Genomic DNA, 56,451 nt, shown 5'->3' on the forward strand with positions numbered 1-56,451 from the left:
CTGTTGCACTTCGTTTACGGCGTGCTCAAGTCGGGTCAACCCTTTGACCCGAAACTTGCGCTTGCCCGGTGAGGCTCAAGACGGTATCTACGGATTTGCATACGGCTTCAACTGCTCGGTGTAGGAGCTGCCGCAGGCTGCGATCTTGGCGATCTTGCATGCGTCGAAAGTCTCTGGTTTATGTCGTAGTGCTGTGCATTTCTCTTAACTGACAGGCATTTCTCACCTAGGGTCTGTTTTTTTCTTGTCATGTTTTCCATGCATGCTCTGAAGACTCAGGGTAAAGCGGCATACCGTCAGTTGAGTTCAGAACTTTCTTCTCGGGCCAGTGGTCATTTATCACGCCCTTGGCACTTTGTTTTCGGACTATTGAGTGGTGATCGAGATGGAAAGTATCAGCCTATTGCTGGGTGAGGCATTGAGCCCGTATCAGGTAACGCTGACCCCGTCAGGTGCCCATGGCGTATGCCTGGTGACATTGAAGAGTACCGCTGGCGCCATCGTGGTCGAACGTGAGTTCAATCAGGCACAGTTCACGGACAAACGGCTGCTGACAGATGTTGTCGACGGATTGCACCGCGACTTGTTGATCGCCGAAGGACGGCTTGAGCCCAGCGTGATTGCGGCTCTGCGCAATGTTGCGCAAGACAAGCGTCTCGCTGTCGGAAACTGAATTGTTTTTTGTGGGAACCTTCCCGTAATCAGGTCAGTCAGACCCTGTATCAACAAGATCAAGCATTCTGCTCCGTTGCTTGTCGCTTGTTGTACGGGTCCTTGTAGGCCACGTTTAACCCCGAGTCGTCTCCCCACTTCTCGGGGTTTCTTTTGCCCGGCGTTTGGTCAGGGCGTCTCATCCTGGAAAAACGTCTTGCGCCAGCGTTGCACCGAAACCTGGCACGCGCAGGTGCGCCGCCACACACCGGCGAATCGCTGACAACCCTTTCAGCTTAGATAGCCCCATCTGCACGCAGTCGCGCGATCTGTTGCGCGTCATAACCAAGCTCGTTCAACACCTGAGCGTTATGTTCACCCAACTCTGCTCCGACCCATTCGCAAGCGCCCGGCGTCTCCGAGAGTTTTGGCACGATGCCCGGCATCTTGAAGTCCTTGCCGTCGGGCAGCTTGGCTTGCAGGAACATTTCCCGCGCGAGAAATTGCGGGTCGCTGAACATGTCTTCGGCGCTGAAGATCCGGCTGGCCGGCACTTCGGCCAGGTTCAATTGCTCGATCACGGCATCCAGTGGCAACGAACTGACCCAGCGATCAATAACTCCATACAGCTCATCGCGGCGGCTATCGCGACCATCGTTGCTGGCCAAAGCCGGATCGTTGGCCAGGTCGTCGCGGCCGATGGTGTGCATGAAGCGCTTGAAGATCGCATCGCCGTTGGCACCGATCTGTACGTGTTTGCCGTCGGCGCTGGTGTGGATGGAGGAGGGCGTGATGCCGGGCATGATGTTGCCGGTGCGCTCGCGGATAAAGCCGAACACGTCGAATTCCGGAACCATGCTTTCCATCATGGCGAAGATCGCCTCGTACAACGCCACGTCCACCACTTGTCCCTGACCACCGTTGACCTCGCGGTGACGCAAGGCCATCAGTGCGCCGATCACGCCCCAGAGCGCGGCAATCGAGTCGCCGATGGAAATCCCGGTGCGCACCGGCGGTCGATCCTCGAACCCGGTGATGTAACGCAAACCGCCCATGGATTCGCCGACCGCACCGAAGCCCGGTTGATCCTTCATCGGCCCGGTTTGCCCAAAGCCCGACAGACGGACCATCACCAGTTTCGGGTTCAGCGCATGCAGAACGTCCCAGCCCAACCCAAGTTTTTCCAGCACACCGGGGCGGAAGTTTTCGATGAGGATGTCGGCTTCGCTGAGCAACTGCTTGAGGATCGCCAGGCCATCAGGGTGCTTGAGGTTTAGCGTCAGGGATTTCTTGTTGCGCGCCTGGACGAACCACCACAGCGAAGTGCCCTCGTAGAGTTTGCGCCACTTGCGCAACGGATCACCGCCATCCGGAGATTCGATCTTGATCACTTCGGCGCCGAACTCGGCACAAATACGCGAGGCGAAGGGGCCGGCGATCAAAGTACCGAGTTCGATGACTTTCAGGCCGGCAAGCGGTTTGGCGGTGAGCGGCATGGGCAATCCTGTAGGACAAGGGCTGAGCGAATGGATCGTTTTATCATAGGCCGGAGCTCCTCGCCCAAGCTTGATGGCCGTCATGATTCGTTGATTGACCCGGCATCGGTTAGACTTGCCGCCTTTCCTCGTATCAAGAAGCCCGTTCATGGCCCAGCCGTCCACGACCTACAAGTTTGAACTGAACCTCACCGACCTCGACCGCAGCGTGTACGAGAGCGTCAAGCAAACCATCGCCCGCCACCCTTCGGAAACCGAAGAACGCATGACCGTGCGGCTGCTGGCCTACGCCTTCTGGTACAACGAGCAGCTGTCTTTTGGTCGCGGTCTGTCGGACGTGGACGAGCCCGCCCTGTGGGAAAAGAGCCTGGACGACCGCGTTCTGCACTGGATCGAAGTCGGCCAGCCAGACGCCGACCGTCTGACCTGGTGCTCGCGTCGCACCGAACGCACCAGCCTGCTGGCTTACGGCAGCCTGCGCGTCTGGGAAGGCAAAGTGATCCCGGCGATCAAAAACCTGAAAAACGTGCACATCGCGGCCGTTCCTCAGGAAGTGCTGGAAACCCTGGCCAAGGACATGCCCCGCGTTATCAAGTGGGACGTGATGATCAGCGAAGGGACGATTTTCGTCACCGACGACCGTGGTCAGCATGAAGTCCAGTTGCAGTGGCTGAGCGGCGAACGCGGCTGATTGTTCACCGCTGGATCGCGTCACCCGGTTTATCCTACGTTTTCAAGAGAAGTACCTGTCATCTCATGCGCATCGAACCTCGCCTGCTACCCGCTACCCTGCCGTTTCTCGGTGATTTGCCACCGCTACTGACTCGCCTGTATGCAGCGCGGGGCGTGCAGTCCGAGGCAGAACTGGACAAGAGCCTGGCGCGCTTGATCCCGTTTCAGCAGCTCAAGGGCATCGAGGTGGCGGTGGATTTGCTGGTGGTGGCGCTGGAACAGCGTCAGCGGATTCTGATCGTCGGCGACTTCGACGCCGATGGCGCGACGGCCAGTACCGTCGGCCTGTTGGGACTGCGCCTGCTGGGCGCCGCTCACGTCGATTATCTGGTGCCCAATCGTTTCGAGTACGGCTACGGCCTGACCCCGGAAATCGTCGCGGTGGCGCTGGAGCGCCAGCCGCAGTTGCTGATCACCGTGGACAACGGCATTTCCAGCGTCGAGGGCGTGACGGCGGCGAAAAAGGCCGGACTCAAGGTCTTGGTGACCGATCACCACTTGCCCGGTGACGAACTGCCGTCGGCCGATGCCATCGTCAATCCGAACCAGCCAGGTTGTGAGTTCCCGAGCAAGGCGCTGGCCGGTGTCGGGGTGATTTTCTATGTGCTGATGGCGTTGCGTGCACGCTTGCGTAGCCTGGGTTGGTACGAGAGCAAGCCGCAGCCCAATATCGGTGAATTGCTGGATCTGGTGGCGCTGGGCAGTGTTGCCGACGTGGTGCCACTGGATGCCAACAATCGGATTCTGGTGCATCAGGGCCTGGAGCGGATTCGCGCCGGCCGGGCGCGGCCGGGTATCAAGGCAATCCTCGAAGTGGCCAAGCGTGATCACTCGCGCATCACCTCGACCGATCTGGGGTTCATCCTCGGCCCGCGCCTGAACGCGGCGGGGCGTCTGGACGACATGAGCCTGGGCATCGAATGCCTGCTCACTGAAGACGTTGCCGCCGCCCGTGAAATGGCCGCGCAACTCGACGGCATGAATCAGGACCGCAAATCCATCGAGCAGGGCATGCAGCGCGAAGCGTTGGCTCAGCTCAAGGACTTGCCGCTGGAGTCGATGCCGTTCGGCTTGTGCCTGTTCGATCCCGAGTGGCACCAAGGTGTCATCGGGATCCTTGCTTCGCGTATGAAAGAGCGCTATTTCCGTCCGACCATTGCCTTTGCCGATGCAGGCGACGGCATGCTCAAGGGCTCGGGACGTTCAGTGCAGGGCTTTCATATTCGTGACGCCTTGAGTGTGGTGGCGGCGCAGCATCCGACGCTGATCAGCAAGTACGGTGGCCACGCCATGGCGGCGGGTCTGACGCTACCGGAAGCGAATTTTCCGTTGTTCGCCGAGGCCTTCGACGCTGAGGTCCGCCGGCAATTGCGTGAAGAAGACCTGACCGGGCGGTTGCTGTCGGACGGCACCCTGGCGGTCGAAGAGTTTCACCTGGAACTGGCCCGCGCCCTGCGCCATGCCGGTCCTTGGGGCCAACACTTCCCGGAGCCGCTGTTTCACGGGGTGTTCCAGCTGGTCGAGCAGCGAGTGGTCGGTGAGCGCCACCTCAAAGTGGTGCTGAAAAGCGAATGTGGTTCGGTGAAACTCGACGGCATTGCCTTTGGCATCGACCGCGACGTCTGGCCGAACCCGACCATTCGCTGGGTTGAATTGGCCTATAAACTCGACGTCAACGAATTCCGTGGGCAGGAAACCGTCCAGTTGATGATTGCCCACATCGAACCGCGCTGAACAGAACCCTCCCTGATCCGCTGATGTCGACTAGGCTCTAATCACTGCTTGATTGGCCTTGTGACGTTTTGTCGTTTTTATTACCCGCGGGGGCGGGTGCCTGCATCCTTTCCTGTCACTCGTCGACTTTTCAAACAGAACCCTGGAGCCTGCCCACTGATTTGAGAGGTGCCCCATGAGTCTGCTGCTTGAACCCTATACCCTTCGTCAATTGACTCTGCTCAACCGCATCGCGGTGTCGCCGATGTGCCAATACTCCAGCGTCGATGGGCTGGCCAATGACTGGCATCTGGTACACCTCGGCAGCCGTGCCGTGGGCGGGGCCGGTCTGATATTTACCGAAGCCACGGCAGTTACTGCCGAGGGGCGGATCACCGCTCAGGACCTGGGCCTGTGGAACGATGAACAGATCGAGCCACTGCAACGCATCACTCGCTTCATTACCGCCCAAGGCGCGGTCGCCGGTATTCAACTGGCCCATGCCGGACGCAAGGCCAGCACTCACCGGCCATGGCTGGGTAAACACGGCAGTGTCAAACCGGCGGACGGCGGCTGGACCCCGGTCGGCCCCTCGCCGATTGCTTTCGACCCTGAACACACACCGCCGACACAACTGACCGAAGCGCAGATCGCCGAGGTGATTCAGGCGTTCGTCGAGTCGGCCAAACGTGCGCTGACCGCAGGCTTCAAAGTGGTTGAAGTGCACGCCGCTCACGGTTATCTGCTGCATCAGTTTCTGTCGCCGTTGAGCAATCAGCGCCGCGATCAGTACGGCGGTTCTTTCGAAAATCGCATTCGGCTGGTGCTGCAAGTGACCGAAGCGGTGCGCGCGGTCTGGCCGGAAGAGTTGCCACTGTTCGTTCGCGTATCGGCCACCGACTGGGTCGAGGATGGCTGGAACCCGGATGAAACCGTGGAGCTGGCGCGGCGTCTGAAAGCGCTGGGGGTCGATCTGATTGACGTGTCGTCCGGTGGCACTGCGGCGAATGCGGAGATTCCTACCGGGCCGGGGTATCAGACGCGGTTTGCCGAGCGCGTGCGCAAGGAGTCGGGAATTGCCACCGGCACCGTCGGATTGATTACCGAACCCGCGCAAGCCGAGCACATTCTGCGCACCTGTCAGGCCGATATCATCCTGCTGGCTCGCGAGCTTCTACGCGACCCGTATTGGCCGCTGCATGCCGACGATGACCTGGGCGGACGCAAGGCCATCTGGCCGGCGCAGTATCAACGGGCAACGAGCCGCGATCAGCCGATTCATGAGTCGGATTTACGTGATTGATCCGGTTCTACCGTGCAAGCCAATAAAAAACGCCGCTTTCCCATTCTGGGACAAGCGGCGTTTTTTATTGTGTGAACAGCACCGCACGGGCGGTGGGCTTTGTGCGTCGCACGAGAGCTCGGAAAGGCTCGCGCGACGACAAAGGGTCGGGTTTACTGATCCACTTTGGTGGTCGAAGTGGCAGCCTTACTCAAGCCCTTTGAATCGTGATCTCCTGGCTTGGTGGCTGAGATCGCAGTGGCCTTGGTAAGTCCGTGCGTGGTTTTTGAATGTGCAATCCCGGACGTCGCCACGCCATGGCCTTTATGGGCATTACGAGCGAGGCCAGTGTGATGGCCTTTGATGCCGTGGTCCCTGACCGCGCGACCGGCATGATCGCTTTCCTGACCTTCCTTCAGGCCACTTAGGCCATGGTCCCTGACCGCTCGGCCGTCATGATCGGCTTCTTTACCTTCAGCACGGCCATTGCTGCCAGCATCAGCAGAATGACCTTCTGCGCGGCCGCCATTGCCGATTCCGCCGCCGTGACCTGCGCCGTTGCCGCCACTACCGCCACTACCGTTACCGCCACCGTGGCTTCCGCCATCTTTTGCATAAGCGAAGCTTGTGGGGAGTAAAGGTGCTGCAGCCAGCATCATTACGCAGGACATAACAGCGACTAGGTTCGATTTCTTTAAAAGCATGATTGCTTCCATAGATCAGGGTAGGTTTGTAAGAACTAGGACGTCTATCACGGTCTATAGTTCTCAGGCTCCCGACGGAAGGCACTATGGCAAGGGGATTACGGATATGACGACTCGTTCAGTTGTAGCTTTTTTGACAAGTATCACGCTTTTGTGTGGCTCAACGGCTCTGCACGCAGATCCTGGCAATGGGAACGGCAACCCGCACGGAAACGGGAACAAAGGCAACAAATCCCAGAACTATCAGCAGGGGGGTGGATACAGAGGCCCGCAGATCGATGTGGGCGGTGTTCGAGTCATCGTCGGTAACAGTCGTGATTATTGGTCGCCTGGCCCAGAGCTACCGCCAGGCATTCAAAAGAAGATTGCCCAAGGAAAACCTCTGCCGCCAGGAATCGCCAAGAAACTCGACGGCAGGATGCTGGAAAGGCTGCCTCGTTATGAGGGCTATGAATGGCAGCAAGTCGGTACAGACCTGATCCTGGTGACCCTCGCAACCGGACTTATTTATCAGGTCCTGCATAACGTGGTGGACTGATTTTCCGGCTGCAAGACGATAGAACGAAAAAGCCCGGCGTCAGGCCGGGCTTTGTTTATCTTACGCAATCTCGGTGGCTGAGCTGCCGTCATCGCGAGCAAGCTCGCTCCCACATTGGATTCGGGTGTACACAAAATCTGTGTTCACACCGGTCAAGTGTGGGAGCGAGCTTGCTCCGGGCGGCGATCCGACGATGGGGCCGATCCGAATATCACTTATTTCAAGCGGCCGCCCAATCCGGGTACTTGCGCTGGTCCGGTGCCGGCGGGAAGTACTGATACAACCAGGTCTCGCTCAACGTCCGGTCATGAGTGCGGATGAACAAGCGCAGTTCCACCGGCGCCACGCTGTCGTCGGTCGGGAACCAGTCGAAGGTGATTCGATAGCCTTTGATGTCATCCAGCATCAGCACGTTGAAATCCTTGACCTGACCGTTCGACGCCGTGACCACTGGTTCGATCCCCGTGCCTTCAGGTAAGCGATCCAGCCCACCGCCGGTAAAGTCGACCGCAAAACGCCGAGCCCAGACCTTAGGATAGTGCTCACCGGGTGCCCAGCCTTCGACGAAACCGCCCATGCCCGAACGGGTGGCATTGACCCGCGCCAGCGGCGTACCCACTGGCGGCAGGGCGCTCCAGTAGAGCTTGTAGCCATAGTTCAGCGAGTCGCCGGCGGCCACCGGTTTTTTAGGGGTCCAGAAGGCCACGATGTTGTCCAGGGTTTCTCCGGTCGTGGGGATCTCCAGCAGGTCGACGGAGCCTTCTCCCCAGGCGGTGGTCGGCTCGACCCACAGGCTTGGACGCTTGCTGTACCAATCGACGGTGTCCTGATAGCTGTCGAACTCATGGTCGGTCTGCACCAGTCCAAAACCTTTTGGGTCCGTATCGGCGAAGGCGTTGAACTGGAGGGTCGCCGGGTTGTTCAGCGGACGGCAGATCCACTCGCCATTGCCACGCCACATGGCCAGCCGATCCGAATCATGGATCTGCGGGTGAAGGGTGTCGCACATGCGCCGCTCGTGGGTGCCGCAGCTGAACATGCTGGTCATCGGCGCGATACCGAGTTGTTCGATAGCGGTGCGCGCGTTGACGTAGGCGTCGATGGCCATCACTACCTGATTGGCCTGGCAGTCGATATCAAAGCGGTAGGCGCCGGTGGCGCTTGGCGAGTCGAGCAGGGCATAGACCACGAAGCGGGTGCTGTCCTTGTCCGGAGTTTCAAACCAGAACTTGGTGAAGTCCGGAAACTCTTCGCGCTTCCTGGCATAGGTATCGATTGCCAGGCCTCGGGCCGACAAACCGTACTGGCCGGTGTTATCCACAGCGCGGAAGTAGCTCGCGCCGAGGAACGACACCACGTCGTGTTTATCCAACTCCGGGGCCTTGAACAGCTTGAACCCGGCAAAGCCCAGGTCGCCCTTGAGCTGCGCGGTATCGACACTGGAATTCTGGTAATTGAACAATGACGGGTGGAAGTGCACTTCCCGCGCCTGACGGGTCTTGGGGGCGACGCTGTACATGCGCACCGGTTGCTTAAAGCCCATGCCGACGTGGAAGAACTGCACGTCGAGTTGCCCGTTCAGGTCATTCCACAGCGAATGTTTGGCGTCGTACTGAATCGCGTTGAACTGCTGCGGCGTCATGTTCGCCAGCGTTGGTGGCAACACCTGCTTGGTGTCGACATAGCCACTGCTGGCCAGTTGCTTGGCTTGCGCTTGCAACGCTTCGAAGTCGAAGGCCTCGACCTCGCCATCGGCAGTCCCGGCCCAGGCGCGCGCGGCCAACAATCCAGTGGCCGAAAGGCCGGTGTAGGCTGCGATGGCCATGGAGGCTTTGAGCAAATTCCTGCGGTGCATAGGACAACCTGTCTTGGACGATCCCGCGGCGTTCCCGGCTGCGTTACGGATCAAAAATAGAGGTTCGGACAAGCCTTCGGCCAAACGCATCGGATTTTAAACAGATGCCGAATAAGATAAAGCGTTCGAAATAACTCGAAAAATGATTAGTTTGCACTTCATGGAAAGCACCAGCAGATGACTTCAGGAGAACCCACATGCTCAGTGATTAGCTCGAGCCCGAGGACATTCACCTGTTTTTTCAATCTACGGAGCGTTTCAAATAAGCGGTTTCATTTATTTGACTAATTACTCTAAAAACTGCTCGTAAACGTTTTTTTGTTCCTACTCTTAGGCTCATGGCCGGCCTTTGCCCTTGAGGCCGGTAAACGTTCAACCGGATTCACGCAGGTGCCAGACACGGTTGAAACAGGAGCAGGGCGATGAGGTAGCTGAAGTTTCATTTCACGTGCAGAGGGACATCGTCCATGGCAAAAGCGCAAGGCATCATCGGATTTTTGGGGCTTTTCTCAGGCATGAGCATCTCACGAAGGTCGCGCCGGCTCAGTTCAGAGGAGGTGAAACTCGTCGAGCAGTATCGCGAGTTATCGGAGAACGACCGGATTGCAATGCGCTATCTGGTGGACGCGATGCGCAGTGTTTCGCGGTTTTGAAGAGAGGTTGTTTGATATCTCGCCTACAGAATGGGCGGACTGAAAACTCGGTCCACCCATTTTTTATGCGGGCTAAATTGTGGTGGTTCAGCCTGCGTTGGCTGTTATCGATGGGCGTTGCGCCAACAATAAGTCAGGCATGTCTCGCCACTTGACCCACGCTTGATCCTGCCAATGCAGCAACGGCACAGACATGCCGGCCCACTGCAACGAACTCAGACTTGGTGATACGGCTTCAGCAGACGGCTGCGAACTGCGCAATGCCGGCAGCACTTCATGGCTCAACCATTGGCGCAGGTTGCGATTTTCCGGAACGAAGTGATGAATCAGCAGGGCGTACATGCCCGACTCACTGACCATCAGTGCTTCGATGGGATTGCCGCTTTTGAGCAACCAAACGTATCGACGCTGATCAGGATCGAGCTTCAGGGTGAGTCGTTGATCCAGCGGGCGCCCCATCAGGCGACCGAGGTCCTGAACGCAGAACCAGGCCTGGTTTTCGTGCATGAAGGCGTGAAGGAAGCGGTTGTGGCGGGTGAAAACGGTCGGGGTGAAATGAGGATGGGTCATGGCCTGCCTCCCACGATAGCGAGACGGCATTTTGTTACGAAGACTTCTGGCGGATTTGGGGTGTGCTTAAGCATTTTTTCGACTCCATGTTGAAAAAGGAGCCGCCACTAATCCTTCGACAGATTGGGGTGGCGGACCGTGCGGCGTTCGAAGTCGGGACATTCTCGATCAACATGGAAGCCGAGAGGCCCGCGCCACACAGCCCACCATAAAGCGAAACCGAAAGGCAAAAAGATGCCCCAGCTCATATGGGGGCGCAGATGCGCCATGTTGATGATTTACCGGCTTCGACCCCGAGTCGCTGATTTTGCAGCGACGGGGTGAAGCCTATCTTCGAGGCGCTCGCGGCAGCAAGTCTACTCCGGCGCTACCTACTGTAGGAATGGGTGTTTTTACGGGAAGGCTTGAGCTGTAGGAATTGCCTGTTTTTGCATGAAGTGCGGAGAAGTAGCGCCGAATGCATAGTTTTTCCTATATTTTTTTCACCTTCACGAATTAAGTGCAGGTTTGCTACATGTTGATCGAATTTTCGGTTTCCAATTATCGCTCTTTCCGTGAGAAGCAAACGCTGTCCATGGCTGCTACGCCGCGCCTGAGCAAAAAGCGCAACGTATTCAAGCCGTCCGTGGATGGAGAAAAACTGCCGGATTTGCTGAAGGTGGCCGCGATTTACGGACCGAACGCGTCCGGTAAATCTTCGCTTATCCGGGCGATGGGGATCATGGGAAGTTTGCTTGCTTCAACACCCACCTCAAATGATGAACCGCTGCCGGTTTCACCGTTTCGTTTTGACCCTCAGCTTAAAGACGAACCCAGTTTTTTTGAATACAACTTCCTTCAAGGCGGGCTTCGCTATCGGTTTGTTCTGCGCATGACTTCGCAGCGGATACTCGAGGAGCAATTGGTCTCCTATCCCAAAGGAAAAGAGACGCTGCTGTATGAGCGTCATTTTGGTGATGAAGGAGAGCGCTATGTTTTTGGTTCAAGCCTTGAGGGTGGTAAAGAGGTACACAATGCCTGGCGACGCCTGACAAGCCCGAAGATGTTGTTTATTTCCCAGGCAGTTGCGAACAGCAGCGAAGAGCTGACCCAGTTGCGAGCGCCATTTAGCTGGTTTCAAACCGGTCTCCTCGTTATTGAACAAAACAACATGATGGGGTTGTCTGCTGCGTCCATCAGGTTTCTGCAGATGGCGTCGGACTATACGGGGGACTTACGAGATTTCCTGGCAGAAGTGGATATCCCGGTATCTGCTATTCAACTCAATACTGATGCGGATTCTGTTCCGAGCAGTAAAAAGCTCACGCTTAAAGAATTCTTCGCTGCGGCCCAAAAAGACAAAGTGACCTTGACGCACACGAGTCTTTTAGGAAGAGCGGAGTTTGATTTTTCAGAAGAGTCCGGCGGCACGAAAAACCTGATTGGATTCTGGCTGCCCTGGTTCATGATCAATCACGCTAATGGGAGTGGGATACTTTCTGTCGATGAGTTGGACAGCAGCCTTCACCCTGCAATAGTCGCTGACCTGATTGAGAAACATCTGGACGGCGGGTTGGATACTCAGTTGATCTTCACGACTCACGACACTCATCTGATGAACGCCAAAACACTTCGGCGCGATCAATTCTGGATCACTGAGCGCGATGCCAATGGTGCAACCAGCCTTTTTTCTGTCCACGATTTTGAAGGGCGAGAGGGAGAGGATGTTGAAAAACGCTACTTTGAAGGCCGTTACCGCGGGTTGCCTCTGATCAGGCAGAGGTGACCAGGTGCGCTCGACAAGGTTATTTGATCGAAAGGCATCACGATTCAAGCCTCAACCTGCCCGCATCACTGCGGGCAGGGCACTGTCGTTACCGACTGATTTTCCACGCATCACCCGCAGGCGCCGTGCCATGGTCATACGGTTTGCCGAGCCACATGTAAATCAGCCCCAGGCCAATGACGATGGCGGTGCTTAGCACCATCGCGTAGTTGATGTACCACGCCGCATCCGGCGTGCGTGGCCAGGCCATGTTGATGATTGCGCCAACGCCATAGACCAGCGCGCCGATGTTCACCGGCAGACCCCAGGCGCCCAGCGTGAACTTGCCGCTGGGTTTCCAGCCACGGGCACGGGCATACAGCGACGCGAGGACGATCATCTGGAACGCCAGGTAGATGCCGATGGCCGCAAAGCTGACGATGGTGGCGACCGCGTCTTGCAGGAAAAAGCCGAGGGCAATAATCAGCGCTGGGAGGACGCCAGACACGAACAGCGCGGCAACCGGAACCTGCGTTGTAGGTGAAATCTTTTTCAGCAGTGCACTGCCAATGATCATTTCATCACGAGCGTAGGAATACAGCAGACGGCTGGCCGCGGCTTGCAGGCTGATGACGCAGGAGATGAAGGAAATCATTACCACGCCCATCACCACTTTCGAACCGACCGGGCCGAAGGCGTTGTTGAGGATGGTTGTCACCGGGTCCTTGTCAGTGCCATTGATCACCGCTTGCATGTCCGGCACGGCCAGAATCAGCGCCAGGCAGGCAAACATCGCCGCGATGCCGCCGATGTATATGGTCATGCGCATCGCCACCGGAATCTGCTTGCTCGGGTTCGGGGTTTCTTCGGCCACATCGCCGCAGGCCTCGAAGCCGTAGTACAGAAACATCCCGGCCAGCGAGGCAGTCAGGAACGCCGGCAGGTAGGAGCCGTCAACGCGGATATCAAAGGTGTTGAACAGCACACTGAGCGGCTGATGGCGCTCGAACACCAGCAGGTAAACACCGACGATCACCGCGCCGACCAGTTCGCAAAGGAAGCCGAACATGGCGATACGCGCCAGTACCTGGGTGCCGCTGAGGTTGACCAGGGTGGCGAACAGGGTCAGCACCAGGGCAATGACGATGTTGGTGTTGTTGCTCGGTTCAAAACCCATCATCGCCGCCAGGTAAGGACCGGCACCGACCGCAACGGCCGCAATGGTTACGCACAGGGCGATGGAGTAGATCCAGCCGACCATCCACGCCCAGCGCTTGCCCACCAAGCGACGGGCCCACGGGTAGACGCCGCCGGAAATAGGGAATTGCGAAACCACTTCACCGAAGATCAGGCAGACCAGCAGTTGGCCGCAACCGACCAGCAAGTAGGCCCAGAACATCGGTGGGCCACCGGCGGCGAGGCACAGGCCGAACAGGGTATAAACCCCGACGACCGGGGAGAGATAAGTAAAGCCCAGGGCGAAGTTTTCCCACAGGCTCATGCTGCGATTGAAGTTTGAGGTGTAGCCCAGCTTGCGTAGCTGCTCGGCATCGCTGTCGGCGGCGATTGCAGGGAGTTCGTTGAGTGCACTCATAGCGTTGATGCTCCGGAAAATCGGCAGATTTCGGATGTCCGAAACCGTGGCTGGGCCAGTGCGGCTCAACCCGGATCGGTGGTTATTGTTTTTGAATTGCGGTGAACCCCTGGTGTGAATCGCCGAGTTCGTCCATGAGATCGAGGTGAGGCCATCGCGAGCAAGCTCGCTCCCACAGGTTCAGTGCCGTCCTTGTGGGAGCGAGCTTGCTCGCGATGCTTTTAGTGCTTGAACATCACATGCCGCACGGTGGTGTAGTCCTCCAGCCCGTACATGGACATGTCCTTACCATAGCCGGACAGTTTCTGACCGCCGTGTGGCATTTCGCTGACCAGCATGAAGTGCGTATTCACCCAGGTGCAGCCGTACTGCAAGCGTGCGGCGAGGCGGTGAGCGCGACCGACATCGGCAGTCCAGACCGACGACGCCAGGCCGTAGTCCGAATCGTTGGCCCAGCCCAGTACTTGTGCTTCATCGGTGAATTGGGTCACTGACACCACGGGCCCGAACACTTCACGGCGGACGATTTCATCGTCTTGCTGGGCGTCGGCCAACACCGTCGGTTCGAAGAAGAAGCCGTTGCCTTCCACGGCTTTGCCGCCGGTAATCAAACGGATGTGCGGCTGCGCTATGGCGCGCTCGACGAAACCGGCGACGCGGTCGCGATGCTGGGCGGTGATCAGCGGGCCCAACTCGGTGGAGGGGTCGTCCTGCAAACCGTATTTGATGCTGCTGACGGCGGCACCAAGCTTCTCGACGAACTTCTCGTAGATGCCTTCCTGCGCATAGATGCGGCAAGCGGCGGTGCAGTCCTGGCCGGCGTTGTAGAAGCCGAAGGTGCGGATGCCTTCCACAGCGGCGTCGATGTCGGCGTCGTTGAAGATGATCACCGGGGCTTTGCCGCCCAGTTCCATGTGCATGCGTTTGACGCTGTCAGCGGTGCTGGCAATGATGTTCGAACCGGTGGCGATGGAGCCGGTCAGCGACACCATGCGCACTTTCGGGTGGGTGACCAACGGGCTACCGACCGTAGGCCCACGGCCGAAGACCAGGTTGAGTACGCCAGCCGGAAAGATCTCCGACGCCAGTTCGGCCAGACGCAGCGCGGTCAACGGGGTTTGCTCCGACGGCTTGAGCACCACCGTATTACCCGCAGCCAGCGCCGGGGCGATTTTCCAGGCGACCATCATCAGCGGGTAGTTCCACGGCGCGATGGAGGCGATCACGCCGACCGGGTCGCGGCGGATCATCGAGGTGTGGCCCGGCAGGTATTCACCACCGGCCATACCGCTCATGCAACGGCTGGCGCCGGCGAAGAAACGGAACACGTCGGCAATCGCCGGGATCTCGTCGTTCAGCGCGGCACTGTAGGGTTTGCCGCAGTTGTCCGATTCCAGTTTGGCCAGCTCTTCGCCGTGAGCCTGGATGGCGTCGGCGAGTTTGAGCAACAGCAGCGAACGGTCTTTCGGTGGGGTCTGTGACCAGCTTTCAAACGCGGTATCGGCGGCGCGCACCGCGGCGTCGACCTGGGCTTTGCTGGCTTCGTTGATTTCCACGAGCACACGGCCCAGAGCGGGGTTGAACACCGGTTGGGCAGGGCCTTCACCGACTACAAGTTGGCCGTTGATCAAGAGATTGGTTTGCATAGCGATGTCCTCTTCGAAACTGTTGTTTTTCCTCTGTGGGAACCGAACCTAATGTGGGAGCGGGCTTGCTCGCGAAGGGGCCATGACATTCAATATTGATGTTGGCTGATACACCGCTTTCGCGAGCAAGCCCGCTCCCACATTTGAACCGGTTCCCACAGTGAGTAGTCGTTGTCAGTTATTTACCGCCGCTGCCCGCGACGCTTTCGCCGCCGCGAGTCAGGTAATAGGCGCCAAGGATCGGCAGCATGGTCACGAGCATCACCAACATCGCCACCACGTTGGTCACCGGCACATCACGCGGCCGGCTGAGCTGGTTGAGCAGCCACAGCGGCAAGGTGCGTTCGTGGCCAGCGGTGAAGGTGGTGACGATGATTTCGTCGAACGACAGCGCGAACGCCAACATGCCGCCGGCCAGCAACGCCGAACCAAGATTCGGCAGGACGATGTAGCGGAAGGTCTGCCAGCCGTCGGCTCCCAGATCCATCGACGCTTCGATCAAACTGTGCGAAGTACGGCGCAGGCGGGCGATGACGTTGTTGTAGACGATCACCACACAGAAGGTCGCGTGACCAACGATGATGGTGAACATCCCGGGCTCGATGCCCAGCGTCTTGAAGGTTGCCAGCAGCGCGATACCGGTGATGATCCCCGGCAGCGCGATGGGCAGAATCAGCATCAGCGAAATGCCCTGCTTGCCGAAGAAGTCACGCCGGTACAGCGCTGCCGAGGCCAGCGTCCCAAGGACCATGGCGATCAACGTGGCGATCGAGGCGATTTGCAATGAGAGCTTGATCGCTTCCAGCACGTCGGGCCGCGCGAACGCCACGCTGAGCCACTTCAGTGTGAACCCCTGGGGCGGAAAGCTGAACGCCGCGTCTTCGGTGTTGAAGGCGTACATGAAGATGATCAGGATCGGGAAATGCAGGAACACCAACCCGCCCCAGGCCGCGATGCGCAGGCCCAAAGAAGCCTGTCCTTGAGATGAAGAATCAGAGCGCATCGAAGGCCCCCAGACGTTTGACGATGGACAGGTAAATGGCGATCAGCACGATCGGCACCAACGTGAAGGCGGCGGCCATTGGCATGTTGCCGATGGCGCCTTGCTGGGCGTAAACCATGCTGCCGACGAAGTAGCCCGGTGGGCCGATCAGTTGCGGCACGATGAAGTCACCGAGGGTCAGCGAGAAAGTGAAGATCGAACCGGCCGCGATGCCCGGAATCGACAGCGGCAGAATCACTTGCATGAAGGTCTGGTGCGGCTTGGCGCCGAGGTCGGCAGACGCTTGCAGCAAGGAGGGCGGCAGGCGTTCCAGCGATGCCTGGATCGGCAGGATCATGAACGGCAGCCAGATGTAGACGAACACCATGAAACGGCCCAGGTGGGAGGTCGACAGGGTGCTGCCGCCAACACCCGGAATCCCGAGCACGAATTGCAAGACTGGCTCCAGTCCCAGGTGCTGAACGAACCACTGCGCCACGCCACCTTTGGCCAACAGCAGGGTCCAGGCGTAAGCCTTGACGATGTAACTGGCCCACATCGGCATCATTACCGCGATGTAGAAAAACGCCTTGGTGTTGCCGGTGGTGTAGCGCGCCATGTAGTAGGCAATCGGAAACGCGACGATGGCGCTGGCGATCGAGACCACGATCGCCATGCTCAAGGTGCGCAGGATGATGTCGAAGTTCGATGGGTTGAACAGTGCCGCAAAGTTCGCCAGCGTCAGCTCGGGAGTGACCGCCATGGTGAAGTCGTCGAAGGTGTAGAAACCCTGCCACAGCAACGTCAGCAGCGAGCCTAAATAGATCGCGCCGAACCAGATCAGCGGTGGCACCAGCAACATCGCGAGGTACAGGTTGGGCCGGCGATACAGCAGGTTGGAAAATCTGCGCAGCAGCGAGCTGCCGGGCGGGGTTTGGGTCATGGCCACGCTGTTCATCTCAGACCCCGCTCGCAACGGTGTCGTGCAACGGGATCATGGCCTCGCGGGCCCAGCGAGCACTGATGCGTTGCCCGGTCTGATGCTGGGCGCTGACGTCCAGCCACTGATTGTTGGCCTGGCTGATGTTCAGGGTCTGACCGTTTTCAAGTTTCATCTCGTAACGCGTGGCACTGCCTTGATACTGGATGTCGTGCAGCAGGCCACTGACTTCGATTTCATGGCTGGCCAGCGGACCCTCGGCGAAGCGCACGTGTTCCGGACGGATCGAGAACGGTTGTGGATGGCCGCTCAACTGTTTGGCCAGATCACCGCGAATCACGTTGGAGGTGCCGACGAACTCGGCAACGAAGGTGGTGCCAGGTTTCATGTACAGGTTGCGCGGGGTATCGACCTGCTCGATGCGGCCCTTGTTGAACACCGCCACACGGTCGGACATCGACAACGCTTCGGTCTGGTCGTGGGTGACGAAGATGAAGGTGATGCCGAGCTGGCGCTGGAGCTTTTTCAACTCGCCCTGCATTTGTTCGCGCAGCTTCAGATCGAGCGCGCCCAACGGCTCATCGAGCAACAGTACTCGCGGGCGATTGACCAGGGCACGGGCCAGGGCCACGCGCTGACGCTGGCCGCCGGACAGTTGCACCGGTTTACGCTCGCCGTAACCACCGAGGGCGACCATGTCGAGGGCATCGATGGCGCGCTTCAGGCGCTCGGCCTTGCCGACACCTTTGACCTTCAAACCGTAAGCGACGTTGTCGCGAACGTTCATGTGCGGGAACAGCGCGTAATCCTGAAACACGGTGTTCACGTCACGTTGATAGGGTGGCAAACCGGCGGCTTCGGCGCCGTGAATGCGGATCGAGCCTGCGCTCGGTTGTTCGAAACCGGCGATCAGCCGCAGGCAGGTGGTTTTGCCCGAGCCGGAAGGGCCGAGCATGGAAAAGAACTCGCCGTCCTGGATGTCGATGGAAACCCGGTCTACGGCTTTCACTTCACCGAACTGACGGGAAACGTTGGTGAACTGGACTGCAAGCGTCATGGTGCGGTGCTCCAAAAAGGCGCGCTTTCTATAAATCGAATCGGGTGTGCTGTGAAAAGATCGCAGCCTGCGGCAGCTCCTACAGAAGCATCCGCGATCGACGTAGGAGTTGCCGAAGGCTGCGATCTTTTGATCTTAGAAAGGCTTAGCGGCCGCCCATAATTGCGATGTAATCCTGGGTCCAGCGGCTATAAGGCACGAACTTGCCGCCTTCAGCCTGTGGCGTTTTCCAGAAGGCGATCTTGTCGAACTGGTCGAAACCGTTGGTTTTGCAGCCCTCGGCACCCAGCAATTCGCTTCCCTTGCACGCCGCCGGCACGGCTGGCAGCGAGCCGAACCACGCGGCTACGTCGCCCTGCACTTTGGGTTGCAGCGACCAGTCCATCCACTTGTAGGCGCAGTTCGGGTGTTTGGCATCGGCGTGCAACATGGTGGTGTCGGCCCAGCCCGTAACGCCTTCTTTAGGAATGGTCGAGGCCACCGGCTGCTTGTCGGATTGCAGACCGTTGACCATGTAACCCCAGGTGCTGGAAGCCGCGACGCCTTCGTTCTTGAAGTCGCTCATCTGCACGGTCGCGTCATGCCAGTAGCGGTGAACCAACGGCTGCTGAGCGCGCAGCAGGTCAAGCACGGCTTTGTACTGGGTTTCGGTCAGTTCGTAAGGGTTCTTGATGCCCAGTTCCGGCTTGATCGACTTCAGGTACAGCGCAGCGTCGGCGATATAGATCGGGCCGTCATAGGCTTGCACGCGGCCCTTGTTGGCTTTGCCGTCCGGCAGGTTTTGCGGGTCGAACACCACGCTCCAGCTGTTAGGCGCGGTCTTGAAGACGTTGGTGTTGTACATCAGCACGTTCGGGCCCCACTGATAAGGCGTGCCGTAAACCTGCTTGTTGACCACATACCACGGCCCGTCCTTGAGGCGCGGGTCGATGTTTTTCCAGTTCGGGATCAGCGCCGTATTGATCGGCTGCACACGCTTGCCGCCGATCAAGCGCAACGAGGCGTCGCCGGACGCGGTCACCAGGTCGTAACCGCCCTTGGCCATCAGGCTGACCATTTCGTCAGAGGTAGCAGCGGTTTTGACGCTGACCTTGCAGCCGGTTTCTTTCTCGAAACCGGTGACCCAGTCGTAGGCCTTATCGCTCTCGCCACGTTCGATGTAGCCGGGCCAAGCGACGATATCCAGCTGGCCTTCGCCAGCGCCAACGGCTTTCAGCGGTTCGGCCGCCTGAACACTGGCACTGGCCAGCAAGGCGGTGGTGATGGCACTGAGCAGTGCGGTCTTGTGCACGAACATGGGGTTTCCCTCTTCTTTAATTATGGTCGGGGCAGTTTTGAACGTGGTAGAGCTGGCCTTTTCGGCTCGTCGTTAGCGTAGTGCGGTTATTTCAGATCGTTGCCGTGGCGCGCCATGATGTGCCGCACCACGCTGTAGTCCTGGAGCGAATCGCTGGATAAGTCTTTGCCGTAACCCGAGCGCTTCAAGCCGCCGTGGGGCATTTCGCTGACCAGCATGAAATGGCTGTTGATCCAGGTGCAGCCGTACTGCAAGCGCGCCGCCACCTGCATCGCTTTGTCCAGGTTCTGGGTCCAGACCGACGAGGCCAGGCCGTATTCCGAGTCATTGGCCCAGTCCACCGCTTGCGCAAGTTCGTCGAAGCGGGTCACGGTGACTACCGGCCCGAACACTTCGCGCTGAACGATTTCATCGTTCTGTTTGCAGCCGGCCAGCAGGGTTGGCTGGTAGTAGAAACCGGCACCGGAATGCACCGCCGCGCCGGTCACCCGCTCGATGTGCGGCTGGCCAAGGGCGCGTTCGACAAAACTGGCCACACGGTCGCGCTGGCGAGTACTGATCAGCGGGCCGAGCTCGTTGTCGGCATCGCGTTTACCGGCGAAGCGCAGGCTGCTGACCGCCGCGCCGAGTTCGGCCACCAATTTGTCGTGAATGCCGGCCTGGGCGTAGATGCGGCAGGCGGCGGTGCAGTCCTGCCCGGCGTTGTAGTAACCGTAACTGCGCACGCCTTCGACCACCGATTGAATGTCCGCGTCGTTGCAGACGATCACCGGCGCTTTGCCGCCGAGTTCGAGGTGGGTGCGTTTCAGGGTTTTGGCGGCGGCCTGAAGGATTTTCTGCCCGGTGACGATGTCGCCGGTCAGCGAGACCATGCGCACTTTCGGGTGGCTGACCAAATGGCTGCCGACGCCTTCACCGCCGCCGCAGATGATGTTGATCACCCCGCGTGGAAGGATTTCAGCCAGTGCCGGGGCCAGCGCGAGGATCGACAGTGGCGTGTGTTCGGACGGCTTGAACACCAGCGTGTTGCCGGCGGCCAGAGCCGGGGCGATTTTCCACGCGGCCATCATGATCGGGTAGTTCCACGGCGCAATCGAGGCGACTACGCCAATCGGATCGCGGCGCACCATGCTGGTGTAACCCGGCAGGTATTCGCCGCTGAGCTGGCCGGTCTGGCAGCGCACGGCGCCAGCAAAGAAGCGGAACACATCGACCGTGGCGCTCAAGTCGTCCTGACGGGCCAGGTGCAGCGGCTTGCCGCAGTTCAGCGATTCCAGGCGGGCGAGGAGGTCGGCATGCTTTTCCACCGCATTGGCGATGTCCAACAGGATGTTCGAGCGCTGTTGCGGGGTGGTTCGCGACCAACCAGCGAAGGCGCGGTGGGCGGCGAGGATGGCGGCTTCGACTTGTTCAGTGCTGGCTTCGGCGATGTGCGTCAGCACTTCACCGGTGGCCGGATTGAGAATCGGCTCGACAAAGCCCTGGCCTGCGACTAATTCACCATCGATCAGCAATGCAGTGAACAACGGGGTTTGCGCGCCAGCCATTTTATGGGTTCTCTTTTCTTGTGTGGCCATGGTGCTCCCTGTGACTGGGGGCCCGACCGTCTTATAGATGTCCAGAGACTAGTGGTCGGGCTTGCGGACGACAAATACTAAATACTGAATGCAGCGTTCGATTAAATGGATGGCTTTCGGCCGCCGTGGGGTTGCTCACGGGCGACGGTCAGGAACGGATCGACCAGCGCCGGGCGCGCGGTGCCACGGCGCCAGGCCAGGCCGACATCGAGGGTCTGGCTGAGGTCGGCAATCGGTCGTGCTTCGATGATGTCGCCTTCCAGCGACCAGGGTCGGTAGGTCATGTCGGGTTGAATCGACACGCCAAGGCCGGCCGCCACCAGGCTTCGAACGGCTTCAGTGGAGGCCGTGCGCAACGTGATGCGCGGCTGCAAGGAGGCTGCCGACCACATGCGTTGGGCGTTGCGGTCCATTTCATCGACGTTCAATTGAATCAACGGCTCGCGGGCGACATCGGCGAGGTTGATGCTGTCGTGCTCCAGCAACGGGTGCTGGGCCGGCAGCCACAGGCGGTGCGGCGAATGGGTCAGCACCTCGGTCTGCAATGCATGGCGATCCTCAAGGTTGGAGAGGATCAGCACCCCGACATCGATTTCGCCGCTGACCAGCAAGTGCTCGATGTAGGGCCGCTCGTCCTCCATCACACGAATCTCCACGTTGGGGTAGGCGCGCTGAAAACGGGTGAGCAAATCGGCGAGGTAATAACCGGCCACCAGACTGGTCACGCCGATGATCAATTGGCCGGCGACCTGATCGGTGCTTTGTTGAAGGCTGCGTTTGGCGTTGTCGACCGTGGCCAGAATCAAGTGCGCCTGACGCAGGAATTGATGGCCCTGGTGCGTCAGGGTCATGCCCTTGGCGTGGCGATTGAACAGGCTGACGCCAATTTCCTGCTCAAGCTGCTGGATGGCCAGGGTCAAGGTGGACTGGGAGATGTACACCGCTTGTGCGGCAGCCGAGATCGAGCCGGTTTCGGCCACGGCGATGAAGTGACGGATTTGACGCAAGGTCATCATGGGGAAATTACCCGGTGGGCGGTTTTTATAGATTTGCCCGAGTGTATATCTTTTTAATCGATGCCTAGGCATGGGCTTAGTTGGGGTGGGGGGGAGAAAGGGGGGAGAGACCCGTTACTGGCTGCATCCTTGCAGCCAGTTCCGAAGGGTCGATGTTACGCATTGTTCAATGCGGCTCCCGATCAAGTCGCAGTGAGTCAGGCGCGGATATCTCGATCATATCCACAACGAGTTTGTTATCGAATTCAAACCCGGCGCCTGAAGGCCCTGTGTAGCTTCGATACTATTTCAGCGTTACATCAATCATCGGGGGAATGTAACCATAGTCATATTCGGCCACCACGAAAGTCTGCTGCCCTTTCACCTTGATGCCCACTGTCGGCGCTTCAGTGCCGCCGACCCGGAACTGCATTCCGGTGTTGCTTTCCTTTGTGGGTACGGTGTCGATGAACGAAGTCACCAGGCCGTTAGGCATCACGTAATGTGAATAGGTTTGAAATGGCTGGGAAGAGGGGTTGCCCAGCACCAGACCGGAACCGTTCAGTGGTACGTAAGGGCCGAAGAGCGAATCCGCCACGAAACCGTATACCCCGTCTGGACCGGTCACACCGTCGGCATAAGTGAATTTATGGCTGATGGTGAACAAATAGTATTTACCGTCCTGAAACAGGAAGTGTGGACGTTCGGTCTGGTCGTTGACGCCGACTGCAGTCAGCAGTGGTGGCAGCATTTCCCAGTCGTCGCCATTTTCGTCACGCGCTACGGCGATACCGACACACGCGGTTTGGAAGCGCGAGTTACCGACGTCTTCATAGCCCGGTGGTACATCGCCGATTTCCGCTTTACCGACCTTGTGCGAACCACGCTCACCGGCCACGTTGCCCTCAAACAGCATGTACAACTTGCCGTCTTTCGGATCACGGAATGGCCATGGATCACGGAAGCCCCAGTACGGGTTCTGCGCTTCGGTCTGATACATCTCGCCGTCAGCCTCAAACAGCGACAAAACCTTTTTAAAGTCCACCATCTCGACGCCATGCTCAGTGGTCACCACGCGGCCACGCACCTTGACGATCGTGGCGCCCGGAGTGACGGCGGTGTAATACAAATCCACATCGCCCTGGTCGTTCAACAGAATCGGGGAGCCAGCCCATTCACGCGTGGTTGGAGACACACCTTCCGCCATCACGCGACCACCAAACTGCCAGTCTTTACCGGTGCGGGAAAACCAGTAGTACATCTTTGCCCGACCATGACGATCGTTCCAGTCTCGGGTGATGTCGTAATTACCGTTCTCGTCGATGTACTCCGGATCATTCGGGTGGCGATCTGCCGTCAAGGTGAAAATGACCGACCAGCCATCGACGGAAGCCACGTTACCGTCCATATCGCGCAGCGGCATGGTGTCCCAGATGAACACCGTGTCGCTCAATACCGGGAAATCGGCACTGACCAAAGGCTGGGTAGTGGTCGGATCATCCGCGTGAACTTTCAGCGCGTCGGCGCGGGTCCACAAGCTGGGCTGGTGGGGAAGCTGACCAAGTTTTTCAGTGTTGCTTTTCATAGGGAGTACCTCATCCATGAATATATTTAAATGAATCTTCGTTAATGACTGTATATCCATACAGTTACTTCACTGTAAGTCAGTGAATTTTCAAGATCAAGGAAAAATTCCATTTTTTTTAATTTATGGGTTTTTTGTTGCTAGCTGATACGTTTCATCAGGTGATTTTTTGCACAAAAAAGGCCTGCCTCTCGGTAAGCCTCTGGTCGTCCGCTGTGGGGCATGATGTGGTTTTGAAGTGAAAAGATCTTTTTGGACCGTTACGAGCCCAACAGAGGGCACGCTCTGCTCGCCACAAACCAGTGCGCAATTTCTGATCTGTTTATTCTTTCCCCAAAGCCTCGGTCCGAGGCTACGTTGCCTTGCGTCGCTGCCTACAACTCCACCAGAACTCCCCGGCTTGTACGCTTTGTTGCCCAGCTCTATTGTTTCCGGGTCGCTGCTTATTCAGCGGCCGGGCCTGGAAACCCGTGAGCAAAAAGGCGCAACAGCGCGCCACATGACATACTGCGGCGCTTTTTTTGTGCTCGCAGTTCTGCGTTATGGCGGCTGTGCGTGGGAGACCTTCGGGTCTGCCGGGTACCTTTTGCCTCGGTTTTCCAGCCCGCGTACAGCTGCCACCCTTTCGCCTGGAAACGAAAACGGCAGCTCCTCAACGCAAAAGGAGCATCACCATGTTCAAAGCCACACCCAATCCCCCCGAAACCGATCCGGTCTCTCCCTACGCCTCCCTCGACTCAAAAGAACTCCACGCCGCCGCGCACCGCGCACTCGATCACTACCTGGTGCTGCCTGAAACCAAGGCATTGTTAGCCGACCGACGTCCCGGCTGCATTTTCGTCATCGCCCCCGACGTCGACAGCGAAACCCTGCTGGCCCACGCCTGCGAGACGCTCGCCTCGGCCAATGTCATGGCCAGCGACCTGGCGTTCGACCTCGAAGGCCCCAAGCGCAATACCGCGCTGGCGATTCAGCAGATGATTTCGTTGGCCGAGTTGGCGGTGAATCGGGCGCTGGATCACCTTGATCCACCGGAATAACGGATAGGAGCGCGGCTCCCGCGTAGCAGCTGTCGAGCCCGCGAGGCTGCGTTCGGCTGCGAAGCAGTCGTGAAATCATGCAACACGTTCTTTCAGGTAAACCGCGTACACAGGATTTACGAGGACTGCGTCCTCGAACGCAGCCTCGCAGGCTCGACAGCTGCTACGAACTTGTGGCTCGTCTGGTAGACCGCGTTATCGTTCATCGCGGGCAAGCCGTGCTCCTACAGGATCTACACAGGCCATCAATAACCCGGATACCCGTTTTTCATCACAGGATGAGACGCAGTGCGCAACCGCTTATAAAACGCAGCGTGCCCTCGGCTATACTCCCCTCTATTTGAACGGCCCCGAGGACTGACTGTGAAGAACTGGACGTTGCGCCAACGCATTTTGGCGAGCTTTGCGGTAATTATCGTGATCATGCTGTTGATGGTCATGGTCTCGTTCTCCAGTCTGTTGAAGATTGAGTCCGGTGAGGAAACGGTCCAGAAGGATTCCGTTCCGGGGGTGTATTACAGTTCGATGATTCGCAGCGCTTGGGTCGACGGTTACGTCCTGACCCAGCGGATCGTTGGCCTCTCTGAACATCGCGACATGACCGTCGCTGACCTGGAACTGTACAAGAGCTACGAAGCGCGTATCGAAAAGGAGATGGACAACTATCGGAAAACTATCTTCACCTCTGAGGATCAGGTCGATTTCGACGCGTTCGAGGTTCGTCATCAAACGTTCAATCAGGCGTTGAAGAAAGTCGTCGATCTGTATCAGCACAAACAATACGAACAGGCCCGCATTGCGCTGGAGCAGGAGTTGACACCCGCGTGGGTCGAGGGTCGCAAGCAGTTGAGTGTTGTGATTGATAGCAATCGTGATCGATCCAATAACGCCACCGAGGCAATCCGCAATGCGGTCACTGCGGCAAAAATCAGCATGGGCCTCTCTTTGCTCGTCGCGATTCTCGCCGCGGGCTTCTGCGGCCTGCTGCTGATGCGCGCGATCATGGCGCCGATGAACCGCATCGTGCAGATCCTCGACATCATGCGCACCGGCGATCTCAGCAGCCGTCTGAACCTGGAGCGCAAGGACGAATTCGGTGCGGTGGAAACCGGCTTCAACGACATGATGACCGAGCTGACCTCGCTGGTGTCCCAGGCTCAACGCTCCTCGGTACAGGTCACCACGTCGGTTACCGAAATCGCCGCCACCTCCAAACAACAGCAGGCGACCGCCACTGAAACTGCTGCCACCACCACCGAAATCGGCGCCACTTCGCGCGAAATCGCCGCGACCTCGCGGGACCTGGTGCGCACCATGACTGAAGTCTCCACCGCCGCCGATCAGGCCTCGGTGCTGGCCGGCTCCGGTCAGCAAGGCCTGGCGCGCATGGAAGACACCATGCACTCGGTGATGGGCGCGGCCGATCTGGTCAACGCCAAACTGGCGATCCTCAACGAGAAGGCCGGCAACATCAATCAGGTGGTGGTGACCATCGTCAAGGTCGCGGACCAGACCAACCTGCTGTCGCTGAACGCCGCCATCGAAGCGGAAAAGGCCGGTGAATACGGGCGCGGTTTTGCCGTGGTCGCCACCGAAGTGCGACGTCTGGCGGACCAGACCGCTGTCGCCACCTACGACATCGAGCAGATGGTTCGCGAGATCCAGTCGGCGGTGTCGGCCGGTGTGATGGGCATGGACAAATTCTCTGAAGAAGTACGCCGTGGCATGTCCGAAGTGCAGCAGGTCGGCGAGCAGCTGTCGCAGATCATCCATCAGGTTCAGGCGCTGGCGCCTCGGGTGTTGATGGTCAATGAGGGCATGCAGGCCCAGGCCACGGGCGCTGAACAGATCAACCATGCACTGGTGCAGTTGGGCGACGCCAGCAGCCAGACCGTCGAGTCCCTGCGTCAGGCCAGTTTTGCCATCGACGAGCTGAGTTCGGTGGCCGTAGGGCTGCGCAGCGGCGTCTCGCGATTCAAAGTCTGATGAGCGAACTGGTGGCGAAACGCAGTGCGGGCATCGCACCGAAACAGTCGTTGTTTCTGGTATTTCGCATTGGCGATGAGCGCTATGCACTGCAAGCCATTGAAGTGGTTGAGGTGCTGCCGCGCCTGCCGCTCAAACCGATTGCCAAGGCACCGTCCTGGGTCGCGGGGGTGTTTGCCTACCGTGGCGCGGTGGTGCCGGTGATCGATGTCGGCGATCTGGCGTTCGGTCTGCCGGCCAAGGCGCGCACCAGCACTCGATTGGTGTTGGTGCACTATCAGCCGGATGGCGCTACGCCGGGGCAATTGCTCGGGCTGGTTCTTGAGCAAGCCACCGACACCCTGCGTTGCAATCCGGCGGACTTCCAGCCCTATGGCCTGGATAACCGTCAGGCGCCGTATTTAGGGCCGGTGCGTGAAGACGCTCAAGGACTGTTGCAATGGGTGCGCGTCGCGGACTTGCTGGATGCGCAGGTGCGCGCGTTGCTGTTCCCGTCGCCGCCGCTGGACCTTGCGTCGGTTGAGGAGCGCCCATGAGCAGCGACCAGCGTTTTTTCGACTTCCTCAAAGAACGCATCGGCCTCGACGTGAGCTCCGTCGGCCCGGCGATCATCGAGCGCGCGGTGCGTCAGCGCACGGCGGCGCAGCAGGTGGAAACGTCGGATGAGTACTGGCAGCGCCTGCAAGGCTCGCGAGACGAACAGCAAGCGCTGATCGAAGCAGTGATCGTCCCGGAAACCTGGTTTTTCCGTTATCCAGAGTCCTTTGCAACCTTGGCCAAGCTGGCGCTCAAGCGTCTGGCCGAGATCAAGGGCATGCGTGCGCTGCGGATTCTCAGCCTGCCGTGCTCCACCGGCGAAGAGCCGTATTCGATTGCCATGGCGTTGCTCGATGGCGGGCTTGCACCGCATCAATTCAAGGTCGAAGGGTTGGACGTCAGCCCGCTGTCGGTCGAACGGGCCAAGCGTGCGCTGTACGGCAAGAACTCATTTCGTGGGCAGCAAACCGATTTCCGCGAGCGGCACTTCAGCACCGAAGGCGACGGCTATCGCGTCAGCGATCGGGTGCGCGAACAGGTGCGTTTGCAGGTAGGCAATCTGCTGGATCCGACTCTGCTGGCCAATGAGCCACCCTACGACTTCGTGTTTTGTCGCAACTTGCTGATCTATTTCGATCAACCCACCCAGAAGCAGGTTTTTGTAGTACTCAAACGCCTGACCCATGTGGAGGGTGTGCTGTTTATCGGCCCGGCCGAAGGCAGTCTGCTGGGGCGTCTGGGCATGCGTTCGATCGGTATTCCACAATCCTTCGCCTTCAGTCGTCACAGCGAGCCTGAACCCGAACCGCTGCCGGTGTTCATTGCGTCATCGTTGCCGGTGAGTTTGCCGATGCGCAGCGTTCCGCCGCCGCCGGTGCGCAGCCGACCTTTTGCCGCCGTTGCACCAGCGCCGCGCCCGAGCATTGAGACGGTGTCGAACACTGATGCCGCCGCTCTGCTGGCGAGCATTGCAACCCTGGCCAACGAAGGTAAGAGCGTAGAAGCGCGGGCTGCCTGCGAACAGTACCTGCACAGCCACGAGCCGGTGGCGCAGGTGTTTTACTGGTTGGGGTTGCTCAGCGATGTCGCTGGTAGCGTGCTGGAGGCTCAAGGTTTTTATCGCAAGGCCCTTTATTTGCAACCGCAGCATCCCGAAGCGCTGATCCACCTGGCGGTGTTGCTGGCGTCCCAGGGGGATGCGGCCGGTGCCCGTCGATTGCAGGAACGCGCGGTCCGCAGTGAGCGCGCCGCTGACAGTGAGCGTAAACGATGACCGGTTCTGTTTCGTTGAACGTGACCCATGAAGATGCCCAGGCCATCGACGACTGCTGGAACCGTATCGGTATCCACGGCGACAAGTCCTGCCCACTGCTGATCGAACACATTCACTGCCGAAATTGCGCGGTGTATTCCGCGGCGGCGACGCGTTTGCTGGATCGTTATGCGTTGCAGCAGGACGACCGTGCGCAAGCGTCTATTGCCGTCGAAACGGACGTGGTCACGCGCTCGCTGTTGATGTTTCGCCTCGGCGAAGAATGGCTCGCCCTGGCCACCCGCTGCCTGGTGGAAGTGGCGCCCTTGCAGGCGATTCATTCGTTACCGCATCAACGTTCGCGGGCCTTGCTGGGGGTGGCGAATGTGCGTGGCGCGCTGGTGGCCTGCCTGTCACTGGTGGAGTTGCTGGGGCTGGAAGCGACCACGGGTGTCGCCTCGGGCGCGCGGATCATGCCGCGCATGCTGATCATCGCCGCTCACGGCGGTCCGGTGGTGGTGCCGGTGGATGAGGTGGACGGGATTCACGCCATCGATGAGCGGGTTCTCGACGCCGCGTCTCAGTCAGGCCAGCAGGCCAGCGCCAAATACACCCGTGGCGTGTTGCAATTCAAAGGTCGCAGCCTGCGCTGGCTGGATGAAGAGCAGTTGTTGTCCGCCGTGACCCGGAGCCTGACATGACCCCTGATCAAATGCGCGACGCGTCACTGCTGGAACTCTTCAGTCTTGAAGCCGAGGCCCAGACCCAGGTGCTCAGCGCCGGGTTGCTGGCGCTGGAACGCGACCCGACTCAGGCCGATCATCTGGAAGCCTGCATGCGCGCCGCGCATTCGCTCAAGGGCGCGGCGCGGATTGTCGGGGTGGATGCCGGGGTCAGCGTTTCCCACGTGATGGAAGATTGCCTGGTCAGTGCGCAGGAAGGTCGACTTTTTCTGCGCCCCGAACACATTGATGCGCTGTTGCAAGGCACGGACTTGCTGATGCGTATCGCGACGCCGGGCAGCGCCAATGTCGGGCCGAGTGACATCGAAGCCTATGTGGCGTTGATGGGGCGTTTGCTGGATCCCTTGGCAATCGCAGCACCCGTTGTAGCGCAGCCGTCATTGCCACCCGAAGCGCCGATGGCCGAGTTGCAACTCGAGCCGCCGGCACCGCGGGTTGAGTCGTCGGACCTTGTGGCAGAACTCGAGTCGTCGCTCGCCGCATCGGTGGAGGCGTCGCGTAAAACCAAGCGCATCACCGAGGGGGGCGAGCGGGTGTTGCGGGTGACTGCCGAGCGCTTGAATAGCCTGCTCGACCTGTCGAGCAAATCGCTGGTCGAAACCCTGCGTCTCAAGCCGTACCTGGCGACAATGCAGCGCCTCAAACGGATGCAGAACAACAGCCTGCGCGCCCTGGAAAACCTCAACGTTCACCTTAAAGAGCAAACCCTGAGCCTTGAGGCCCAGGAGGCGCTTGGCGATACGCGGCGGCTGTTGGCCGAGTCGCAGCAACTGCTGGCGGAGAAAACTGCTGAGCTCGATGAGTTCGCCTGGCAGGCCAGTCAGCGTGCTCAGGTCTTGTATGACACCGCATTGGCCTGTCGCATGCGGCCGTTTGCCGATGTGCTGACCGGGCAGGCACGGATGGTGCGCGATCTGGGCCGCAGCCTGGGCAAGCAAGTGCGTCTGGAGATCGAGGGTGAAAAGACCCAGGTCGACCGCGATGTGCTGGAAAAACTCGAAGCGCCGCTGATCCATTTACTGCGTAACGCTGTGGATCACGGCGTCGAAACGCCCGAGCAACGCCTGCTGGCTGGCAAGCCCACCGAAGGGTTGATCCGCTTGCGTGCGTCCCACCAGGCCGGGTTGCTGGTGCTGGAATTGAGCGACGACGGAAATGGCGTGGACCTGGAGCAGGTACGCCGCAGCATCGTCGAACGTCAATTGTCACCGGCCGAGACCGCAGCGCAGCTGAGCGAAGAAGAGCTGCTGACGTTCCTCTTCCTGCCCGGTTTCAGCCTGCGCGACAAGGTCACCGAAGTCTCCGGACGTGGTGTTGGCCTGGATGCGGTTCAGCACATGGTCCGCCAGTTGCGCGGTGCGGTGGTGCTGGAGCAGAAAGTTGGCGAGGGCAGCCGTTTCCATCTTGAAGTGCCACTGACGCTATCGGTGGTGCGGAGTCTGGTAGTGGAAGTCGGCGAGGAGGCGTATGCCTTTCCATTGGCGCATATCGAGCGCATGTGCGATTTGGCGGCGGACGAAATCGTCCAGGTGGAAGGTCGTCAGCACTTCTGGCACGAAGGTCGACACGTTGGCCTGGTCGCGGCCAGCCAGTTGCTGAACCGCCCGGTGAGTCAGAACAGCCCGGCGACACTCAAAGTCGTGGTGATCCGCGAGCGCGATGCGGTGTACGGGGTGGCCGTCGAGCGCTTTATCGGCGAACGCACGCTGGTGGTACTGCCGCTGGATGAGCGTCTGGGCAAGATTCAGGACATTTCTGCCGGGGCCTTGCTCGACGACGGTTCAGTGGTGTTGATCGTCGACGTTGAAGACATGCTGCGTTCGGTGGACAAACTGCTCAATACCGGCCGCCTGGAACGGATCGCCCGACATAGCCAGCAGGTCGCCATTGTTGCGCGCAAACGCATTCTGGTAGTCGATGACTCACTGACGGTGCGTGAGTTGCAACGCAAGCTGCTGCTCAATCGTGGTTATGAAGTGGCCGTTGCGGTTGACGGCATGGATGGCTGGAACGCGCTGCGTGCCGAAGATTTCGATCTGCTGATTACTGACATTGATATGCCGCGCATGGACGGGATCGAACTGGTTTCGTTGTTGCGTCGTGACACCCGGCTGCAATCGCTGCCGGTGATGGTGGTGTCCTACAAGGATCGTGAAGAGGACCGTCGTCGTGGGTTGGAAGCGGGAGCCGACTACTATTTAGCCAAGGCCAGCTTTCATGACGATGCTTTGCTCGATGCAGTGGCTGAGCTCATAGGAGGAGCGCGTGCATGAAGATTGCTATCGTCAACGATATGCCCATGGCCGTGGAGGCCCTGCGTCGAGCCTTGGCGTTCGAGCCGGCGCATGAGGTGATCTGGGTCGCCAGCAACGGGGCCGAGGCGGTGCAACGTTGCGCCGAACTGACCCCGGACCTGATCCTGATGGACCTGATCATGCCGATCATGGATGGCGTCGAAGCGACCCGCCGGATCATGGCCGAGACCCCTTGCGCCATCGTTATCGTCACGGTGGATCGGCAGCAAAATGTCCATAGGGTGTTCGAGGCCATGGGCCACGGCGCGCTGGATGTGGTCGATACCCCGGCCCTCGGTGCGGGTGACCCGAAGGACGCCGCAGCGCCGCTGCTGCGCAAGATCATGAATATCGGCTGGCTGATCGGCGAGCGCGGTAACCGCGTACGCTCAGCACCGCCCCATTTGCGCAGCTCTGGGCAACGCCAGAGCCTGGTGGCCATCGGTTCTTCTGCCGGTGGGCCAGCGGCGCTGGAAGTCTTGCTCAAGGCCCTGCCGCACGATTTTGCACCGGCTATCGTGCTGGTTCAGCACGTCGACCAGGTGTTCGCGACGGGTATGGCTGAATGGCTCAGCAGCGCTAGTGGCCTGAAAGTCCGCCTGGCCGAGGAAGGTGAGCCGCCGCAAAGCGGGACGGTTTTGCTGGCGGGCACCAACCACCATATTCGGTTGTTGAAGAACGGTACGCTGGCCTACACCGCCGAGCCGGTCAACGAGATCTACCGACCCTCGATCGACGTATTTTTCGAAAGCGTGGCTACTTACTGGAACGGTGATGCAGTGGGTGTGCTGCTGACCGGTATGGGGCGCGATGGCGCCCAGGGACTTAAATTGATGCGCCAGCAGGGCTACCTGACCATTGCTCAGGATCAGCGCAGCAGTGCGGTATACGGCATGCCGAAAGCGGCCGCTGCCATCGACGCCGCTGTGGAAATTCGCCCGCTGGACAAGATAGCACCACGATTGCTGGAGATCTTTGCAAAATGACTCATCATTGCAGCTGTTCTGGCCTGATTCAGGTGATCGCAAATGGATGATTTACAGCTCGACGACTTTAAAAACGATGAATACGCCGCGATGGTGCTGCTGGTCGACGACCAGGCCATGATCGGTGAAGCCGTGCGCCGCGGGCTGGCGAACGAAGAGAACATCGACTTCCATTTTTGCGCCGATCCGCACCAGGCCATCGCCCAGGCGATTCGCATCAAGCCAACGGTGATTCTGCAGGATCTGGTCATGCCCGGTCTGGACGGCCTGTCGCTGGTGCGCGAATACCGCAACCACCCGGCGACCAAAAACATTCCGATCATCGTGCTCTCGACCAAGGAAGACCCACTGATCAAGAGCGCGGCGTTTGCCGCGGGGGCCAACGATTACCTGGTCAAACTGCCAGACAACATCGAACTGGTGGCGCGCATTCGTTACCACTCGCGCTCCTACACCACCCTGATCCAGCGCGACGCGGCCTACCGGGCGTTGCGGGTCAGTCAGCAGCAATTGCTCGACACCAACCTGGTGCTCCAACGACTGATGAACTCCGACGGCCTGACCGGCCTGTCTAACCGCCGCCATTTCGATGAATACCTCGAGCTGGAATGGCGCCGGGCCTTGCGTGATCAGGCACAGCTGTCGCTGTTGATGATCGATGTCGACCACTTCAAGTTGTACAACGACAACTTCGGCCACCTGGAAGGCGACGAAGCCCTGCGCAAAGTCGCCACGGCGATCCGTGATGCCAGCAGCCGGCCTTCCGATCTGCCGGCGCGTTATGGTGGTGAAGAGTTCGTGCTGATATTGCCCAATACCTCGCCGGGCGGGGCGCGTCTGGTCGCGGAAAAACTCCGACAGACTGTGGCTGGAATGAAAATTCCGCATGTTTTTCCGGCCGAAGGTGCGAGCCTGACCATCAGCATCGGCCTCTCGACCATGACCCCGCAGCCAAGCAGTGATTACCGTCAATTGATCTCGGCAGCGGACAAGGGGTTGTACCTGGCGAAGAACAATGGGCGCAATCAGGTGGGGATTGAGTAGCAACCCACCGCCTCACGTATAGTTGGGGCGTGCGCATTGATGGTTGAAGAAATAGCTGACAAGCTTGTTTTTTATGGAATAAAAATAAACCTGTCAGCTATTCGTTTGTTTTAAGGGATCTGCGCCCGGAATCGCCGCCCAATCACTTCCACCCAAACGCAGACGTCTCGTAGTGGGATGGCAAATACTCGAGTGAGGTCGTGCAGCATGTTGCCAAGCGAAAGGCTGGCAGTTGTACGCGAACAATCACTGATCAAAAGGTTTTCATGGTGGAATATAGAATGTTACTTCACTGTTATTGGTGTTAGGCCCGTCAGGCATGCTCGATGAAAAAGCAATAGACTCGTGGTTCAGGCATCTGTGGCGAGCAGCTTCATGATAGAAATAATTTACTCAAAATCCTCCTTTGGCATATGACAATCCGGACATAGCCAACTGTCAGGGATATCTTTCCAATACGTACCTGGTGGTATTCCATTTTCAGGATCACCTGCCGTAGGGTCATATTCATAGCCGCAGACAGTGCAGTTCATTACCTTTTCTTCGGTTGGCATGATTTAAATCCTGTTGGTTTATTAGAGTGCTACTGTAGCAATTAACCCGGTCGCCCCTAGAAAAAAACCTATTAGTGCACCTCTTCCAGGTAGTTCCTTTAACATTGCATATATAACAATAGGCTCTAAAATAAGCAGGAGCGTCAAAGAAGCGACTGTCACCACCCAGATATTTCCGGTGGCTTGATATCCAAGCCAATATGCAAAAACCAGACTTATGCCGGCAATGCTAATAAGTAGCATGGGCTTGAGAAACATTAATGGGGTTTCCATTGGTCGGCCCTCAAGTTTTGAGGCATATACTTCGCTGTAGATCGTGAGTATTTCGCCGAAGATCATAAGTGTCAGAGCGGCGGCCATATAATAGTGGTTTTTCATTTCCGACCCTTAGCCAGTGCTGATAAAATCGCATCTACTACAGTGTCCCCGAGTTCATTGTCGTCAAGCAGGAAGTGAGGCCCGTCGTGATCAAATAGGAAAGTGTTCTGGTAGGTGCTTCCTTCGAGTTTAACTATGCTGTGAAGTACGTTTTCAGCCTTGCTTAAATTCGAGGTGTGGGTGTTTTTAAGTATTTTTATCGCATTTCCAAAGTGAGTTGCTTCATCTGCTATTAAATTTTTAATCCATGTGTTGAAGGCTGGGTGCCCAAACTCGCTATAAAACGTATCTTTTTTGTATGTCTTAACTGAAACATACTCGTCATAGGCGAACATGAGTAGTAGATTGAATTCGCTGGTAAATATCTCTTCCAGTTCCTCGAAGTTTCCAGTTCTTGTCTTTAACTTGTCAATCAGTTCCTCTTCACTTGAGCCGAATAAAAGACGATTAAGCTCAAAGAAACCATCGGCATGATTTCTCTCATCTGCAAACCAGAAATCTAAATATTGAACGAAGTATGACGAAAACTTCCCTCTTTGAGGGTGTAGGTGATGGTAAAGATTGACGGAATCATATTCTGAAACCAAATCCGCCATGAAAAAATCACGATACTTAAGATCGATTCCTGGGTTTACCCATCCGCTGCCAGATATCTCATTGAAAAGAGCTCGGGAACTCCAATGCCTTTTGGCTAGAAACGGTTGATTCATTTGTTTTATTCCTAATAAGCTAAATTGTCATTCGTTGAATTTTTTTACGATAGCTGGAATGATCATGCTTTTAATTTCTTGCTTGGATATAGGAAAGTCGGGTGTGTTATGATCCAGCACGAATGTGCCCGAATAGCTTTCTTTTTCAAAGTCTATATCGAAGATCTCTTCAAGGATTGAAGGGATCTCGTTTATTCGATCGGGGAATAATTCCTTGGCTTTCTGCACAAATGAGAAGAAGTGCATGATTTCATCTTTCTTTGCCTTTCTGATCCATGTCGATAGTTGTTGAGAGTCGAACTGGTCGTACTTGGCTATACTACGATGATAAACATGTGTGGTGATTATCTCGTCATAAGCCAACATGATGAGTAGCTTGAATGCATCATTGGCGATTGGGCTGATTATGCTGAAATCAGGCTTTCTTATTTCAGCTTCCAGTGTAACTTGATCGAGCGGTATGCCTGTGTAGGATGAATAGATCAGGGCAAAGCCGTAAGCGTGGTCAATTTCGTCCCTGAGCCATGGATTTAATACCTCTACCAGTATTGGGAAGTGGTCTGTATATTGGGTTTCTAGATACCAATATAGGCGCCGAGCATCGTACTCTGTAATTATTGAGTCAAACAATATTTCCTTCCATTCGGTGCGCTCGGCATTGCTGAGTTCAATAAGAGGAAATCTAAAATTTTCCAGAATTACTGCGGCATTTGGGGTCGAACGAGTTCCGGATTTATTGTTAATGCTTGTTGTGTCATTCATGATTCTGGCACTCCATTGTCTTTTAGTTTAGCGCTGAGAAAGTATCCGAAAATTCTGAAATAATAAGGTGTCGTCAGGCAAGCCTGGTCGCCAATCAGTTTCCTGCGTAACTATAGGTTGCCAGTACCGCTCCGCAAAGTCGTAAATATACTGCCAGTCGAGACTTTCGGATTCTAGTACGCCAGACTCGGGGTGCTGCTCAGCCCACTTCATTCCAGCAACTATACTTGAGACAACTTGCAAGCTTGTGGCGCTATTGTGCTTCGCCATTTTTCTTGCCTTGCCTATTGAAAGGTTAGATCCGAGCCAGAATGACTTATATTTTCTGCTGATCAGAAAAACACCAAGCTCATCGATACCTGAAGCTATATCGTCTTTCAACACTTCCTTGGAGGCTATTCGGTTTTCACTTCCGTCATTAAGCAGTTGCATTGACTCTACCGCTTGATCGCAAGGGTGATAAGCGTAATAAACAGTCGGGCGATATTTTGGGTTGTCGGGGTCGCCTAAAGTCAAGTACTCCGCAATTGAAAGCGATTCATTGTGCGTCAATAAGTAAGCAGAAAACTCTAAATAGTTAGGCGACCAACTTTTTACTATGACCTCTCGCCCTTGCTCGGTCAATTCCAGTGAGTAGCCGTTAATTTTAGCTCCATGGGGTACTGTCTCTTCGTGGGATCCCCATCCCATCTCTGCTGGCTGCAAGCACTCGGTGATAAGCCCGTCCACAGACCACGTGCACATAAAATTATGGGCTTCACGAGTTCTTGAAGTAACTTGAGTGTCTCGCTCTGATATCTGTATGACTTGCAGTCCAAGCTTCTCAGATAACTCAGCCCACTCGATCTGTACCGTTGGTCGATCATATATTCCATTAATGGTTGCCATTTCAAGCAATGCTTTCTTGAGCAGTATGGAGATGAAGCCGGGATTTGCGCCATGTGCAACAAGTGCCGTTGTTGTCGCCGTCTGAGCTTGTGCGTATTCTTTCAATCCTTCCCGTAGGTAGTGATTGCTAGTAAGGCTGTGACCTTTCTGATTGTTATACTCCCAAGGTTCTATACAGGTATCTAGATAAAGTGTCTTGAATCGTTGAGCAAGACTTATCAAAGCTGTACTTGACACGGATACCGCCAAGTTCAAAAGAAAACTACTGCTGCTTAGTAATGGCGACAAAACTTCGATAAAATTATCATCAGTTATTAGTTTTTTATTTAAAGTGGCTGAAAATTCTTTCGCGATGTCCTGCCGGGCCTTATCCGTTTCTTTGTCGAAGATAATTATATTTGCATTGTAATTTTCGACTAATAGCGGAAGTAGTGCCTGGGCAATGCTGCCAAAGCCTACAATTATTATATTGTTGATGAGTTTCATTGTAGTCCTTTAATTATAGGGGGCGGTAATGAGGCTGAGTCTCCGTTGGTTTGTAAAGCCGATTTTCCGTAATTAAAGTTGTGGCGTGTGCAGGCACTAGCCTTAAGCTATTCACTTAGAGTGATATTGCGATTTTTTAGTCAGGTGTTATTTGCCTGCTCTGGATATTTTGTGTCACATATTTATAGAAATAAACGAGGCATTGCGCAATTACTAACTTAGTAGGAATGGTCCGCTTTTTTTGAAGTTATTTCCTACAGGCTTATCGATGTATTTGTCTGGCCGCGGATAAGTTTTCTGAGGACGTCGTAGATGTGTCCGAATCGGGATTCCTGTACTGCCTCGCTCTGAAAGGCTTCAGTCCATGGCATGCGCTCGTGGACATGATCAGACTGAGCTCGGTGATTTCGATGATTGGCCGCCAGGCGGGCTGCCGTGACAGCGTGATTACGTTATACTCGCCGGCTTTCAAAAGTTCGCCAACGAGTGCTGCCCGCCATGGAAATCAACCCGATCCTTAACAGTATCAAGGACCTGTCCGAGCGCTCCGAAACTATTCGGGGGTATCTTTGACTACGATCAAAAGCATGAGCGTCTGACTGAAGTCAATCGCGAGCTTGAAGATCCGAATGTCTGGAACAACCCTGAGTACGCGCAGAATCTAGGCCGCGAGCGTTCCTTGCTGGCCCAGATCGTCGAAACCCTCGATGAGATGTCCAGCGGTCTGGCCGATGCCAAGGACCTGCTGTTGATGTCTGCCGAGGAAGAAGACCAGGCTGCCGTCGACGACGTCGCCCTGGAAGTGGAGCGCCTGCGCGAAGCCCTCGAGAAGCTTGAGTTCCGCCGTATGTTCAGCGGCGAGATGGACGCCAACAACGCCTACCTGGACATCCAGGCGGGCTCCGGCGGTACCGAAGCCCAGGACTGGGCCAACATCCTGTTGCGCATGTACCTGCGCTGGGCGGATAAGCGCGGTTTCGACGCGACCATCATGGAACTCTCCGCCGGTGAAGTCGCCGGGATCAAGGGCGCCACCCTGCACATCAAGGGCGAATACGCCTTTGGCTGGCTGCGTACCGAGATCGGCGTGCACCGTCTGGTGCGCAAGAGCCCGTACGACTCCGGTAACCGTCGTCACACCTCGTTCTCGGCCGTGTTCGTGTCGCCGGAAATCGATGACAACATCGAAATCGACATCAACCCGTCGGACCTGCGCATCGACACCTACCGCTCCTCGGGTGCCGGCGGTCAGCACGTAAACACCACCGACTCGGCCGTACGTATCACCCACGTACCGACCAACACCGTGGTCTGCTGTCAGAACGAACGTTCCCAGCATGCGAACAAAGACACCGCGATGAAAATGTTGCGGGCGCGCTTGTACGAGCAGGAAGTGCAGAAACGCAATGCCGCCTCCCAGGCCCTGGAAGACACCAAGTCGGACATCGGCTGGGGTCACCAGATTCGCTCGTACGTGCTCGACCAGTCGCGAATCAAGGATTTGCGTACTAACGTCGAACGCAGCGACTGCGACAAGGTGCTCGACGGCGACATCGACGAATACCTGGTGGCGAGCCTGAAACAAGGCCTGTAAACCGCCAGTCAAGACCTTAAGTCCCCTGCCATCGGCGGGGGCAACGAACCTGTGATGGAAAATTTAAAGACATGAGCGACCTAGAACTCGATCCGCAAGCCCTGCAACAGGAAGAAAACTCCCTGATCGCCCTGCGCAAGGAAAAGCTTGCTGCCGAGCGCGCCAAGGGCCAGGCCTTCCCCAACGACTTCCGCCGCGACGCCTACTGCGAAGACTTGCAGAAACAGTACGCGGACAAGACTAAGGAAGAGCTGGCAGACGCTGCGATCCCGGTCAAGGTTGCCGGTCGTCTCATGCTCAACCGTGGCTCGTTCATGGTGATCCAGGACATGTCCGGGCGCATTCAGGTTTACGTCAACCGTAAAACCCTGTCTGAAGAAACCCTGGCTGCGGTCAAGACCTGGGACTTGGGCGATATCATCGCTGCCGAAGGCACCCTGGCCCGTTCCGGCAAAGGCGACCTGTACGTTGAAATGATCAACGTACGTCTGCTGACCAAATCCCTGCGCCCACTGCCGGACAAGCACCACGGCCTGTCCGACACCGAGCAGCGCTACCGCCAGCGTTACGTTGACCTGATCGTCAACGAGGACGTGCGTCAGACGTTCCGCGTGCGCTCGCAAGTGATCGCACACATCCGCAGCTTCCTGATGAAGCGTGACTTCCTGGAAGTCGAAACGCCGATGCTGCAAACCATTCCGGGTGGTGCTGCGGCCAAGCCGTTCGAGACTCACCACAATGCGCTGGACATGGAAATGTTCCTGCGCATTGCGCCGGAGCTGTACCTCAAGCGGCTTGTTGTTGGCGGTTTTGAGAAAGTCTTCGAGATCAACCGTAACTTCCGTAACGAAGGCGTTTCGACTCGTCACAACCCTGAATTCACCATGTTGGAGTTCTACCAGGCTTACGCCGACTACGAAGACAACATGGACCTGACCGAAGAACTGTTCCGCGAGCTGGCGCAGCTGGTTCTGGGCAGCACCGATGTGCCGTACGGCGACAAGGTGTTCCACTTCGGCGAACCGTTCGTGCGTCTGTCGGTGTTCGACTCGATCCTCAAGTACAACCCGGATCTGACCGCTGCCGACCTGCAGGACATCGACAAGGCCCGTGCCATCGCCAAGAAGGCCGGCGCCAAGGTGCTCGGCTTCGAAGGTCTGGGCAAACTGCAGGTGATGATTTTCGAAGAACTGGTCGAGCACAAGCTGGAACAGCCGCACTTCATTACCCAGTATCCGTTCGAAGTGTCGCCGCTGGCCCGTCGTAACGACGAGAACCCGAACGTCACCGACCGTTTCGAGCTGTTCATTGGTGGCCGCGAAATCGCCAACGCCTACTCCGAGTTGAACGACGCGGAAGACCAGGCCGAGCGCTTCATGGCTCAGGTGGCCGACAAGGACGCCGGCGACGACGAAGCCATGCACTACGACGCCGACTTCGTTCGCGCACTGGAGTACGGCATGCCGCCGACCGCTGGTGAAGGTATCGGTATCGACCGTCTGGTGATGCTGCTCACCAACTCGCCATCGATCCGTGATGTGATCCTGTTCCCGCATATGCGGCCGCAAGCGTAAATGCTCCAATTAAAAAGCCGCCTATAACAGGCGGCTTTTTATTGCCTGTCTGGTACAAACGTATCAATTGGTTACTTTTGACGTTAGAGAGGAATATCTGTCGTGAATCGTGCAATGGCTCAAGAAGGAGCAGCTGGCATCGCCACTGCGGTCGCTGAAAGTGTTCAGTACCAAGGTCGCAAAGCCAGTCGACAGGGAAGTGAGCAGCGTCGACAGGAAATTCTCGATGCCGCGATGCGCATCGTCGTACGCGATGGTGTCCGTGCGGTACGTCACCGTGCAGTAGCCGCCGAAGCCGGTGTGCCATTGTCGGCGACCACTTACTATTTCAAGGATATCGATGACCTGCTCACCGATACTTTCGCTCAACACGTCGAACGCAGTGCCGCCTTCATGGCCAGGTTGTGGTCCAACAACGAAGGCCTGTTGCGCGAGATGGTCGTTAGCGGCGATGGCAGCCCTGAGTGCCGCTCAAAGTTGGCTGACGACATTGCACGGCTGATGGCTGACTATGTTCACCGGCAATTGATCAACCGCCGCGAGCACTTGATGGCCGAGCAGGCCTTCCGCCAGGAAGCCTTGCTCAATCCGCGTCTGGCACTGTTGGTGCGCTCGCATCAGCAAATTCTCCTGCAGGGTACCTGCCAGCTTTTCCAGGTATTGGGTTCCCGAGAACCACAGCAGGATGCCAAAGTGTTGACGGCGATTATCGGCCGCATGGAATATCAGGGTCTGCTCAACGACGCAGAGCCGCTGGCCGAAGAAGAGATGCTCGGCATCCTGACGCGGTACATGCATCTGGTGCTGGCGTCGGTGTAACGAGCAAGCCCGCTCCCACATTGAACGGTTTTAAACAGGAGCACCAGGTGGACGAATACCAGCAGACGATACGCACCTTGTCCGATCGCATAGTGCTGGCGCAGACGCCGATTCGGGTACTGGATGCGGTCAAGTGGGACGACAACATCCGCAAGGGTTTCCTCAAGGCCAAGGGCAAGGAAATGCCGGCCGTGGACCGCGACTACTACCTCAATCGGCCGCTGTCCTTCGATTCCAGCAAAGTGAAGCTGGAGTTCCAGAACATCGAGCGCGATATCACCCGTCAGCTCGGTCAGTTCAACCCGGTCGGGCAGATCATGCGGCGCATGTGCAAGGAATACCGCATGGTGGTGCGGATGCTTGAAGCACGCGGTACCGAAGATTTCGGGTTGATCTCACAAGAGCTTTACGGTGCAGCCTCCGATGCGTTCCACGCTGGCGACCCGACCCTGGCCGACCTCGGCTTGATGATGTCCGACTACCTGAACAACATCGATGGCCGGGGCGACCTCAAGGACGAGCCGAAGATTCTCACTGCCAAAGAGGCGGTGCATTTGCTGCAAACCCGCTTGAACAAGGTCTTTGGCGAAACCGAGGAAACCATTCGGGTGTTCGAGTCCGACGGCATCGTCGCGGATGCGGCGGCCGGTGCCGACTACATCAAGATCCGCGCTGACGCGATGTTCAATGACCGTGACGTGCGCGCCCTGGAAGTCCATGAAGGGCTGGTGCACGTCGGCACTACCCTCAACGGTCTGAACCAGCCGATCTGCACCTTCCTGTCCAAAGGTCCACCGTCCTCGACCGTGACCCAGGAAGGCCTGGCGATTTTGATGGAAATCATCACCTTCGCCTCTTATCCGAGTCGCTTGCGCAAACTGACCAACCGTACCCGTGCAATTCACATGGTCGAGGAGGGCGCGGACTTCTTGCAGATCTTCGAATTCTTTCGCGCGCAAGGCTTCGAGATGGCCGAAAGTTATGGCAACGCCAGCCGGGTTTTCCGTGGTTCGGTGCCAAATGGTCTGCCATTTACCAAAGACTTGTCCTACCTCAAGGGCTTTATCATGGTTTACAACTACATTCAGTTGGCCGTGCGTAAAGGCAAGCTTGAGCAGATCCCTTTGCTGTTTTGTGGCAAAACCACTCTGGAAGACATGCGAACCCTGCGTCAATTGGTGGATGAAGGTCTGGTGGCACCGCCCAAATACTTGCCGGCACAGTTTCGTGACATGAACGCCTTGTCGGCCTGGATGTGCTTCTCCAACTTCCTCAACCACCTGAGCCTGGACCGGATCGAAGCGGATTACTCAAACATTTTGTAGGGATCACCCCCCATCCGTAGGAGCAAGGCTTGCCCGCGATGAACGATGACGCGGTTTACCTGAAGACACGCGGTGTCTCCATCGCGGGCAAGCCTTGCTCCTACAGGGGGGAGCCGCTCCCATCTTTTTTGCGGGGGTTTCAACGGATGAGAATCCTCGGCATGTTTTGCCTTCTCCTGACCCTCGGCGGTTGCAGCTCCTTGCTGTTCTTCCCCGATCCCGGTCTGCCGTTTACCCCGGAGAAAGCCGGGCTTGAGTACCGCGACATCACCCTGACCACCGCCGATGGCCTGAAACTCAACGGCTGGTGGCTGCCGGCCAAGAAAGGCGTGGCGGTCAAGGGCACGGTGCTGTATTTGCACGGCAATGGCGGAAATCTCGCCGGACATCTGGGCGCCACTTGGTGGCTGCCGAAGCAGGGTTATCAGGTGCTGCTGGTGGACTATCGCGGTTATGGCCTGTCGCAGGGTAAACCCAGCCTGCCGGCGATCTATCAGGACATCGACGCTGCATTCAAATGGCTGGACCAGGCGCCTGAGGTTCAGGGCAAACCGTTGATCGTCCTTGGCCAGAGCCTTGGCGGTGCGCTGGCCGTACATTATCTGGTTGAACACCCCGAACGTCAGCGTCAGCTCAAGGCGCTGGTCCTCGACGGCGTGCCGGCCAGTTACCGGGATGTCGGGCGGTACGCGCTGAGTACGTCGTGGATGACCTGGCCGTTTCAGGTGCCGTTGTCCTGGCTGGTACCGGACGCCGACAGCGCGATCAACGCCATGCCACAGCTCAATGGCGTGCCGAAACTGATCTACCAGAGCATCGACGATCCGCTAGTGCCTCTTTCCAATGGCATCCGACTGTATCAAGCTGCGCCCCCGCCCAGGGTCCTGCAACTGACCCGAGGCGGGCACGTGCAGACTTTCGGCGTCCCGACCTGGCGCACCGTCATGCTGCGCTTTCTCGATGACCCGCAGCATTTCAACGGTCTGCGCCGCCTGGGCGAAACGCCCAATTACCCTGCACCCCAGAATTCAGAAGTTGAACCCCCAGAGAGTCCGCAATGAGTGAAGAACGTAACGCCATCCCGCTGATCATCACCGGTATCTGCAGCATCCTCGGCACCGTCGGGGCCCTGTGGTTCTACGGTTACCTGCACTTCGCCAAACCGGAAGATGCGCTGCTGCTCAACGACTTCACCATGCTCAAGACCGTACCGGGCGAAGACTACAAAGTTTCCTTGGACCCGGCCCCGCAAGTCGCACAATGCATAGATGGGGTGCTGGTGCTGTTCGACACTGAACAGAAAGGCCTGACCGGTGTGCTGGTCAACGCTCAGAAAAAAGCCGTGCGCTGCATGGGTCAGGAAACGCCGCAGCTCGAACAATAAACACTGCCGAAGGCTGCGATCTGATCATACCGGCCCCAAAGATCGCAGCCTGCGGCAGCTCCTACACAAGTCCCGTTGCGATCGGTTGATGTTCAAAATGCAAAAGCCGATCCCCCGTAGGAGCTGCCGAAGGCTGCGATCCGTTGATTTCCAAAAAAGCAAAAGCCCCGTCTGATCAGATCAGGTGGGGCTTTTACGTTACAGGCTGTCTCAATGTTTTTGCTTGCCGCTCTGGGCCGATAAATCATGCAAGTGGCGCCGTGATAACTCGAGAAAACGCGGTGTCGGGCCGACGTCTTCGTAGAGCGGGTCACCTTCCTCGTCAGTGGCAACCACGTGCTGTCCCTTGACGTAAGGGAAGCTCGCTTCGAGCTCTTCCAGCGCCGCTCCGATCAGTTCGCCCAGCAGTTCTTCGGGGTGGCGTTTGGGGTACATCTCGGTAATCGCCGCCAGCCGCGCCGCGGCTTCGACGTCCAGGTGAATGGTGTAGCCGGTCTTGGTCAAACGGCCTTTGGCGGTTTCTTCCCAATGTTGGGCTAGCTCACGGATTTTCATAATGACCTCAATAAGCACCTGCTCGTGGCAGGATGTGATGAGTGTCCGGCCGTGGCCGGTGGCAAGCCTTTGTACGGCTTACCTTTGAGACTAGCCTTTACCTTCAAGGTTTAAAGTCGATTCGTCGACTGCTTGTAAGAAGCCGCTGCGGGCGGCACTCTTGAAGTCGACTGCCATTCGCTGGAGAACTGCTGATGACTGATATCGATGCACGCTTGCGCGAGGATGTTCACCTGTTGGGTGAGTTGTTAGGCAACACTATTCGTGAACAGTACGGGGATGGCTTTCTCGACAAGATCGAGTTGATCCGCAAAGGTGCCAAGGCTGACCGACGTGGTTCGACGGACGCTGAACTGCGTGCCAGCCTCAATCAGTTGAGCGAAGACGAACTGCTGCCGGTGGCGCGGGCGTTCAACCAGTTCCTCAACCTGGCGAACATCGCCGAGCAATATCAGCTGATTCATCGCCGCGAAGAGTCCCAGCCAGCGCCGTTCGAGGCGCGGGTGCTGCCCGAGCTGCTTGCCCGTCTGCGTGCTGAAGGGCATGGCAGCGACGCGCTGGCGCGGCAACTGGGGCGGCTGGAGATCGAACTGGTGCTCACCGCGCACCCGACTGAAGTCGCCCGCCGGACCTTGATCCAGAAGTACGACGCCATCGCCGCGCAACTGGCGGCGCAGGATCACCGCGACCTGACCAGCGCCGAACGCGAGCAGATCCAGCAGCGCCTGCAACGATTGATCGCCGAAGCCTGGCACACCGAAGAAATCCGCCGCACCCGACCAACGCCGGTCGATGAAGCCAAGTGGGGCTTTGCGGTAATCGAGCATTCGCTGTGGCAGGCGATTCCCAACTACCTGCGCAAGGCCGACCAGGCCTTGCACGCCGCTACCGGTCTGCGTTTGCCGCTGGAGGCGGCGCCGATTCGCTTCGCCTCGTGGATGGGCGGCGACCGTGACGGCAACCCGAACGTGACCGCTGCGGTTACCCGTGAAGTCTTGCTGCTGGCTCGCTGGATGGCGGCCGACCTTTACCTGCGCGATGTCGATCATCTGGCTGCCGACTTGTCGATGCAGCAGGCCAGCGCTGCGTTGCAAGCCAAGGCCGGGGATAGCGCCGAGCCCTACCGCGCGGTGCTCAAACAACTGCGCGAACGCCTGCGTGCGACTCGCAACTGGGCGCAGGCGTCCTTGACGGCGACCACGCCAGCATCGGTTGATGTGTTGCAAAACAACCGCGAGCTGCTTGATCCGCTGGAGCTTTGCTATCAGTCGCTGCATGAATGCGGCATGGGCGTGATCGCTGACGGCCCGCTGCTCGATTGCCTGCGTCGGGCGGTGACCTTCGGCCTGTTCCTGGTGCGGCTGGATGTGCGTCAGGACTCGTCGCGGCATTCGGCGGCGATGACTGAAATCACCGATTATCTGGGCCTCGGTCGCTACGAAGACTGGGACGAGGAAGCGCGTATTCGCTTCCTGATGGGCGAGTTGAACAATCGTCGTCCGCTGTTGCCGGCGTATTTCAAACCCTCGGCCGATACCGCCGAAGTCCTGGCGACCTGTCGCGAGATTGCCGCAGCGCCGGGGGCGTCGCTGGGCTCTTATGTGATCTCCATGGCCGGCGCCGCTTCGGACGTGCTCGCCGTGCAGCTGCTGCTTAAAGAAGCCGGCGTGCTGCGGCCGATGCGCGTAGTGCCGCTGTTCGAAACCCTCGCCGACCTGGACAACGCTGGGCCGGTGATCGAGAAACTGTTGCTGCTGCCGGGTTACCGTTCACGGTTGCAGGGCCCGCAGGAAGTGATGATCGGTTATTCCGACTCGGCCAAGGATGCCGGCACCACGGCGGCGGCCTGGGCTCAGTATCGGGCACAGGAGCGCTTGGTGGATATCTGCCGCGAGCAGCAAGTCGAACTGCTGTTGTTCCATGGTCGCGGTGGCACCGTGGGCCGTGGCGGCGGCCCGGCGCATGCGGCGATTCTGTCGCAGCCACCGGGGTCGGTGGCCGGACGTTTCCGCACTACCGAGCAGGGGGAAATGATTCGGTTCAAATTCGGTCTGCCGGACATCGCCGAGCAAAACCTCAACCTGTACCTGGCTGCGGTGCTGGAAGCAACGTTATTGCCGCCTCCGCCGCCGGAACCCGCGTGGCGCGGCTTGATGGACGAATTGGCGGCTGATGGCGTCAGCGCTTATCGCGCGGTGGTGCGGGAGAATCCACAGTTCGTCGAGTATTTCCGTCAATCCACTCCCGAGCAGGAACTGGGACGCTTGCCGCTGGGCAGCCGTCCGGCCAAGCGTCGTGCCGGCGGGATCGAAAGCCTGCGGGCGATTCCGTGGATCTTCGGCTGGACCCAAACCCGTTTGATGCTGCCGGCCTGGCTCGGCTGGGAAGCGGCGTTGAGCAACGCCTTGGCGCGTGGTGAGGGTGAGTTGCTGGGGCAGATGCGGGAGCAATGGCCGTTCTTCCGCACGCGTATCGACATGCTGGAGATGGTGCTGGCCAAGGCCGACGCGGACATCGCGCAATCCTACGATGAGCGATTGGTTACGCCTGATTTGTTACCTTTGGGTGTGCATTTACGCGACCTATTGTCGCAGGCGTGTTCGGTAGTCCTTGGCCTGACCGGTCAGTCGCAGCTACTGGCCCATAGCCCTGACACCCTGGAGTTCATTCGTTTGCGTAACACCTACCTTGACCCGCTACATCTATTGCAGGCCGAACTGTTGGCCCGCTCGCGACAGCAGGAAGTGGCACAGGGCAGCCCGGTGGAACAGGCCTTGCTGGTGTCTGTGGCGGGGATTGCCGCCGGTTTGCGAAATACCGGCTAAGGTCTTTTGCGGGGTATCGCAGGCAGCTTTACTGCGACAAGCGACCGGTCCTCAGAGGCCGGTCGCGGTTGTCTGGCGACACTTTGTTATGGGGTTGCGACTTGGATCACCTTGTCGCCAGGGCGTAACAGGCGCGGGTTCCTCCGACTTTCGGCGGCTTGTGTGGTCAGGGCCTGCTGTGTATCTTGATCAGCCTTTGGCCGTTTGGGCGGCCCACGACCCTATTTTTAAGATTGGCCCCATGCGGCGAATCCGATCGTTTATTAATAAAAAATTGAGGAGCACATCGATGCGCGTCATTCTGCTGGGAGCTCCCGGGGCCGGTAAAGGTACTCAGGCTAAGTTCATCACTGAAAAATTCGCTATTCCACAGATCTCCACCGGCGACATGCTACGTGCTGCGGTCAAGGCTGGCACCGAACTGGGCCTGATCGCCAAGAGCGTCATGGACAGCGGCGGTCTGGTATCCGATGACCTGATCATCAATCTGGTCAAGGAACGCATCAGCCAGGCTGATTGCGCCAACGGTTTCCTGTTTGACGGCTTCCCGCGCACCATTCCCCAGGCCGAAGCGCTGGTGAAGGCTGGTGTCGAGCTGGATTACGTGGTTGAAATCGCCGTCGATGACGAAGAAATCGTTCAACGTATCGCCGGTCGTCGTGTACACGAAGCCAGCGGCCGCGTTTACCACACCGTCTACAACCCGCCGAAACTCGCGGGCAAGGACGACATCACTGGCGAAGCGCTGGTGCAGCGTAAAGACGACACTGAAGAAACCGTGCGTCATCGTCTGTCGGTCTACCATTCCCAGACCAAGCCACTGGTGAATTTCTACCAGCAGCTGTCGGCAGCTCTTGGCAAGCCGAAGTACAGCCACATCGCAGGCGTTGGTTCGGTTGAAGCGATCACCGGCAAGGTGCTTGAAGCGCTGAGCTGAGAAAGCTGATTTGCTTTACGTTCAACGGCCCGCTTGCGGGCCGTTGTTGTTTATACTGGCGCACTTTTATCTACCTCTCTGACGGAAACATCGATGAGCACCTTGCTGGCCCTGGACACCGCGACTGAAGCTTGCTCCGTTGCCTTGCTGCATGACGGCAAGGTCACGAGCCATTACGAGGTGATCCCGCGCCTGCATGCGCAGAAGTTGCTGCCGATGATCCAGCAATTGCTGGCTGATGCGGGTACCACCTTGCAAGCTGTCGACGCGATTGCCTTTGGTCGCGGTCCGGGGGCGTTTACCGGCGTACGAATAGCCATTGGTGTGGTTCAGGGCCTGGCGTTTGCCCTGGAGCGTCCGGTGTTGCCGGTGTCCAACCTCGCGGTGCTGGCGCAGCGCGCATTGCGTGAGCACGGTGCACGCCAGGTCGCGGCGGCCATCGATGCGCGGATGGATGAAGTCTATTGGGGTTGCTACCGCGAAACTGCCGGCGAAATGCGTCTGGTGGGGGCTGAAGCGGTGTTGCCGCCGGAAGTTGCAGCACTGCCGGCAGATGCTACGGGCGACTGGTTCGGCGCGGGCACCGGTTGGGGCTATGGCGAGCGAATCGCGGTTAAGCTGACCGGTCAGGATGCTGGCATGTTGCCTCACGCCGAAGACTTGCTGACCCTGGCCCGTTTCGCCTGGGAACGCGGCGAAGGCATCCCGGCGGACGATGCACAGCCGGTTTACCTGCGCGACAAAGTGGCGACCCCAAAAGCCCGTTAGGCCGCGATACCGGGTTGTCCCATTCGCGAGCAAGCCCGCTCCCACAGGTACGATGGCGCCCTTGTGGGAGCGGGCTTGCTCGCGAATGCGATCTGCGCAACGCTGCCAATCGTCAGTTTCTACACCGCGCCTTTAAACCTTTTCCGGTTTATGTGCTCTAGTTATCACTTGGGAGTTTGCGAACACGGGTAAGTGCCGCTAAATTGCCATCATCGATAACGAGCATGTACTTATGCGCATAGACGGCTTTCCCTCTCAGTCCTACCCCATCAAGCGCAAGCCTCGCAAAGGCAATGTGTCGGTGGACGAGTCCCTTGAGGATATCGATGGCGAGCTGGAGATTCCTTCTGAAGAGCAACTGGCTGCCCGCGCCGCCAAGGCTTCTGCGCAACGTCTGAGCAATCTTCCCGCCCGTCAGCAGGACATGATCTACCACCGCGCCATGAGCAAAAGCGTGGCAATGGCCCTGGCCAGCTACCTGAGCACCGCTGCTTTCGTCGATTGGGATATGGAAGTGCTGGGTCTCGACCTGCACATCTGATGCGGCTGCCTTACTACCTCGGTTGCCCGTCCTGGAGCGAAAACGCCTGGCGCGAGTACCTGTATCCGCAAAACGCCCGTCCCAACGAATTTCTCGGTCTGTACTCGCAGGTGTTCAACGCCGTTGAAGGCAACACCACGTTCTACGCGCGTCCTGCGCAGGCGACGGTAGAGCGCTGGGCGCAGACGATGCCGGAACACTTTCGCTTTACCGCCAAATTCCCCGGCGACATCAGCCACGGCGGTGACCTGCGCGAGCAACTGAGCGCCGCCGAAACCTTCGTGCAATTGCTCAGCCCGCTCGGCGAACGGGTTTCACCGCTCTGGTTGCAGCTGTCGACAGCGTTTACCCCGCAACGGTTGGCCGAGCTGGCCGGGTTCATCGATGGGCTACAGCGGCCCTTGGCCGTTGAAGTGCGGCATCGGGATTTCTTCGCCAAAGGCGATGCCGAACGCAGGCTCAATCGCCTGTTGCTGGATCGCGGCGTGGAGCGCATTTGCCTTGATCCACGGGCGCTGTTCAGTTGCACGTCGAGCGAGCCCTCGGTGCTCCATGCGCAAGCGAAAAAGCCCAAGGTGCCACCGCGTCCGGCGGCCTTCACCCAGTTCCCGCAAGTGCGCTTCATCGGCCATCCGGTGCTTGAAGCCAACGATTCGTTCTTGTCGCCGTGGGTCGAGAAAATCGCCCAATGGATCGAAGAGGGCCGTACGCCTTACATCTTCCTGCACACCGCCGACAACCTGCTGGCCGCCGCCCTGGCGCAGCGCTTTCATACTCGGTTGATAACGCGTTTGCCTGGCTTGCCGGCCCTGCCTGAGCTATACAGAGAGCCCGCCGCCGAGCAGCTTGGGTTGCTCTGACGACGGGTTTTTCCCTTCTACAGGAGTGAGCCAATGGATGCGCAAACCCTTAAAGCCCAAGCGTTCAAGGCCTTGCACGAAGGTGCGGGAGCTTTTGTGATTCCCAATCCATGGGACGCAGGTTCGGCAAAAATGCTCGCCAGTCTGGGTTACCAGGCGCTGGCGACCACCAGTGCCGGTTATGCTTTTTCGCTGGGCCGCCCGGACGGCGCGGTGAAGCTCGAAGAGACGCTGATCAACGTTCGGGCAATTGTCGCTGCGACCGATCTGCCGGTGGCGGTTGATCTGGAAAACGGCTTCGCCGACAGCCCGCAGGAGTCCGCCGAGAGCCTGCTGCGCGCCGCCACTGCCGGTGCGGTAGGTGGCTCGATCGAAGACGCCACCGGCCGCGAAGACGCTCCGATCTATTGCTTTGAACACGCCGTCGCGCGGATTGAAGCGGCCGTCGCGGTAGCGCGCAGTTTGCCGTTTCCGTTCACCCTGACCGCACGTGCCGAGAATTACCTGCACGGCAATCCGGATCTGGCCGACACCATTCGCCGTTTGCAGGCCTTTGCCGAGGCGGGCGCCGATGTGCTTTATGCGCCGGGCCTGCGCAGCGCTGAAGAGATACTGGCGGTGGTCCGTGCGGTGGCGCCGAAACCGGTCAATGTGTTGATGTCCGGTGGCCTCAAGCTGAGCGTGGCGCAGCTCAGTGAAATGGGCGTCAAACGGATCAGCGTCGGCTCGGCCATGGCCCGTGCCGCCTACGGAGCGTTTTATCAGGCGGCGCAGGAAATTCAGGAGCAAGGAACCTTCGACTTCGCCGACCGCGCGCTGCCGTTCGGGCAGATCAATCAAATGTTCAAAGGCTGACTCACAGGGAGTTGTCGTGCGGTTTCTGAAAGTGCTGTGGGTGGTGATGCTGGTGCTGGGCGGGTTGCTGGTGGGTGTCTGGCGCGGCTGGCTGCCGTTGCCAGCGGCCTGGAACCCTTGGGCGCCGCTGGATGTCCGGGCCACGCCGAACCTGCTGACACGCTTCAAATTGATGAGGCTGCGCGATAACCCGCAACTCTGCGACCAGGTGCTCAGCGGTGCCGGGTTGAAGTTCACTCGCCAGGCCGACAGCAACCCGGACATTGATTGCCCGTTGCACAACACCTTGCGCGTGCAAGGCGGCGAGGTGGCGCTGAGCAGCAGCTTCCTCGCCAGTTGTCCGTTGGCGGTGGCCTTTGTGCTGTTCGAGCGGCACGCCTTGCAGCCGGCCGCACAGGCCACTTATGGGCAGGCGGTGGCGCGGGTCGATCATCTCGGCAGTTTTGCCTGCCGCAATATGTACAACCGCGAAAACGGTTCGCGCAGTCAGCATGCGACGGCCGATGCACTGGATATCGCCGGCTTTCGCCTGGCGGACGGGCGCAGTATCAGCGTGCTGCGGGACTGGCCGAAGGACAACGACGATGCACGCTTTCTGAGCAAGGTTCGTGATAGCGCGTGTGACATGTTCAGCGTGGTGTTGAGCCCGGACTACAACGCCGCCCATCGCAACCATTTTCATCTGGATGTCGGGCCGTGGTGGGTTTGTCGCTGAAGTTTTAAGCGGCGATGCGCAGGTTTTGCAGGACGATCGGGCGAGCCCAGCCGGTATCGAAATTGAATTGTTTCTGTTGCTCGACCAGCTCTGCGTGCGGGTAGGGGGTTGCCGGCTTGTCCAGCAGATCGAGTTCGAACTCGGCAATCGGCAGGTGCAATGGACGCGGTTGCGGTGCCGGGCCTGGTGCAGGCAGTGGCTGACCGGCAGCCAGGACGATCGGGCGGACCCAAGCGCTTTCAAAGTCTTGTTGTTTCTGTTGCGCGACGATTTCTTCTGGTGGGAACGGCGGAGCCGGTTTGTCGGCCAGGTCCATTTCGAACTCGGCTATCGGCAGGAACAGCGGCTCCGGCGGGCGGACCTCGGTGTCCTTCACGTCACAGGCGCGCTGCGTGACGATGTGTTCGAGCAGCTCAGCGCCAGCGGTCGGTTCGACGGAGCCATCGACAGCAACGGGTTTGTAACTGCCAGGAGCGGGTGCAGCATCGCCCAAATGATCGGCCAGCGCCTGGGCAAAAAAATCCTGCCACAGGTGACTGACGCCGCTCAGTGCTTGGGAATTACGCAGGCCATAATCGCCGTGACGCGAAATGTAGCCTACTGATGTGCGTTGAATGTCTGACATTTCTCTCGGTCGACGCTCAGCTCTGGCAAAATGCTCGATAGTTTTGTTATCGGCCGTTTTTGCCGATCATTAATTTTTTGAGTGTGTTTTCTGATGAGTGAGCAACCCGCGGCCAGCCGCATCAAAGTCCAGGCCCTGGCCGAGGCGTTTCAGGCTCGCGCCGAGCACTGGGCCGAGCGATTGAACCTGCCGTTGTTGCTGGACGATGCCGAGTTTGCACTGCAAGTGGGTGAGCACGGTTTGCAGTTGCAACAGCTCGGCCCGGACGCGCCGGGACCGGTGCGGGTGGACTTCGTCGAAGGGGGCGCGGCCCATCGCCGGTTATATGGCGGCGGCAGCGGTCAGATGATCGCCAAGGCTGTTGGTGTCGCTCAAGGTGTGCGGCCGAAGGTGCTCGATGCCACGGCAGGACTGGGCAAGGATGGTTTCGTACTGGCAAGCCTGGGCTGCGAAATGAGCCTGATCGAGCGTCAGCCGTTGATTGGTGCATTGCTGGAGGATGGTCTGGCCCGCGCGGCGGAAGATTTTGAGGTGGCACCGATTGTTGCGCGGATGACGTTGCTCAAGGGCAACTCGATCGAGTTGATGCGCAATTGGGAAGGTGAACCGCCGCAGGTGATCTACCTCGACCCGATGTTCCCGCACCGTGAAAAAACTGCGTTGGTGAAGAAGGAAATGCGCCTGTTTCGCCCGTTGGTAGGCGATGACCCGGACGCGCCGGCACTGCTTCAAGCTGCACTCGCCCTGGCCAGCCACCGGGTGGTGGTCAAACGCCCGCGCAAGGCACCGTGCATCGAAGGGCCGAAGCCGAGCCATGCGCTGGATGGCAAGTCCAGCCGTTACGACATCTACCCCAAGAAAGCGCTCAAGCCTTAAGACCGCGTCGCCTCCATCGCGAGCAAGCTCGCTCCCACAATGGATCGGTGCTGACCACAAATCCTGTGACCAACCGAAAACCCTGTGGGAGCGAGCTTGCTCGCGATAGCGTCAGCCCAGACGCTAAATATGTCTCAGAGGGTTTGCGGCCGATACGCCCGCATAAACAACCCCACCACTTCTTGCACATGAGCCTCGGCCGCATCGCCGGTCAAGGGTTCGCCGCATCCGTAGAGCAAGCGAAAGTTCGCCGCGCCTTTAAGCAGGCAGAAGAAGTGCTCGGCGGCATTGTGCGGCTTGTCGATGCTCAAGGCGCCGATCTGATCGATCTTCGTCAGCAAGCGTTCCATGCCCTGCAACATCCGCTGGGGACCTGCTTCGAAGAAGATCAGCGAGAGTTTCGGGTCCTGACTCCCCAGCGTCATGATCAGGCGATGCAGGTTCACCGATTCATCGCTGTTGATCAGCAGATGAAAGCCCCGGGCGATGTTCAGCAGCACGTTCTCGACCGGCATGCCGTCGGGCAGTTCGAAGAGCAGCGTGGGCAATTGCGCTTCGCATTTGGCCACCACGGCGGCGGAGAACAGCGTCTCCTTGTCGTTGAAGTGACTGTAAACGGTCAGCTTCGACACACCGGCTTCAGCCGCCACCGCATCCATGCTGGTGCTCGCGTAACCATTGCTCAGAAAAAGACGTTTTGCCGCCTCAAGAATCGCCCCGCGCTTGGCGAGATCCTTCGGGCGGCCGGGGCCGTTGGGTGCAGAAAGATTGTTGGACATTCTTCGCTTTAATACTGGACTGGTGAGTTTGCTATTAATAACATACTGGTCAGTATAATTATTCCAGGCACCATTAGCTAAAGGTCGTTCACCATGTTCCGCTATGCCTTGCCCCTCGCCTTGCCGGTCAGTCTGGCGTTTTTGTTGTCTGCATGCGGTCACGAAGAGCCGGCGCAAGTTACCGTGCGGCCGGCCATGGTGGTTCAGCCAGAGCCTTCGGCGCAGGCGATGGACAGTTATCCCGGCGAAGTTCGCGCGCGTTACGAGCCAGACCTGGCCTTCCGTATCGGCGGCAAAGTCAGCCGACGACTGGTCGAGGAAGGTGAACGGGTCAAGGCGAATCAGCCGCTGGCAGAGCTCGATCCTCAGGACGTACGCCTGCAACTGGAAGCAACTCGCGCTCAGGTTGCCGCCGCCGAGGCCAACCTGAATCTGGTGCGTGCCGAGCGTGATCGCTACAAGACCCTGATGGAACGTCAGATGGTCAGCCGCTCGCAGTACGACAATTCTGAAAACCTCTACCGCTCTGGTGAAGCGCGGCTCAAGCAGATCAAGGCCGAGTTCGACGTTGCCAGCAACCAGGCCAGCTACGCCGTGCTGCGTGCCCCGCGAGACGGCGTCGTGGCCAAGCGCTCCGTGGAAGTCGGGCAAGTGGTGGCTGCCGGGCAAACGGTCTTCACCCTGGCCACCGACGGCGAGCGCGAAGTGTTGATCAGCCTGCCGGAGCAAAGCTTCGGCCGATTCAAGATCGGCCAGCCCGTCACCGTTGAACTGTGGACCCAGCAAGGTCAGCGATTCGCCGGCAGCATTCGCGAACTGTCGCCGGCCGCCGATCCGAAGTCGCGCACCTTTGCCGCACGCATCACCTTTACCGCGGGCAAGGTTCCGGCCGAGCTTGGCCAGAGCGCCCGGGTATTCATTCAAACCGCTGACGTGGTGCCGCTGTCGGTGCCGCTCTCGGCGCTCACCGCAGAAAACGGTGCGACGTACGTCTGGGTCGTAGGCGCCAACAACACCCTGAAAAAAGCCTCGGTTCGCGTAGGCGCATTCGGTGAGAAAACCGTTCCGGTGCTTGAAGGCCTGAGTCCCAGCGACTGGGTGGTGGCGGCCGGTGTTCACGTGCTCCACGAGGGCCAGCAAGTGCGGCCGGTGGATCGCTCCAACCGCGTGGTCAATCTGGCGGTCAAGGAGTAATTCCCGATGCGTTTCAACCTTTCCGAATGGGCGCTGCATAACCGCCAGATCGTACTGTTCCTGATGATTTTGCTGGCGGTCGTCGGCACGTTGTCCTACACCAAACTGGGCCAGAGCGAAGACCCGCCGTTCACCTTCAAGGCCATGGTGATCAAGACCAATTGGCCGGGTGCAACGGCTCAGGAGGTCTCGCGGCAGGTCACCGAGCGTATCGAAAAGAAGCTGATGGAAACCGGCGAGTACGAGCGGATTGTCTCGTTCTCTCGCCCAGGCGAATCCCAGGTGACTTTCATGGCCCGGGACTCGATGCATTCGGCGCAGATCCCCGAACTCTGGTATCAGGTGCGCAAGAAGATCAGCGACATCCGCCAGACCTTGCCACCGGGTATCCAGGGACCGTTCTTCAACGATGAATTCGGCACCACCTTCGGCAATATCTACGCGCTGACGGGTGAAGGTTTCGACTACGCGGTACTCAAGGACTACGCCGACCGCGTCCAGATCCAGCTGCAGCGGGTCAAGGATGTGGGCAAGGTCGACTTGCTCGGGCTCCAGGACGAGAAGATCTGGATTGAGCTCTCCAACGTTAAACTCGCCACCCTGGGCTTGCCGTTAGTCGCTGTGCAGCAAGCGCTGGAAGAGCAGAACGCGGTGTCCAACGCCGGGTTCTTCGAAACCACCAGTGAGCGTTTGCAGCTACGGGTGACGGGCAATTTCCAGACCGTAGACGAGATCAGGAATTTTCCGATCCGCGTCGGCGACCGGACCTTCCGAATCGCCGATGTGGCTGACGTGCGTCGTGGTTTCAACGATCCACCGGCGCCGCGCATGCGCTTCATGGGCGAGGACGCTATCGGTCTTGCCGTGGCGATGAAGGATGGCGGCGACATTCTGGTGCTCGGTAAAGCGCTGGAACAGGAGTTCGAGCGTATCCAGAACAACCTGCCGGCCGGC

At 58.3% G+C, this 56,451-nt stretch carries 52 protein-coding genes (1 of these 52 only partly in view); 31 read left to right on the forward strand and 21 right to left on the reverse strand.

Annotated elements, in window-relative coordinates; translation table 11 throughout:
• Window positions 1-385 precede the first annotated feature (385 nt).
• Window positions 386-673 (forward strand): DUF3509 domain-containing protein, encoded by a 288-nt coding sequence (locus ACIPIN_RS17115; protein ID WP_401120404.1) that lies wholly within the window; start codon window positions 386-388, stop codon window positions 671-673.
• 274 nt (window positions 674-947) lie between these two features.
• Here ACIPIN_RS17115 and ACIPIN_RS17120 read toward each other — a convergent pair whose 3' ends face one another.
• A complete protein-coding gene (locus ACIPIN_RS17120) occupies window positions 948-2,147 on the reverse strand; it encodes a CaiB/BaiF CoA transferase family protein (protein ID WP_401120406.1) in 1,200 nt (399 codons plus the stop codon).
• A gap of 148 nt (window positions 2,148-2,295) precedes the next feature.
• On the opposite strand from ACIPIN_RS17120, the gene ACIPIN_RS17125 reads away from it, so the two are divergent.
• From ACIPIN_RS17125 to ACIPIN_RS17135, 3 genes are all read left to right on the forward strand, one after another.
• On the forward strand, window positions 2,296-2,838 hold the full coding sequence (locus tag ACIPIN_RS17125; protein ID WP_262114826.1) for a YaeQ family protein: 543 nt from the start codon (window positions 2,296-2,298) through the stop codon (window positions 2,836-2,838).
• Window positions 2,839-2,903: 65 nt separating this feature from the next.
• Window positions 2,904-4,613: a single-stranded-DNA-specific exonuclease RecJ gene (recJ, locus tag ACIPIN_RS17130; RefSeq protein WP_401120407.1), complete on the forward strand. Its 1,710-nt coding sequence runs from the start codon at window positions 2,904-2,906 to the stop codon at window positions 4,611-4,613.
• A 175-nt stretch (window positions 4,614-4,788) separates the two neighbouring features.
• The gene (locus ACIPIN_RS17135) at window positions 4,789-5,895 is read left to right on the forward strand and encodes an NADH:flavin oxidoreductase/NADH oxidase (RefSeq protein ID WP_401120408.1); all 1,107 of its coding nucleotides are present in this window, start codon (window positions 4,789-4,791) and stop codon (window positions 5,893-5,895) included.
• A 152-nt stretch (window positions 5,896-6,047) separates the two neighbouring features.
• On the opposite strand, the gene ACIPIN_RS17140 is transcribed toward ACIPIN_RS17135, so the two are convergent.
• Window positions 6,048-6,578: a hypothetical protein gene (locus ACIPIN_RS17140; RefSeq protein ID WP_401120409.1), complete on the reverse strand. Its 531-nt coding sequence runs from the start codon at window positions 6,576-6,578 to the stop codon at window positions 6,048-6,050.
• 106 nt (window positions 6,579-6,684) lie between these two features.
• Here ACIPIN_RS17140 and ACIPIN_RS17145 point away from each other — a divergent pair, with 106 nt between their 5' ends.
• The gene (locus ACIPIN_RS17145) at window positions 6,685-7,116 is read left to right on the forward strand and encodes an anti-virulence regulator CigR family protein (RefSeq protein WP_401120410.1); all 432 of its coding nucleotides are present in this window, start codon (window positions 6,685-6,687) and stop codon (window positions 7,114-7,116) included.
• Between the two features lie 220 nt (window positions 7,117-7,336).
• Here the strand turns inward: ACIPIN_RS17145 and ACIPIN_RS17150 are convergent, their stop codons facing one another.
• Window positions 7,337-8,971, reverse strand: coding sequence for a glucan biosynthesis protein D (locus ACIPIN_RS17150; protein WP_401120411.1), 1,635 nt, complete (start codon window positions 8,969-8,971; stop codon window positions 7,337-7,339).
• A 467-nt stretch (window positions 8,972-9,438) separates the two neighbouring features.
• Between ACIPIN_RS17150 and ACIPIN_RS17155 the strand changes: the two genes are divergently transcribed.
• Window positions 9,439-9,624, forward strand: coding sequence for a hypothetical protein (locus tag ACIPIN_RS17155; RefSeq protein WP_401120413.1), 186 nt, complete (start codon window positions 9,439-9,441; stop codon window positions 9,622-9,624).
• An 87-nt stretch (window positions 9,625-9,711) separates the two neighbouring features.
• Here the strand turns inward: ACIPIN_RS17155 and ACIPIN_RS17160 are convergent, their stop codons facing one another.
• Window positions 9,712-10,194, reverse strand: coding sequence for a Bro-N domain-containing protein (locus ACIPIN_RS17160; protein WP_401120414.1), 483 nt, complete (start codon window positions 10,192-10,194; stop codon window positions 9,712-9,714).
• Between the two features lie 514 nt (window positions 10,195-10,708).
• Here ACIPIN_RS17160 and ACIPIN_RS17165 point away from each other — a divergent pair.
• On the forward strand, window positions 10,709-11,959 hold the full coding sequence (locus ACIPIN_RS17165; protein WP_401120415.1) for an ATP/GTP-binding protein: 1,251 nt from the start codon (window positions 10,709-10,711) through the stop codon (window positions 11,957-11,959).
• Window positions 11,960-12,047: 88 nt separating this feature from the next.
• Here the strand turns inward: ACIPIN_RS17165 and ACIPIN_RS17170 are convergent, their stop codons facing one another.
• The 9 genes from ACIPIN_RS17170 to ACIPIN_RS17210 all read right to left on the reverse strand — a co-directional run bounded on the left by ACIPIN_RS17170 (window position 12,048) and on the right by ACIPIN_RS17210 (window position 23,611).
• Window positions 12,048-13,532 (reverse strand): APC family permease, encoded by a 1,485-nt coding sequence (locus ACIPIN_RS17170; RefSeq protein WP_401120417.1) that lies wholly within the window; start codon window positions 13,530-13,532, stop codon window positions 12,048-12,050.
• Window positions 13,533-13,753: 221 nt separating this feature from the next.
• Window positions 13,754-15,178: a gamma-aminobutyraldehyde dehydrogenase gene (locus tag ACIPIN_RS17175; RefSeq protein ID WP_401120419.1), complete on the reverse strand. Its 1,425-nt coding sequence runs from the start codon at window positions 15,176-15,178 to the stop codon at window positions 13,754-13,756.
• Between the two features lie 178 nt (window positions 15,179-15,356).
• Window positions 15,357-16,181, reverse strand: coding sequence for an ABC transporter permease (locus ACIPIN_RS17180; RefSeq protein WP_401120421.1), 825 nt, complete (start codon window positions 16,179-16,181; stop codon window positions 15,357-15,359).
• A complete protein-coding gene (locus ACIPIN_RS17185; protein ID WP_401120423.1) occupies window positions 16,171-17,118 on the reverse strand; it encodes an ABC transporter permease in 948 nt (315 codons plus the stop codon). Before ACIPIN_RS17185 ends, ACIPIN_RS17180 begins: the two co-directional genes overlap by 11 nt.
• 1 nt (window position 17,119) lies before the next feature.
• A complete protein-coding gene (locus ACIPIN_RS17190) occupies window positions 17,120-18,157 on the reverse strand; it encodes an ABC transporter ATP-binding protein (RefSeq protein WP_401120424.1) in 1,038 nt (345 codons plus the stop codon).
• A 145-nt stretch (window positions 18,158-18,302) separates the two neighbouring features.
• Window positions 18,303-19,454: a putative ABC transporter substrate-binding protein YdcS gene (ydcS, locus tag ACIPIN_RS17195; protein WP_401120425.1), complete on the reverse strand. Its 1,152-nt coding sequence runs from the start codon at window positions 19,452-19,454 to the stop codon at window positions 18,303-18,305.
• 86 nt (window positions 19,455-19,540) lie between these two features.
• Window positions 19,541-21,031, reverse strand: coding sequence for a gamma-aminobutyraldehyde dehydrogenase (locus ACIPIN_RS17200; RefSeq protein WP_401120427.1), 1,491 nt, complete (start codon window positions 21,029-21,031; stop codon window positions 19,541-19,543).
• A 101-nt stretch (window positions 21,032-21,132) separates the two neighbouring features.
• Window positions 21,133-22,047, reverse strand: a complete 915-nt coding sequence (locus tag ACIPIN_RS17205; protein WP_401120429.1) for a LysR family transcriptional regulator — start codon at window positions 22,045-22,047, stop codon at window positions 21,133-21,135.
• A 283-nt stretch (window positions 22,048-22,330) separates the two neighbouring features.
• A complete protein-coding gene (locus ACIPIN_RS17210; RefSeq protein ID WP_401120430.1) occupies window positions 22,331-23,611 on the reverse strand; it encodes a glycoside hydrolase family 68 protein in 1,281 nt (426 codons plus the stop codon).
• Between the two features lie 674 nt (window positions 23,612-24,285).
• Between ACIPIN_RS17210 and ACIPIN_RS17215 the strand changes: the two genes are divergently transcribed.
• The 8 genes from ACIPIN_RS17215 (at window position 24,286) to ACIPIN_RS17250 (ending at window position 33,493) form a co-directional block, all read left to right on the forward strand.
• Entirely contained in the window at window positions 24,286-24,651 is a 366-nt protein-coding gene (locus ACIPIN_RS17215; RefSeq protein WP_401120431.1) for a DUF6124 family protein, read from the forward strand.
• Between the two features lie 363 nt (window positions 24,652-25,014).
• Complete coding sequence (locus ACIPIN_RS17220; protein WP_401120433.1) at window positions 25,015-26,637, forward strand: methyl-accepting chemotaxis protein; 1,623 nt, start codon at window positions 25,015-25,017, stop codon at window positions 26,635-26,637.
• Window positions 26,637-27,173 carry a chemotaxis protein CheW gene (locus ACIPIN_RS17225; RefSeq protein WP_401120435.1) on the forward strand — a complete coding sequence of 179 codons (537 nt, stop codon included), beginning with the start codon at window positions 26,637-26,639 and terminating at the stop codon, window positions 27,171-27,173. The genes ACIPIN_RS17220 and ACIPIN_RS17225 overlap by 1 nt, the downstream gene beginning before the upstream one ends.
• Window positions 27,170-28,447 carry a CheR family methyltransferase gene (locus ACIPIN_RS17230; RefSeq protein ID WP_401120437.1) on the forward strand — a complete coding sequence of 426 codons (1,278 nt, stop codon included), beginning with the start codon at window positions 27,170-27,172 and terminating at the stop codon, window positions 28,445-28,447. Before ACIPIN_RS17225 ends, ACIPIN_RS17230 begins: the two co-directional genes overlap by 4 nt.
• Window positions 28,444-29,127, forward strand: a complete 684-nt coding sequence (locus ACIPIN_RS17235) for a chemotaxis protein CheW (RefSeq protein WP_401120438.1) — start codon at window positions 28,444-28,446, stop codon at window positions 29,125-29,127. The genes ACIPIN_RS17230 and ACIPIN_RS17235 overlap by 4 nt, the downstream gene beginning before the upstream one ends.
• Window positions 29,124-31,442, forward strand: coding sequence for a hybrid sensor histidine kinase/response regulator (locus ACIPIN_RS17240; RefSeq protein ID WP_401120439.1), 2,319 nt, complete (start codon window positions 29,124-29,126; stop codon window positions 31,440-31,442). The genes ACIPIN_RS17235 and ACIPIN_RS17240 overlap by 4 nt, the downstream gene beginning before the upstream one ends.
• Complete coding sequence (locus ACIPIN_RS17245; protein ID WP_401120441.1) at window positions 31,439-32,449, forward strand: chemotaxis response regulator protein-glutamate methylesterase; 1,011 nt, start codon at window positions 31,439-31,441, stop codon at window positions 32,447-32,449. The genes ACIPIN_RS17240 and ACIPIN_RS17245 overlap by 4 nt, the downstream gene beginning before the upstream one ends.
• 42 nt (window positions 32,450-32,491) lie before the next feature.
• Window positions 32,492-33,493 carry a diguanylate cyclase domain-containing protein gene (locus tag ACIPIN_RS17250; RefSeq protein ID WP_401120443.1) on the forward strand — a complete coding sequence of 334 codons (1,002 nt, stop codon included), beginning with the start codon at window positions 32,492-32,494 and terminating at the stop codon, window positions 33,491-33,493.
• Window positions 33,494-33,882: 389 nt separating this feature from the next.
• Here the strand turns inward: ACIPIN_RS17250 and ACIPIN_RS17255 are convergent, their stop codons facing one another.
• The 5 genes from ACIPIN_RS17255 to ACIPIN_RS17275 are packed head-to-tail and all read right to left on the reverse strand — an operon-like array spanning window position 33,883 to window position 37,271.
• Window positions 33,883-34,047 carry a rubredoxin gene (locus ACIPIN_RS17255; protein ID WP_401120445.1) on the reverse strand — a complete coding sequence of 55 codons (165 nt, stop codon included), beginning with the start codon at window positions 34,045-34,047 and terminating at the stop codon, window positions 33,883-33,885.
• A 21-nt stretch (window positions 34,048-34,068) separates the two neighbouring features.
• Complete coding sequence (locus ACIPIN_RS17260; protein WP_401120501.1) at window positions 34,069-34,407, reverse strand: hypothetical protein; 339 nt, start codon at window positions 34,405-34,407, stop codon at window positions 34,069-34,071.
• Between the two features lie 14 nt (window positions 34,408-34,421).
• Window positions 34,422-35,135, reverse strand: a complete 714-nt coding sequence (locus ACIPIN_RS17265; RefSeq protein ID WP_401120446.1) for a hypothetical protein — start codon at window positions 35,133-35,135, stop codon at window positions 34,422-34,424.
• 27 nt (window positions 35,136-35,162) lie between these two features.
• Window positions 35,163-35,897, reverse strand: a complete 735-nt coding sequence (locus ACIPIN_RS17270; RefSeq protein WP_401120448.1) for a ferritin-like domain-containing protein — start codon at window positions 35,895-35,897, stop codon at window positions 35,163-35,165.
• A gap of 27 nt (window positions 35,898-35,924) precedes the next feature.
• Window positions 35,925-37,271 carry a saccharopine dehydrogenase C-terminal domain-containing protein gene (locus ACIPIN_RS17275; protein ID WP_401120449.1) on the reverse strand — a complete coding sequence of 449 codons (1,347 nt, stop codon included), beginning with the start codon at window positions 37,269-37,271 and terminating at the stop codon, window positions 35,925-35,927.
• Window positions 37,272-37,769: 498 nt separating this feature from the next.
• Here ACIPIN_RS17275 and prfB point away from each other — a divergent pair.
• From prfB to ACIPIN_RS17305, 6 genes are all read left to right on the forward strand, one after another.
• Window positions 37,770-38,865 (forward strand): peptide chain release factor 2 gene (gene prfB, locus ACIPIN_RS17280; RefSeq protein ID WP_401120451.1). Its coding sequence is split into 2 segments (ribosomal slippage): window positions 37,770-37,841 and window positions 37,843-38,865, totalling 1,095 coding nucleotides; the frame shifts between segments, so codons are not numbered across the junction.
• 71 nt (window positions 38,866-38,936) lie between these two features.
• A complete protein-coding gene (lysS, locus tag ACIPIN_RS17285; protein ID WP_401120453.1) occupies window positions 38,937-40,439 on the forward strand; it encodes a lysine--tRNA ligase in 1,503 nt (500 codons plus the stop codon).
• A gap of 102 nt (window positions 40,440-40,541) precedes the next feature.
• Window positions 40,542-41,258 (forward strand): TetR/AcrR family transcriptional regulator, encoded by a 717-nt coding sequence (locus tag ACIPIN_RS17290; RefSeq protein ID WP_401120455.1) that lies wholly within the window; start codon window positions 40,542-40,544, stop codon window positions 41,256-41,258.
• A gap of 47 nt (window positions 41,259-41,305) precedes the next feature.
• Complete coding sequence (locus tag ACIPIN_RS17295; RefSeq protein WP_401120457.1) at window positions 41,306-42,583, forward strand: flavohemoglobin expression-modulating QEGLA motif protein; 1,278 nt, start codon at window positions 41,306-41,308, stop codon at window positions 42,581-42,583.
• A 146-nt stretch (window positions 42,584-42,729) separates the two neighbouring features.
• Complete coding sequence (locus tag ACIPIN_RS17300; protein ID WP_401120459.1) at window positions 42,730-43,644, forward strand: alpha/beta hydrolase; 915 nt, start codon at window positions 42,730-42,732, stop codon at window positions 43,642-43,644.
• On the forward strand, window positions 43,641-43,967 hold the full coding sequence (locus ACIPIN_RS17305) for a hypothetical protein (RefSeq protein ID WP_401120461.1): 327 nt from the start codon (window positions 43,641-43,643) through the stop codon (window positions 43,965-43,967). Before ACIPIN_RS17300 ends, ACIPIN_RS17305 begins: the two co-directional genes overlap by 4 nt.
• 210 nt (window positions 43,968-44,177) lie before the next feature.
• On the opposite strand, the gene ACIPIN_RS17310 is transcribed toward ACIPIN_RS17305, so the two are convergent.
• Window positions 44,178-44,522: a pilin assembly protein gene (locus ACIPIN_RS17310; RefSeq protein WP_123428567.1), complete on the reverse strand. Its 345-nt coding sequence runs from the start codon at window positions 44,520-44,522 to the stop codon at window positions 44,178-44,180.
• A gap of 194 nt (window positions 44,523-44,716) precedes the next feature.
• On the opposite strand from ACIPIN_RS17310, the gene ppc reads away from it, so the two are divergent.
• From ppc to ACIPIN_RS17345, 7 genes are all read left to right on the forward strand, one after another.
• Complete coding sequence (gene ppc / locus ACIPIN_RS17315) at window positions 44,717-47,347, forward strand: phosphoenolpyruvate carboxylase (RefSeq protein ID WP_401120463.1); 2,631 nt, start codon at window positions 44,717-44,719, stop codon at window positions 47,345-47,347.
• A gap of 289 nt (window positions 47,348-47,636) precedes the next feature.
• Window positions 47,637-48,284: an adenylate kinase gene (gene adk / locus ACIPIN_RS17320; protein ID WP_401120465.1), complete on the forward strand. Its 648-nt coding sequence runs from the start codon at window positions 47,637-47,639 to the stop codon at window positions 48,282-48,284.
• 93 nt (window positions 48,285-48,377) lie between these two features.
• Window positions 48,378-49,052, forward strand: a complete 675-nt coding sequence (tsaB, locus tag ACIPIN_RS17325) for a tRNA (adenosine(37)-N6)-threonylcarbamoyltransferase complex dimerization subunit type 1 TsaB (protein ID WP_123428562.1) — start codon at window positions 48,378-48,380, stop codon at window positions 49,050-49,052.
• Between the two features lie 232 nt (window positions 49,053-49,284).
• Complete coding sequence (locus ACIPIN_RS17330; RefSeq protein WP_401120467.1) at window positions 49,285-49,593, forward strand: hypothetical protein; 309 nt, start codon at window positions 49,285-49,287, stop codon at window positions 49,591-49,593.
• Entirely contained in the window at window positions 49,593-50,453 is an 861-nt protein-coding gene (locus ACIPIN_RS17335; protein ID WP_401120469.1) for a DUF72 domain-containing protein, read from the forward strand. Before ACIPIN_RS17330 ends, ACIPIN_RS17335 begins: the two co-directional genes overlap by 1 nt.
• A gap of 33 nt (window positions 50,454-50,486) precedes the next feature.
• Complete coding sequence (locus ACIPIN_RS17340; protein ID WP_401120471.1) at window positions 50,487-51,308, forward strand: oxaloacetate decarboxylase; 822 nt, start codon at window positions 50,487-50,489, stop codon at window positions 51,306-51,308.
• Window positions 51,309-51,324: 16 nt separating this feature from the next.
• Window positions 51,325-52,023, forward strand: coding sequence for an extensin family protein (locus ACIPIN_RS17345; RefSeq protein WP_401120473.1), 699 nt, complete (start codon window positions 51,325-51,327; stop codon window positions 52,021-52,023).
• Window positions 52,024-52,027: 4 nt separating this feature from the next.
• Here ACIPIN_RS17345 and ACIPIN_RS17350 read toward each other — a convergent pair whose 3' ends face one another.
• Window positions 52,028-52,648, reverse strand: coding sequence for an energy transducer TonB (locus tag ACIPIN_RS17350; RefSeq protein WP_401120474.1), 621 nt, complete (start codon window positions 52,646-52,648; stop codon window positions 52,028-52,030).
• A 93-nt stretch (window positions 52,649-52,741) separates the two neighbouring features.
• Between ACIPIN_RS17350 and ACIPIN_RS17355 the strand changes: the two genes are divergently transcribed.
• A complete protein-coding gene (locus ACIPIN_RS17355) occupies window positions 52,742-53,524 on the forward strand; it encodes a class I SAM-dependent methyltransferase (RefSeq protein WP_054595890.1) in 783 nt (260 codons plus the stop codon).
• A 134-nt stretch (window positions 53,525-53,658) separates the two neighbouring features.
• On the opposite strand, the gene ACIPIN_RS17360 is transcribed toward ACIPIN_RS17355, so the two are convergent.
• Entirely contained in the window at window positions 53,659-54,303 is a 645-nt protein-coding gene (locus ACIPIN_RS17360; protein ID WP_401120476.1) for a TetR/AcrR family transcriptional regulator, read from the reverse strand.
• A gap of 93 nt (window positions 54,304-54,396) precedes the next feature.
• On the opposite strand from ACIPIN_RS17360, the gene ACIPIN_RS17365 reads away from it, so the two are divergent.
• The gene (locus tag ACIPIN_RS17365) at window positions 54,397-55,497 is read left to right on the forward strand and encodes an efflux RND transporter periplasmic adaptor subunit (RefSeq protein WP_401120477.1); all 1,101 of its coding nucleotides are present in this window, start codon (window positions 54,397-54,399) and stop codon (window positions 55,495-55,497) included.
• Window positions 55,498-55,503: 6 nt separating this feature from the next.
• Window positions 55,504-56,451, forward strand: partial view of an efflux RND transporter permease subunit gene (locus ACIPIN_RS17370; RefSeq protein WP_401120478.1) — the 5' portion only. The gene runs 2,118 nt beyond the window's last position; 948 of the gene's 3,066 nt are visible here — the first part of the coding sequence; its start codon is at window positions 55,504-55,506; its stop codon lies beyond the right edge, outside the window.

Origin of the sequence: Pseudomonas sp. NPDC087697 (genome assembly GCF_044743155.1) — a bacterium.
GTDB lineage: Bacteria > Pseudomonadota > Gammaproteobacteria > Pseudomonadales > Pseudomonadaceae > Aquipseudomonas.

Excerpts from the sequence above, each read along its gene's own strand:
- ACIPIN_RS17115 (WP_401120404.1), top strand. The coding sequence starts at position 386 with ATGGAAAGTATCAGCCTATTGCTGGGTGAGGCATTGAGCCCGTATCAG.
- ACIPIN_RS17120 (WP_401120406.1), bottom strand. The coding sequence starts at position 2,147 with ATGCCGCTCACCGCCAAACCGCTTGCCGGCCTGAAAGTCATCGAACTC.
- ACIPIN_RS17125 (WP_262114826.1), top strand. The coding sequence starts at position 2,296 with ATGGCCCAGCCGTCCACGACCTACAAGTTTGAACTGAACCTCACCGAC.
- recJ (WP_401120407.1), top strand. The coding sequence starts at position 2,904 with ATGCGCATCGAACCTCGCCTGCTACCCGCTACCCTGCCGTTTCTCGGT.
- ACIPIN_RS17135 (WP_401120408.1), top strand. The coding sequence starts at position 4,789 with ATGAGTCTGCTGCTTGAACCCTATACCCTTCGTCAATTGACTCTGCTC.
- ACIPIN_RS17140 (WP_401120409.1), bottom strand. The coding sequence starts at position 6,578 with ATGCTTTTAAAGAAATCGAACCTAGTCGCTGTTATGTCCTGCGTAATG.
- ACIPIN_RS17145 (WP_401120410.1), top strand. The coding sequence starts at position 6,685 with ATGACGACTCGTTCAGTTGTAGCTTTTTTGACAAGTATCACGCTTTTG.
- ACIPIN_RS17150 (WP_401120411.1), bottom strand. The coding sequence starts at position 8,971 with ATGCACCGCAGGAATTTGCTCAAAGCCTCCATGGCCATCGCAGCCTAC.
- ACIPIN_RS17155 (WP_401120413.1), top strand. The coding sequence starts at position 9,439 with ATGGCAAAAGCGCAAGGCATCATCGGATTTTTGGGGCTTTTCTCAGGC.
- ACIPIN_RS17160 (WP_401120414.1), bottom strand. The coding sequence starts at position 10,194 with ATGACCCATCCTCATTTCACCCCGACCGTTTTCACCCGCCACAACCGC.
- ACIPIN_RS17165 (WP_401120415.1), top strand. The coding sequence starts at position 10,709 with ATGTTGATCGAATTTTCGGTTTCCAATTATCGCTCTTTCCGTGAGAAG.
- ACIPIN_RS17170 (WP_401120417.1), bottom strand. The coding sequence starts at position 13,532 with ATGAGTGCACTCAACGAACTCCCTGCAATCGCCGCCGACAGCGATGCC.
- ACIPIN_RS17175 (WP_401120419.1), bottom strand. The coding sequence starts at position 15,178 with ATGCAAACCAATCTCTTGATCAACGGCCAACTTGTAGTCGGTGAAGGC.
- ACIPIN_RS17180 (WP_401120421.1), bottom strand. The coding sequence starts at position 16,181 with ATGCGCTCTGATTCTTCATCTCAAGGACAGGCTTCTTTGGGCCTGCGC.
- ACIPIN_RS17185 (WP_401120423.1), bottom strand. The coding sequence starts at position 17,118 with ATGAACAGCGTGGCCATGACCCAAACCCCGCCCGGCAGCTCGCTGCTG.
- ACIPIN_RS17190 (WP_401120424.1), bottom strand. The coding sequence starts at position 18,157 with ATGACGCTTGCAGTCCAGTTCACCAACGTTTCCCGTCAGTTCGGTGAA.
- ydcS (WP_401120425.1), bottom strand. The coding sequence starts at position 19,454 with ATGTTCGTGCACAAGACCGCACTGCTCAGTGCCATCACCACCGCCTTG.
- ACIPIN_RS17200 (WP_401120427.1), bottom strand. The coding sequence starts at position 21,031 with ATGGCCACACAAGAAAAGAGAACCCATAAAATGGCTGGCGCGCAAACC.
- ACIPIN_RS17205 (WP_401120429.1), bottom strand. The coding sequence starts at position 22,047 with ATGATGACCTTGCGTCAAATCCGTCACTTCATCGCCGTGGCCGAAACC.
- ACIPIN_RS17210 (WP_401120430.1), bottom strand. The coding sequence starts at position 23,611 with ATGAAAAGCAACACTGAAAAACTTGGTCAGCTTCCCCACCAGCCCAGC.
- ACIPIN_RS17215 (WP_401120431.1), top strand. The coding sequence starts at position 24,286 with ATGTTCAAAGCCACACCCAATCCCCCCGAAACCGATCCGGTCTCTCCC.
- ACIPIN_RS17225 (WP_401120435.1), top strand. The coding sequence starts at position 26,637 with ATGAGCGAACTGGTGGCGAAACGCAGTGCGGGCATCGCACCGAAACAG.
- ACIPIN_RS17230 (WP_401120437.1), top strand. The coding sequence starts at position 27,170 with ATGAGCAGCGACCAGCGTTTTTTCGACTTCCTCAAAGAACGCATCGGC.
- ACIPIN_RS17235 (WP_401120438.1), top strand. The coding sequence starts at position 28,444 with ATGACCGGTTCTGTTTCGTTGAACGTGACCCATGAAGATGCCCAGGCC.
- ACIPIN_RS17240 (WP_401120439.1), top strand. The coding sequence starts at position 29,124 with ATGACCCCTGATCAAATGCGCGACGCGTCACTGCTGGAACTCTTCAGT.
- ACIPIN_RS17245 (WP_401120441.1), top strand. The coding sequence starts at position 31,439 with ATGAAGATTGCTATCGTCAACGATATGCCCATGGCCGTGGAGGCCCTG.
- ACIPIN_RS17250 (WP_401120443.1), top strand. The coding sequence starts at position 32,492 with ATGGATGATTTACAGCTCGACGACTTTAAAAACGATGAATACGCCGCG.
- ACIPIN_RS17255 (WP_401120445.1), bottom strand. The coding sequence starts at position 34,047 with ATGCCAACCGAAGAAAAGGTAATGAACTGCACTGTCTGCGGCTATGAA.
- ACIPIN_RS17260 (WP_401120501.1), bottom strand. The coding sequence starts at position 34,407 with ATGGCCGCCGCTCTGACACTTATGATCTTCGGCGAAATACTCACGATC.
- ACIPIN_RS17265 (WP_401120446.1), bottom strand. The coding sequence starts at position 35,135 with ATGAATCAACCGTTTCTAGCCAAAAGGCATTGGAGTTCCCGAGCTCTT.
- ACIPIN_RS17270 (WP_401120448.1), bottom strand. The coding sequence starts at position 35,897 with ATGAATGACACAACAAGCATTAACAATAAATCCGGAACTCGTTCGACC.
- ACIPIN_RS17275 (WP_401120449.1), bottom strand. The coding sequence starts at position 37,271 with ATGAAACTCATCAACAATATAATAATTGTAGGCTTTGGCAGCATTGCC.
- lysS (WP_401120453.1), top strand. The coding sequence starts at position 38,937 with ATGAGCGACCTAGAACTCGATCCGCAAGCCCTGCAACAGGAAGAAAAC.
- ACIPIN_RS17300 (WP_401120459.1), top strand. The coding sequence starts at position 42,730 with ATGAGAATCCTCGGCATGTTTTGCCTTCTCCTGACCCTCGGCGGTTGC.
- ACIPIN_RS17305 (WP_401120461.1), top strand. The coding sequence starts at position 43,641 with ATGAGTGAAGAACGTAACGCCATCCCGCTGATCATCACCGGTATCTGC.
- ACIPIN_RS17310 (WP_123428567.1), bottom strand. The coding sequence starts at position 44,522 with ATGAAAATCCGTGAGCTAGCCCAACATTGGGAAGAAACCGCCAAAGGC.
- ppc (WP_401120463.1), top strand. The coding sequence starts at position 44,717 with ATGACTGATATCGATGCACGCTTGCGCGAGGATGTTCACCTGTTGGGT.
- adk (WP_401120465.1), top strand. The coding sequence starts at position 47,637 with ATGCGCGTCATTCTGCTGGGAGCTCCCGGGGCCGGTAAAGGTACTCAG.
- tsaB (WP_123428562.1), top strand. The coding sequence starts at position 48,378 with ATGAGCACCTTGCTGGCCCTGGACACCGCGACTGAAGCTTGCTCCGTT.
- ACIPIN_RS17330 (WP_401120467.1), top strand. The coding sequence starts at position 49,285 with ATGCGCATAGACGGCTTTCCCTCTCAGTCCTACCCCATCAAGCGCAAG.
- ACIPIN_RS17335 (WP_401120469.1), top strand. The coding sequence starts at position 49,593 with ATGCGGCTGCCTTACTACCTCGGTTGCCCGTCCTGGAGCGAAAACGCC.
- ACIPIN_RS17340 (WP_401120471.1), top strand. The coding sequence starts at position 50,487 with ATGGATGCGCAAACCCTTAAAGCCCAAGCGTTCAAGGCCTTGCACGAA.
- ACIPIN_RS17350 (WP_401120474.1), bottom strand. The coding sequence starts at position 52,648 with ATGTCAGACATTCAACGCACATCAGTAGGCTACATTTCGCGTCACGGC.
- ACIPIN_RS17355 (WP_054595890.1), top strand. The coding sequence starts at position 52,742 with ATGAGTGAGCAACCCGCGGCCAGCCGCATCAAAGTCCAGGCCCTGGCC.
- ACIPIN_RS17360 (WP_401120476.1), bottom strand. The coding sequence starts at position 54,303 with ATGTCCAACAATCTTTCTGCACCCAACGGCCCCGGCCGCCCGAAGGAT.
- ACIPIN_RS17365 (WP_401120477.1), top strand. The coding sequence starts at position 54,397 with ATGTTCCGCTATGCCTTGCCCCTCGCCTTGCCGGTCAGTCTGGCGTTT.